54 protein-coding genes (2 of these 54 cut by a window edge) are annotated in these 56067 nt (G+C 65.8%); 35 read left to right on the top strand and 19 right to left on the bottom strand.

The genetic code is table 11. The features are described from left to right. From J2S97_RS07270 to J2S97_RS07220, 11 genes are all read left to right on the top strand, one after another. Window positions 1-1292 carry the 3' portion of a dipeptide/oligopeptide/nickel ABC transporter permease/ATP-binding protein gene (locus J2S97_RS07270; RefSeq protein WP_307047989.1) on the top strand. Its footprint begins 574 nt before the window's first position, so 1292 of the gene's 1866 nt are visible here — the last part of the coding sequence; its start codon lies beyond the left edge, outside the window; it ends in the stop codon at window positions 1290-1292. Beyond that, entirely contained in the window at window positions 1289-2164 is an 876-nt protein-coding gene (locus J2S97_RS07265; protein WP_307047987.1) for an ATP-binding cassette domain-containing protein, read from the top strand. The genes J2S97_RS07270 and J2S97_RS07265 overlap by 4 nt, the downstream gene beginning before the upstream one ends. A 48-nt stretch (window positions 2165-2212) precedes the next feature. Continuing rightward, complete coding sequence (locus tag J2S97_RS07260; protein WP_307047985.1) at window positions 2213-3073, top strand: sugar phosphate isomerase/epimerase family protein; 861 nt, start codon at window positions 2213-2215, stop codon at window positions 3071-3073. A 41-nt stretch (window positions 3074-3114) separates the two neighbouring features. Next, the gene (locus tag J2S97_RS07255; protein ID WP_307047984.1) at window positions 3115-4281 is read left to right on the top strand and encodes a Gfo/Idh/MocA family protein; all 1167 of its coding nucleotides are present in this window, start codon (window positions 3115-3117) and stop codon (window positions 4279-4281) included. Window positions 4282-4480: 199 nt separating this feature from the next. Beyond that, complete coding sequence (locus tag J2S97_RS07250; protein WP_307047982.1) at window positions 4481-5542, top strand: LacI family DNA-binding transcriptional regulator; 1062 nt, start codon at window positions 4481-4483, stop codon at window positions 5540-5542. An 82-nt stretch (window positions 5543-5624) separates the two neighbouring features. Further along, entirely contained in the window at window positions 5625-7031 is a 1407-nt protein-coding gene (uxaC, locus tag J2S97_RS07245) for a glucuronate isomerase (RefSeq protein ID WP_307047980.1), read from the top strand. Beyond that, window positions 7028-8461, top strand: coding sequence for a mannitol dehydrogenase family protein (locus J2S97_RS07240; protein WP_307047978.1), 1434 nt, complete (start codon window positions 7028-7030; stop codon window positions 8459-8461). The genes uxaC and J2S97_RS07240 overlap by 4 nt, the downstream gene beginning before the upstream one ends. 258 nt (window positions 8462-8719) lie before the next feature. Further along, entirely contained in the window at window positions 8720-10204 is a 1485-nt protein-coding gene (gene uidB, locus J2S97_RS07235; RefSeq protein ID WP_307047976.1) for a glucuronide transporter, read from the top strand. Window positions 10205-10239: 35 nt separating this feature from the next. Further along, the gene (gene manD, locus J2S97_RS07230; protein WP_307047974.1) at window positions 10240-11469 is read left to right on the top strand and encodes a D-mannonate dehydratase ManD; all 1230 of its coding nucleotides are present in this window, start codon (window positions 10240-10242) and stop codon (window positions 11467-11469) included. Between the two features lie 13 nt (window positions 11470-11482). Then, window positions 11483-13783 (top strand): gluconokinase, GntK/IdnK-type, encoded by a 2301-nt coding sequence (locus J2S97_RS07225; protein ID WP_307047972.1) that lies wholly within the window; start codon window positions 11483-11485, stop codon window positions 13781-13783. Between the two features lie 101 nt (window positions 13784-13884). Continuing rightward, complete coding sequence (locus J2S97_RS07220; RefSeq protein WP_307047970.1) at window positions 13885-15132, top strand: FAD-dependent oxidoreductase; 1248 nt, start codon at window positions 13885-13887, stop codon at window positions 15130-15132. Here the strand turns inward: J2S97_RS07220 and J2S97_RS07215 are convergent. Both J2S97_RS07215 and J2S97_RS07210 read right to left on the bottom strand, forming a co-directional pair. Further along, window positions 15111-15353 carry an acyl carrier protein gene (locus J2S97_RS07215; RefSeq protein ID WP_307047968.1) on the bottom strand — a complete coding sequence of 81 codons (243 nt, stop codon included), beginning with the start codon at window positions 15351-15353 and terminating at the stop codon, window positions 15111-15113. The genes J2S97_RS07220 and J2S97_RS07215 overlap by 22 nt on opposite strands. Next, the gene (locus J2S97_RS07210; protein WP_307047966.1) at window positions 15350-16306 is read right to left on the bottom strand and encodes a dihydrolipoamide acetyltransferase family protein; all 957 of its coding nucleotides are present in this window, start codon (window positions 16304-16306) and stop codon (window positions 15350-15352) included. Before J2S97_RS07210 ends, J2S97_RS07215 begins: the two co-directional genes overlap by 4 nt. A 181-nt stretch (window positions 16307-16487) precedes the next feature. On the opposite strand from J2S97_RS07210, the gene pyrE reads away from it, so the two are divergent. Beyond that, window positions 16488-17060: an orotate phosphoribosyltransferase gene (pyrE, locus tag J2S97_RS07205; protein WP_307047964.1), complete on the top strand. Its 573-nt coding sequence runs from the start codon at window positions 16488-16490 to the stop codon at window positions 17058-17060. Between the two features lie 19 nt (window positions 17061-17079). On the opposite strand, the gene J2S97_RS07200 is transcribed toward pyrE, so the two are convergent. Further along, window positions 17080-18366, bottom strand: coding sequence for a serine hydrolase domain-containing protein (locus tag J2S97_RS07200; RefSeq protein ID WP_307047962.1), 1287 nt, complete (start codon window positions 18364-18366; stop codon window positions 17080-17082). A gap of 221 nt (window positions 18367-18587) precedes the next feature. On the opposite strand from J2S97_RS07200, the gene J2S97_RS07195 reads away from it, so the two are divergent. The 3 genes from J2S97_RS07195 (at window position 18588) to J2S97_RS07185 (ending at window position 21209) form a co-directional block, all read left to right on the top strand. Further along, complete coding sequence (locus tag J2S97_RS07195; protein ID WP_307047960.1) at window positions 18588-19370, top strand: GAF and ANTAR domain-containing protein; 783 nt, start codon at window positions 18588-18590, stop codon at window positions 19368-19370. A 153-nt stretch (window positions 19371-19523) separates the two neighbouring features. After that, entirely contained in the window at window positions 19524-20117 is a 594-nt protein-coding gene (locus tag J2S97_RS07190) for a hypothetical protein (RefSeq protein ID WP_307047958.1), read from the top strand. A gap of 51 nt (window positions 20118-20168) precedes the next feature. After that, window positions 20169-21209 carry a thioesterase domain-containing protein gene (locus tag J2S97_RS07185; protein ID WP_307047956.1) on the top strand — a complete coding sequence of 347 codons (1041 nt, stop codon included), beginning with the start codon at window positions 20169-20171 and terminating at the stop codon, window positions 21207-21209. Between the two features lie 9 nt (window positions 21210-21218). Here J2S97_RS07185 and J2S97_RS07180 read toward each other — a convergent pair whose 3' ends face one another. Next, a complete protein-coding gene (locus tag J2S97_RS07180) occupies window positions 21219-22049 on the bottom strand; it encodes an HAD-IIA family hydrolase (protein WP_307047954.1) in 831 nt (276 codons plus the stop codon). A gap of 279 nt (window positions 22050-22328) precedes the next feature. On the opposite strand from J2S97_RS07180, the gene J2S97_RS07175 reads away from it, so the two are divergent. The 4 genes from J2S97_RS07175 to J2S97_RS07160 all read left to right on the top strand — a co-directional run bounded on the left by J2S97_RS07175 (window position 22329) and on the right by J2S97_RS07160 (window position 25707). Further along, the gene (locus J2S97_RS07175; protein ID WP_307047951.1) at window positions 22329-23276 is read left to right on the top strand and encodes a hypothetical protein; all 948 of its coding nucleotides are present in this window, start codon (window positions 22329-22331) and stop codon (window positions 23274-23276) included. A 120-nt stretch (window positions 23277-23396) separates the two neighbouring features. Continuing rightward, the gene (locus J2S97_RS07170; RefSeq protein WP_373460513.1) at window positions 23397-24071 is read left to right on the top strand and encodes a TrmH family RNA methyltransferase; all 675 of its coding nucleotides are present in this window, start codon (window positions 23397-23399) and stop codon (window positions 24069-24071) included. A gap of 192 nt (window positions 24072-24263) precedes the next feature. After that, window positions 24264-25283 (top strand): class II fructose-bisphosphate aldolase, encoded by a 1020-nt coding sequence (gene fbaA, locus J2S97_RS07165; RefSeq protein WP_104174107.1) that lies wholly within the window; start codon window positions 24264-24266, stop codon window positions 25281-25283. A 1-nt stretch (window position 25284) separates the two neighbouring features. Next, on the top strand, window positions 25285-25707 hold the full coding sequence (locus tag J2S97_RS07160; RefSeq protein WP_307047949.1) for a DUF3151 domain-containing protein: 423 nt from the start codon (window positions 25285-25287) through the stop codon (window positions 25705-25707). A 68-nt stretch (window positions 25708-25775) separates the two neighbouring features. Here J2S97_RS07160 and J2S97_RS07155 read toward each other — a convergent pair whose 3' ends face one another. Together J2S97_RS07155 and J2S97_RS07150 are read right to left on the bottom strand one after the other, a co-directional pair. Continuing rightward, on the bottom strand, window positions 25776-26408 hold the full coding sequence (locus J2S97_RS07155) for a uracil-DNA glycosylase (RefSeq protein ID WP_214954639.1): 633 nt from the start codon (window positions 26406-26408) through the stop codon (window positions 25776-25778). Between the two features lie 217 nt (window positions 26409-26625). After that, window positions 26626-28080: a purine-cytosine permease family protein gene (locus tag J2S97_RS07150; RefSeq protein WP_307047947.1), complete on the bottom strand. Its 1455-nt coding sequence runs from the start codon at window positions 28078-28080 to the stop codon at window positions 26626-26628. 316 nt (window positions 28081-28396) lie between these two features. Between J2S97_RS07150 and J2S97_RS07145 the strand changes: the two genes are divergently transcribed. Then, entirely contained in the window at window positions 28397-29686 is a 1290-nt protein-coding gene (locus tag J2S97_RS07145; protein ID WP_307047945.1) for an adenylosuccinate synthase, read from the top strand. A gap of 69 nt (window positions 29687-29755) precedes the next feature. Here J2S97_RS07145 and J2S97_RS07140 read toward each other — a convergent pair whose 3' ends face one another. Next, window positions 29756-29941, bottom strand: a complete 186-nt coding sequence (locus J2S97_RS07140) for a hypothetical protein (protein WP_307047943.1) — start codon at window positions 29939-29941, stop codon at window positions 29756-29758. A gap of 199 nt (window positions 29942-30140) precedes the next feature. On the opposite strand from J2S97_RS07140, the gene J2S97_RS07135 reads away from it, so the two are divergent. The 4 genes from J2S97_RS07135 (at window position 30141) to J2S97_RS07120 (ending at window position 33541) form a co-directional block, all read left to right on the top strand. Beyond that, window positions 30141-30683, top strand: coding sequence for an Hpt domain-containing protein (locus J2S97_RS07135; RefSeq protein WP_307047941.1), 543 nt, complete (start codon window positions 30141-30143; stop codon window positions 30681-30683). Between the two features lie 65 nt (window positions 30684-30748). Then, entirely contained in the window at window positions 30749-31732 is a 984-nt protein-coding gene (locus tag J2S97_RS07130) for a phosphotransferase family protein (RefSeq protein ID WP_307047939.1), read from the top strand. Window positions 31733-32096: 364 nt separating this feature from the next. After that, the gene (locus J2S97_RS07125) at window positions 32097-32651 is read left to right on the top strand and encodes an RNA polymerase sigma factor (protein ID WP_307047937.1); all 555 of its coding nucleotides are present in this window, start codon (window positions 32097-32099) and stop codon (window positions 32649-32651) included. Beyond that, window positions 32648-33541 carry a hypothetical protein gene (locus J2S97_RS07120; RefSeq protein ID WP_307047935.1) on the top strand — a complete coding sequence of 298 codons (894 nt, stop codon included), beginning with the start codon at window positions 32648-32650 and terminating at the stop codon, window positions 33539-33541. The genes J2S97_RS07125 and J2S97_RS07120 overlap by 4 nt, the downstream gene beginning before the upstream one ends. Before the next feature lie 89 nt (window positions 33542-33630). On the opposite strand, the gene J2S97_RS07115 is transcribed toward J2S97_RS07120, so the two are convergent. Genes J2S97_RS07115 through acs form a run of 4 tightly spaced genes read right to left on the bottom strand, consistent with a single transcriptional unit; the run spans window position 33631 to window position 38771 of the window. Beyond that, window positions 33631-34125: a CoA-binding protein gene (locus J2S97_RS07115; protein ID WP_307047933.1), complete on the bottom strand. Its 495-nt coding sequence runs from the start codon at window positions 34123-34125 to the stop codon at window positions 33631-33633. After that, on the bottom strand, window positions 34122-35480 hold the full coding sequence (locus tag J2S97_RS07110) for an O-acetylhomoserine aminocarboxypropyltransferase/cysteine synthase family protein (protein WP_307047931.1): 1359 nt from the start codon (window positions 35478-35480) through the stop codon (window positions 34122-34124). The genes J2S97_RS07115 and J2S97_RS07110 overlap by 4 nt, the downstream gene beginning before the upstream one ends. Next, window positions 35480-36688: a dimethylsulfone monooxygenase SfnG gene (gene sfnG, locus J2S97_RS07105; protein WP_307047929.1), complete on the bottom strand. Its 1209-nt coding sequence runs from the start codon at window positions 36686-36688 to the stop codon at window positions 35480-35482. The genes J2S97_RS07110 and sfnG overlap by 1 nt, the downstream gene beginning before the upstream one ends. Before the next feature lie 10 nt (window positions 36689-36698). Continuing rightward, on the bottom strand, window positions 36699-38771 hold the full coding sequence (acs, locus tag J2S97_RS07100; protein WP_373460529.1) for an acetate--CoA ligase: 2073 nt from the start codon (window positions 38769-38771) through the stop codon (window positions 36699-36701). Between the two features lie 459 nt (window positions 38772-39230). On the opposite strand from acs, the gene J2S97_RS07095 reads away from it, so the two are divergent. The 6 genes from J2S97_RS07095 (at window position 39231) to J2S97_RS07070 (ending at window position 42027) form a co-directional block, all read left to right on the top strand. Next, window positions 39231-39656 (top strand): CoA-binding protein, encoded by a 426-nt coding sequence (locus J2S97_RS07095; RefSeq protein ID WP_307047926.1) that lies wholly within the window; start codon window positions 39231-39233, stop codon window positions 39654-39656. 104 nt (window positions 39657-39760) lie between these two features. Next, window positions 39761-40171 carry an MmcQ/YjbR family DNA-binding protein gene (locus J2S97_RS07090; protein ID WP_307047924.1) on the top strand — a complete coding sequence of 137 codons (411 nt, stop codon included), beginning with the start codon at window positions 39761-39763 and terminating at the stop codon, window positions 40169-40171. Then, a complete protein-coding gene (locus J2S97_RS07085) occupies window positions 40168-40725 on the top strand; it encodes a DUF1990 family protein (RefSeq protein WP_307047922.1) in 558 nt (185 codons plus the stop codon). Before J2S97_RS07090 ends, J2S97_RS07085 begins: the two co-directional genes overlap by 4 nt. 14 nt (window positions 40726-40739) lie before the next feature. Next, window positions 40740-41390 (top strand): hypothetical protein, encoded by a 651-nt coding sequence (locus tag J2S97_RS07080; protein ID WP_307047920.1) that lies wholly within the window; start codon window positions 40740-40742, stop codon window positions 41388-41390. Between the two features lie 4 nt (window positions 41391-41394). After that, window positions 41395-41712: a putative quinol monooxygenase gene (locus J2S97_RS07075; RefSeq protein WP_307047918.1), complete on the top strand. Its 318-nt coding sequence runs from the start codon at window positions 41395-41397 to the stop codon at window positions 41710-41712. 21 nt (window positions 41713-41733) lie between these two features. Further along, window positions 41734-42027, top strand: coding sequence for a DUF503 domain-containing protein (locus J2S97_RS07070; protein ID WP_307047915.1), 294 nt, complete (start codon window positions 41734-41736; stop codon window positions 42025-42027). A 77-nt stretch (window positions 42028-42104) separates the two neighbouring features. Here J2S97_RS07070 and purL read toward each other — a convergent pair whose 3' ends face one another. The 3 genes from purL to purS are packed head-to-tail and all read right to left on the bottom strand — an operon-like array spanning window position 42105 to window position 45446. Further along, window positions 42105-44423 carry a phosphoribosylformylglycinamidine synthase subunit PurL gene (gene purL, locus J2S97_RS07065; protein ID WP_307047913.1) on the bottom strand — a complete coding sequence of 773 codons (2319 nt, stop codon included), beginning with the start codon at window positions 44421-44423 and terminating at the stop codon, window positions 42105-42107. Beyond that, window positions 44420-45193, bottom strand: a complete 774-nt coding sequence (purQ, locus tag J2S97_RS07060) for a phosphoribosylformylglycinamidine synthase subunit PurQ (RefSeq protein ID WP_307047911.1) — start codon at window positions 45191-45193, stop codon at window positions 44420-44422. Before purQ ends, purL begins: the two co-directional genes overlap by 4 nt. Before the next feature lies 1 nt (window position 45194). Continuing rightward, window positions 45195-45446, bottom strand: coding sequence for a phosphoribosylformylglycinamidine synthase subunit PurS (gene purS, locus J2S97_RS07055; protein ID WP_056631212.1), 252 nt, complete (start codon window positions 45444-45446; stop codon window positions 45195-45197). A 264-nt stretch (window positions 45447-45710) separates the two neighbouring features. Between purS and J2S97_RS07050 the strand changes: the two genes are divergently transcribed. Together J2S97_RS07050 and J2S97_RS07045 are read left to right on the top strand one after the other, a co-directional pair. Beyond that, window positions 45711-45896, top strand: a complete 186-nt coding sequence (locus J2S97_RS07050; protein WP_307047908.1) for a hypothetical protein — start codon at window positions 45711-45713, stop codon at window positions 45894-45896. A gap of 311 nt (window positions 45897-46207) precedes the next feature. Then, entirely contained in the window at window positions 46208-49366 is a 3159-nt protein-coding gene (locus J2S97_RS07045) for a S8 family serine peptidase (RefSeq protein ID WP_307047906.1), read from the top strand. Window positions 49367-49501: 135 nt separating this feature from the next. Here J2S97_RS07045 and J2S97_RS07040 read toward each other — a convergent pair whose 3' ends face one another. Genes J2S97_RS07040 through J2S97_RS07030 form a run of 3 tightly spaced genes read right to left on the bottom strand, consistent with a single transcriptional unit; the run spans window position 49502 to window position 51376 of the window. Next, window positions 49502-49873, bottom strand: coding sequence for a serine protease inhibitor (locus tag J2S97_RS07040; RefSeq protein ID WP_307047905.1), 372 nt, complete (start codon window positions 49871-49873; stop codon window positions 49502-49504). Beyond that, window positions 49873-50814: a 3-methyladenine DNA glycosylase gene (locus J2S97_RS07035; protein ID WP_307047903.1), complete on the bottom strand. Its 942-nt coding sequence runs from the start codon at window positions 50812-50814 to the stop codon at window positions 49873-49875. Before J2S97_RS07035 ends, J2S97_RS07040 begins: the two co-directional genes overlap by 1 nt. Before the next feature lie 4 nt (window positions 50815-50818). Further along, window positions 50819-51376, bottom strand: coding sequence for an SSI family serine proteinase inhibitor (locus tag J2S97_RS07030; protein WP_307047901.1), 558 nt, complete (start codon window positions 51374-51376; stop codon window positions 50819-50821). Window positions 51377-51688: 312 nt separating this feature from the next. On the opposite strand from J2S97_RS07030, the gene J2S97_RS07025 reads away from it, so the two are divergent. Continuing rightward, the gene (locus J2S97_RS07025; protein ID WP_307047899.1) at window positions 51689-54757 is read left to right on the top strand and encodes a S8 family serine peptidase; all 3069 of its coding nucleotides are present in this window, start codon (window positions 51689-51691) and stop codon (window positions 54755-54757) included. A gap of 78 nt (window positions 54758-54835) precedes the next feature. Here the strand turns inward: J2S97_RS07025 and J2S97_RS07020 are convergent, their stop codons facing one another. Then, entirely contained in the window at window positions 54836-55309 is a 474-nt protein-coding gene (locus J2S97_RS07020) for a MarR family winged helix-turn-helix transcriptional regulator (RefSeq protein WP_307047897.1), read from the bottom strand. A 79-nt stretch (window positions 55310-55388) separates the two neighbouring features. Between J2S97_RS07020 and J2S97_RS07015 the strand changes: the two genes are divergently transcribed. Continuing rightward, window positions 55389-55616 carry a hypothetical protein gene (locus tag J2S97_RS07015; RefSeq protein WP_307047895.1) on the top strand — a complete coding sequence of 76 codons (228 nt, stop codon included), beginning with the start codon at window positions 55389-55391 and terminating at the stop codon, window positions 55614-55616. A gap of 145 nt (window positions 55617-55761) precedes the next feature. Next, a complete protein-coding gene (locus J2S97_RS07010; protein ID WP_307048563.1) occupies window positions 55762-55944 on the top strand; it encodes a hypothetical protein in 183 nt (60 codons plus the stop codon). Between the two features lie 87 nt (window positions 55945-56031). On the opposite strand, the gene J2S97_RS07005 is transcribed toward J2S97_RS07010, so the two are convergent. After that, window positions 56032-56067, bottom strand: partial view of an aspartate kinase gene (locus tag J2S97_RS07005; RefSeq protein ID WP_307047894.1) — the end only. Its footprint extends 1323 nt past the window's final position; the window shows 36 of its 1359 coding nt (coding positions 1324-1359); its start codon lies off the right edge, out of view — the gene reads right to left on this strand; the stop codon is at window positions 56032-56034.

Below are 56067 nucleotides of genomic sequence, written 5' to 3'. Positions count from 1 at the left end.
AGCTCTACGTCGATGCAGCACGGGTGTCCGGGCTTTCGGACTGGAGCATCATCGCCCGCCACATCTTCTCCGTGGTCCGCGCCCCCATCATCATCCAGACCGCAGCCATTGCCGGCGTGGCCATCGCCATCCAGTCCGGACTCGAGTTCCTGGGCCTCGGCGACCCCACCAAGGCAACCTGGGGCGTGATGCTCTCCGAAGGCTTCAAGAACGTCTACCTGACCCCCGTGCTGCTCCTCTGGCCCGCCCTCGCCATGGCGCTCACTATCGGCGGCCTCGTGCTGCTCGGCAACGCCATCCGCGACGCGTTGGAAGACGGCGAAAAGATCAAGCACCGCAAAAAAAGGGGCACGACTTCGGCCATGGGAGCGGGCCCGACGGCGGCACCTGCCACGGCGCGCCCGTCGCGTAAGTCTGTGGCCGCCGTCGATGCCGGAACCGAGCACCACCTCGTAAAGGTGACCAATCTCGGCGTCGGCTACCCGCAGGCCGACGGCTCCATCAAGAAGGTGGTGGACGATGTGTCCTTCCATGTGGACCGGGGCGAAATCCTGGGCATCGTGGGTGAATCCGGCTCGGGAAAGTCCCAGACGGCGTTCTCCATCCTGGGCCTCCTGCCGGACAATGCCCGCATTGTGGGCGGCGCCATCCAGTTCGACGGCAACTACACCGTTGCCCCGGGCGACGAACGCGTCAACCAGGCGCGGCTGTCCAAGCTGCGGGGCAAGCGCATCTCCTACATTCCGCAGGAGCCCATGAGCAACCTGGACCCCGCCTTCACCATCGGCTACCAGCTGGTCACGCCCATGGTGCGGGTCCTGGGGATCTCCAAGGAGGAGGCCCGCAGGCGGGCCCTGAAGCTGCTGACCGACGTCGGGATCGCCAGCCCGGAACGGACGTTCAGCGCGTACCCGCACGAAGTCTCCGGGGGCATGGCCCAGCGTGTGCTGATCGCCGGTGCCATCAGCTGTGAACCGGACCTGGTGATCGCCGATGAGCCCACCACCGCGTTGGACGTCACGGTGCAGGCCGACGTGCTGGACCTCCTGCGCGAGCTCCAGCAGCGCCTCAACATCGGCATCATCCTGGTCACGCACAATTTCGGTGTGGTGGCGGACCTCTGCGACCGCGTGGCTGTAATGCAGAACGGTCGGCTCGTGGAGGAAGGATCCGTCCGCGACATCCTCCGGAACCCGAAAGAGCGGTACACCCGGACTCTCCTGGCATCGATGCTCGAAGGCAAAACCCCCATGTCCATGCTTGTATCCAGCCAGAAGGAGCCGGTCGCATGAGCACCACGGAAAGAGCGCCGCTTCTGACAGTGAACAACCTGGTTGTCGAATACCCGAGCAAGAAGTTCCGGGCAAAGCCGTTCAGGGCCCTGACGGACATCAACATCTCCATCGGCCAGGGCGAAACCCTTGGCTTGGTCGGGGAGTCCGGTTCCGGCAAGACCACCCTGGGCCGTGCGGTCCTGGGCCTGGCCCCGGTCACGGGCGGCAAAATCACTTTCGAAGGCAAGGACATCAGCCACGCCACCCGCAAGCAACGGCGAACCCTGAGCCGGGACCTCCAGGTGGTTTTCCAGGATCCGTACACTTCGCTCAACCCCGCCCTGGAGATCGGTGACATCCTCGCCGAGCCGCTCGGCGTGCAGGGCATGGAGCAGAATGCCGCCAAGAAGCGCGTCAAGGAACTCCTGGACCAGGTGGGCCTGCCCGCGGATGCCATCCACCGCCTGCCGCGCGAGTTCAGCGGCGGCCAGCGCCAGCGCGTGGCCATCGCCCGGGCCCTGGCCCTCTCGCCCAAGCTGATCGTCTGCGACGAGCCCGTCAGTGCACTGGACCTGTCCACCCAGGCCCGGGTGCTTGACCTGTTCCTGCAGATCCAGCGCGATACAGGGGTTTCCTACCTGTTCGTTTCCCACGATCTCGATGTGGTCCGCCACATCAGTCACCGCGTGGCGGTCATGTACCACGGCGAAATCGTCGAACAGGGACCAGCCGAGATCGTTACCCGCGACCCCGAGCACCCTTACACGCAGCGCCTCCTGCTGGCGTCCCCAGTACCCGATCCGGACCGGCAGGAACAGCGCCGGGCGGATCGTCACCGACTGCTGGAAAGCCAGCGGCACCAGATTGAACAGGCCGGCGCCCTCGCCTAGCGGCGGACGCCGGATTTAACACACCAGGTACAACAACGGAGGAATAACGTGGCCAAAATAGGCGTGCAGGCGATGATGTTGAAGGACAGCTTCGCGGAGATCGGGCCGTTCGAAACGCTCCGCAAGGTCAGCGCGATCGGTTACAACGCCGTCGAAATCTCGCAGATCCCGATGACACCGGAAAATGTGGCCGAGCTGGACCGCTCCCGGAGTGAACTGGGCATGGACATCGCGGCGTTGTCCGTCGCGATGGAGACCCCCAAGGGCCGTCCCGGCGATTCGCTCCAGGACGATTTCGACAAGATCGTGGACGACGCGAAGCGCCTCGACTCCAGGCTTCTTCGGATCGGCATGCTGCCGTTTCCGGCGATGCGGTCCCTCGGTGCAGTCATTGACTTCGCCAAGCAGGCCAACGAATACGCCGAACGCCTGCAGGAACAGGGGCTCGGCCTGTACTACCACAACCACCACATCGAGTTCGCGAAGTTCGACGGCAAATACATGCTGGACATCATCGCCGAGAACTCCCCGGCCATGGGCATGGAAATCGACGTGCACTGGGTCCAGCGCGGCGGCCTCGACCCGGTCCGGACCCTGCAGAAGTACGCCGGCCGGACGGCCATGGTGCACTTGAAGGACTACCGGATCGGCCAGTTGCCGGAATCAGCGTTCGGACTGCTCGATTCGGGGGACATCATGGGATTCATGAGCGAGTTCAAGAACGTCGTCCAGTTCGCCGAAGTGGGCGAAGGAAACCTCGACTTCCCCTCGATCATCGACGCCTCGCAGGCCGCCGGAGCCCAGTACATGCTGGTTGAGCAGGACGAGCTCTACGGCCGCACCGTGTGGGAAGCCCTGCAGACCTCCCACGACAACCTCGTGGCCATGGGCCACGCCGACCTCTTCTAAGACTTCCCAGACTCAGCACCAAAGAATACGGAGATTCAACAATGAGCAAGAAAGTACGCCTCGGCATCATCGGCCTGGGCCAGCAGGGCGGCGCCTACGCCAGGTTCATCACGGACGGCATGGTACCCAATATGGAGATCGGTGCCATCTGCGACACCGACCCCGCGAAGAAGGACGTTGCCTCGGCCACATACCCTGATGCGCCCTTCTACGACGACTACATCGCCATGCTGGAAAGCGGCGACGTGGACGCCGTCGTGACCTGCGTTCCGCACTTCCTGCACCCCGAAATGGGCATCGAGACGCTCAAGCGCAACATCCACGCGCTGGTGGAGAAGCCGGCCGGCGTCTACACCAAGCAGGTCAAGGAGCTCAACGAGTTTGCCGCAAGCAAGCCCGATCTGTCCTTCGCGATCATGTTCAACCAGCGCAACAACCCGCTGTACCGGAAGCTCAAGGAGATCGTCGAGAACGGCGAGATCGGCAGCATCCGCCGCACCAACTGGATCATCACCAACTGGTGGCGGCCGCAGGGCTACTACAACTCCAGCGAATGGCGCGCCACGTGGGGCGGCGAAGGCGGCGGCGTCCTGGTCAACCAGGCACCGCACCAGCTGGACCTGTGGCAGTGGATCTGTGGAGTGCCGAAGTCCGTCTATTCGAAGGTTGCGTACGGCTTCCGCCGCGACATCGCCGTCGAGGACGAAGTAACTGCAGTGGTGGACTACGGCAACGGCGCCACCGGCGTTTTCGTCACTGCCACCCACGACCTTGTGGGGACCGATCGCTTCGAGATCCTGGGCGACCAGGGCAAGATCGTCGTCGAAAACTCCAAGACTGCCACCGTCACGCGCCTGGTCAAGCCCGAGCGTGAACTCAGCGACGCCATGGATATGGACGATGTCCGCAAGCTCTTTATGGGCGAGCTGAATCCGGAACAGTACTATTCCACCGAGGTTATCGAGTTCGAATCCGTCTGGGGCGGCCAGCATGCCGGCGTCCTGGAGAACTTCGCGGCCAACATCCTGGACGGCACCCCGCTGCTGGCCCCGGGATCGGACGGAATCAACGGCGTCCGCCTGGCCAACGCTATCCACCTCTCCAGCTGGACCGGCACGGAGGTGGGCCTGGACTTCGACGAGGACGAGTTCCTCGCCGAGCTGAACAAGCGCATCGCGGACGAAGGCAAGTTCCCCGAGCGCTCCTAGCCCACCCGCGGGAAGCCTAGCCCACCCCGGGAAGCCCAGCCCACCCCGGGAAGCCCAGCCCGCCAACCGGACCCGCAACCATCACTCCGGCAACCGCTGGCCAAGTAAAGCCCAACTAGGTCGCAGTTAATGTCGTTATGGGCGCCCATAACGACATTAACTGCGACCTAGTTGGGTTGTTTCCTCGTAGGATGGGGCGGTGACTGAACCCAAGATGCCGGAAGTTGCCGCAACACGTGTGCCGGCCAAAAAGCACGCCCGGGACGGCAAGCCCAACGCCACCATCTACGACATTGCCAAGGTTGCCGGCGTCAATCCGTCCACGGTTTCCCGTGCGCTCAGCAAGCCGGGCCGGGTCAGCGCCAAGACGCAGAAACTCATCGAGGATGCCGCCGCCGAACTGAACTACCAGGTCAATCCGTTCGCCCGGGCGCTCCCCACCGGCCGCACCAACACCTTCGGGCTGATCGTCGCGGACATCACCAACCCCACATTCTTCGACATCATCCGCGGAGCGGAAACCACCGCCACGCTGCGGGACTACACCCTGGTGCTGGCCGAGTCCGCCGAGTCCGCCGTCACCGAACTGACCGCCGCCCGCCGGATGATGGCCACCGTGGACGGCCTCATCCTTGCCAGCCCGCGCATGGACGACGACGACATCCGCACGCTCGCCCGCGACAAGCCCGTGGTGGTCATCAACCGCGAGGTCGACGGCGTGCCGTGCGTGGTTCCCGACGTGAACAAGGGCATCAGCGAGGCGGTCCGCAGCCTGGCCGCCAACGGGCACCAGAAGGTTGCCTTTGTTGCCGGGCCGCCGCAGTCCTGGATGTCCGCGCGCCGCTGGGAAGGCGTGCAGGCGGCCTGCGAGTGGTCCCGGCTCGAGGCCGTGCGGCTGGAGTCCACCAAACCCACGGTCGACGGCGGCAGGCAGGTGGCGCGCGACGTCCGGGCCAGCGGCGCCACGGCGGTGCTGACCTATAACGACCTCCTGGCCATCGGCCTCATGCAGGAACTCCAGGCAGCGGGCATGGTGGTCCCGGACCACATCAGCATCGTGGGCTTCGACGACATCTTCGGGGCGGATTTCACCACACCGCCGCTCACCACCGTGCGTTCCCCGCTGGGGGAGTGCGGCGCGGGCGCTGCCACACTGCTGCTTGATCTCCTGCACGGCACGGGCGAGCCTGCCGCGACGCTCCGGGTCGAAACGGAGCTGGTGCTGCGCGGCTCGAGCGGACGGCTCCTGCCCGCGGGCTAGGTAACGGATGCTGTCCGCAACCCGGATGGCAATTTATGGCAACCGGTTGACAAAAGCCTGCGACAGGCCCGACTATTGAGCTATGTCACAGTCGATTGCAGCCAACCCAGACCGGCTCCTGCCCGCGGATCCCGGAACGCGCAGCATTGCGCGCGACCTCCTGCAGCGCGTCCAGGACCTGCCCATCCTTTCCCCGCACGGGCACGTTGACGCCGCAGTCATCGAGCACAACACCCCCTTCCCGGACCCGGCAGCGCTGCTGGTCAGCCCGGACCACTACGTCACCCGGCTGATCCACGCCAGCGGCGTCCCGCTGGACCGGCTGCGCGGCTCGAATGACTCGGAACCGGACTCCCGCACCGTCTGGCGCGAGTTCTGCCGGGCCTGGCCGCTGTTCGAGGGCACCGCCTCCGGCTACTGGCTCCGCACGCAGTTCGACAGCGTCTTCGGCCTTCAGCAGGAGATCAGCGCCGAAACCGCCGATGCCAGCTACGACGCCATCTCTGCCAAGCTGCTGGAGCCGGGTTTCCGGCCCCGCCAGCTCTTCAAGGACTTCAACATCGAGGTGCTGGCCACCACGGACGATCCCCTGGACAGCCTCGCCAGCCACAAGGCGATCGCCGAGGACCCCACGTTCCACGGACGCGTCCTTCCCACCTTCCGCCCGGACGCCTACCTGAACATCGCACACCCCACCTGGTCCGCGAACGTCGACCGGCTCATCGCGGCAGCGGGCGACGGCGCCACCGGCTATGCCGGCTACATCACCGCGCTGGAGAACCGGCGTCGTTATTTCGTGGAACACGGCGCTGTTTCGGCCGACCACGGCGTCCGCACTCCCGCCACGCTGAAGCTCGACGCCGGCGATGCGGCGAAGCTGTTCGACCGCGCCCGCTCGGGCCAGGCCACGCCGCAGGACCGCGAAGACTTCGAAGCCCACATGATGTACCAGATGGCGCGGATGTCCGTGGAGGACGGCCTGGTCATGACCATCCACCCGGGGTCGTACCGCAACCACCACGAACCCACCTTCAACACCTACGGCGCCGACACCGGCCACGACATCCCGTTCGCCGTCAACTACACCGAGGCGATCCGCCCGCTGCTGCAGGACTTCGGCACCGCCAAGGACTTCCACCTGGTGCTCTTCACCCTGGACGAGACGGTGTTCTCCCGCGAACTCGCGCCGCTGGCCGGCTTCTACCCGTCCGTCTACCTCGGCGCCCCGTGGTGGTTCCTGGACGCACCGGACGCCATGCTGCGCTTCCGTTCGGCAGTCACCGAGACGGCCGGCTTCTCCCGCTCGTCGGGCTTCATCGACGACACCCGCGCCTTCTGCTCCATCCCGGCCCGCCACGATGCGTCCCGCCGGATCGAGGCCTCCTTCCTGGCGAGGCTCGTAGCGGAGCACCGCGTCGGCGAGGACCGCGCCCATGAACTGATCGTCGACCTCGTCGACGGCTCACCCCGAAGGGTGTTCAAGCTATGAGCATCGAACTGCAGCCTGAGGCGCAATCCGCCGTCGACCTTCCCCCACTCAACCGCCGCCTGCGCCCGTCCGCCAAGGCGCCGGTGCGGGTCGTCCACCTGGGGCTCGGCGCCTTCCACCGCTCGCACCAGGCCTGGTTTACCCACCAGGCATCCGACGCCGCGGACTGGGGCATCGCCGCCTTCACCGGCCGCCGCCCCGACGCCGCTCTGGCCCTCGCTGAACAGGACGGGCTCTTCACCGTCGTGGAGCGCGCCGACGGCGGAGACTCCTTCACCGTGGTCAACAGCATCGTGGAGGCCGTGGACGGCGCCGACGTGCAGCGGCTGGCCGAACTGGTTGCCGCTCCCGCCACTGCCGTCGTCACCCTGACCATCACCGAGGCGGCCTACCGGCTCGGCGCCGACGGGCACCTCGACCGGACGGCGTCCGACGTCGTTGCCGACCTTGCGCTGCTGGCATCCGGTAGCGGAAACCCGACGACGCCGCTGGGCCGGCTTGTGCTGGCCCTCGCCGCCCGCAGGGCTGCCGGCGCGGGACCGCTCGCCGTCGTCTGCTGTGACAACCTCTCCAACAACGGCACCGTGGCGCACAACGCCGTGGTGGGCATGGCGGGAGCATGGGACGCCGGCCTGGCCGGGTGGATCGACGCCAACATCAGCTTCGTCAGCACCTCGGTGGACCGCATCACTCCGAGAACAACGGATTCGGACATTGCCGCCGTCCAGGCCGCGTGCGGCTACCGCGATAATTCACCCGTGGTGGCCGAGCCCTTCTCCAACTGGGTGCTCAGTGGGGACTTCCCTACCGGGCGGCCGCGCTGGGAAGACGCCGGTGCCGTGTTCGTGGCAGACATCGAGCCGTATGAGAACCGCAAGCTGTGGCTGCTGAACGGCGCGCACTCGCTGCTGGCCTACGCCGGCCAGCTCCGCGGCCACACAACCGTGGCCGACGCTTTGGCGGACCCGCTGTGCCTGCAGGCCATCAAAAAATTCTGGGACGAAGCGGAAGCGAACTTGTCCGGGCCGGACGGAAATGCTGCGGACCTGCAGATACCTGCCTACCGCGCTGCCCTCCTGGCACGCTTCAGCAACGCCCGCATTGCCCACCACCTCGCGCAGATCGCGATGGACGGCAGCACCAAGCTGCGGATGCGTGCCGTTCCGGTGGTGCAGGCGGAGCGTGCCGCCGGAAGGTCCGGCGCGGCCGCCGCGCTCATGATTGCCGCCTGGATGGACTACAGCGCTGCAGCCGCCTCGTTCCAGGATCCTTTGGCTGGCAAGGTGGCCGCAGCCAACCGGCTCAGCGGCGCGGAGCGGGTCCGGGCCCTGCTGGGCCTGGTGGATCCGGCGCTGGCCGGGGACGCCGCCGTCGTCGAGCTGATTGAAGACCTGTGCGGAACGTTCGGCGAGCTGGCTGTCTCCCCGTAACGTCCTCCGTGCATGCACTGCTGCCCGGCCCCCGTGATCCGGGTGCCGGGCAGCTGTGTTTTGATGAACTTTCAAGGAAATAATGGCAACCGCTTGCCAAATGATTGCCAAGTGATTAGGATTACAACAAGAGCCAAACCGGCATCCCGGGAATCGCACCCGCCGGAGGCCACAGACTTCCACAGCATCACCACCCCAAGCATTTTCAAATTTTTTCGCCGGCTCCTCGGGGGCGGCACCGGGTAAAGGAGCCCAATCATGAAAAAGCTGAGCAAGCTAAGCATCGTCGGCTACGGCGCCGGAGATGCAGCCAACAACCTCGCCTTCACCACCGCCACCATGTTCCTGCTCGTGTACTACACGGACGTTGCCGGAATCTCGGCCGCCGCGGCAGGCACCCTGCTGCTCGTCGTCAGGATCTTTGACGCCTTCGCCGATGTTTTTGCCGGCCGCATGGTGGACCGCACCTTCAGCAAGCGCTTCGGGAAGTTCCGTCCCTTCATCATGTTCGGTTCCATCCCGCTGCTGCTCCTGAGCGTTGCAACCTTCTCCGTCCCGCAGCTGGGCGAGTCGGGAACCCTGCTCTACGCCTACGTTACGTACGCGGCACTTGGACTGGCCTACAGCCTGGTCAACATCCCCTACGGCTCGCTCGCCGGCGCCATGACCCAGGAACCGGGGGAGCGCGCCAAGCTGGGATCGGCCCGCATGGTGGGCGGCCTGCTGGTGGGTTCGGCCCTCGGCATCTTCGTGGCACCGCTCATCAAGCCCGGCGCTGACCTGCAGGGCACCTTCACCACCATCACGCTGGTGTTCGTGGCCATCGGCGCCGCCCTCTACTTCTTCACGGTCCTGACCGCCAAGGAGCGCGTCCACCGCGCCGTCCCGAACGTCTCGGTCAAGCAGAGCATGGAAACCCTGAAAGGCAACAAGCCGCTCCTGATGCTCTGCATCAGCTCCTTCTTCTTCCTCTCCGGCTACCTGGCGCTGACGTCGGTGCAGCTGTACTACCTGCGCGACGTCCTGGGACGCCTTGACCTGTACCCGGTGCTCTCCATCATCCAGCTGGTTTTCACGTTCGTGCTGGCCGCGTTCATGCCCAGGCTGGTCCGGGCCATCGGCAAGAAGCGCGTCTACATCTACTCGTCGCTGCTCACTGTCATCGGTGGCGCCATCATCTTCCTCACCCCTGCCAGCCAGGTCTGGATCGGCTTCTCCGGCCTCGTGATCAGCCTCGTGGGCGTCCTTGCCGTCAACATCGTGGTGTGGGCACTGGAAGCAGACACCGTGGAATACGGCGAATGGAGGACCGGCGTCCGCACCGAAGGCATCACCTACGCACTGTTCTCCTTCACCCGAAAGACCGGCCAGGCCGTGGGCGGAGCGCTTGCCGCCTATGCCCTGGCGCTGGGCGGCTACAAATCCGGAGCCGTGCAGACGGCTGACGCCGTGTTCGGAATCCAGCTCGCCGCCGGCGCCATCCCGGCCGTGCTGACCATCCTGGCCGTCCTGGTCATGTCCAAGTACAAGCTGACGGACGCCATGCACGCCGAGATCCTGGCGGAGATCCGGGCCCGCCGCGTGGACGGAGAAAAGACGCAAGACGGTGCCTCCGGAAGTGACCCGTCCGGCGCTTCCCCGTCCGGCGCCGACCCGTTGGCTGCCGACCCGTCGGCCGCCAAACCGTCCGGCGCCGCCGAGGCTACACCGGCCGCCAAGCCGCTCGCTGCCACCTCCAACTAAGTTCCCCGACCCAGCCCCGCTCGAAAGGAATAGCTGTGAAAATCATTGCCGCGGAAGTCTTCGTGACCAGCCCGTCCCGTAACTTCGTGACCCTCCGGATCACCACGGAGGATGGCGTGACCGGCATCGGTGACGCCACCCTGAACGGCCGCGAGCTTGCCGTGGCCGCGTACCTCAAGGAACACGTCGCGCAGCTGCTGATCGGCAAGGACCCGCACCGGATCGAGGACACCTGGCAGTTCCTGTACCGCAGCTCCTACTGGCGCCGCGGGCCGGTGACCATGGCAGCTATCGCCGCGGTGGACATGGCGCTCTGGGACATCAAGGGCAAGATGGCCGGCATGCCGGTCTACCAGCTTCTGGGCGGGGCATCCCGGAACGGGCTGCGCGCCTACGGCCATGCCTCCGGCGCGGACATCCCGTCCCTGTTCGATTCGGTCCGCGAGCACCTGGAACTCGGCTACAAGTCGGTCCGGATCCAGACCGCCGTTCCGGGCATCAAGGCCGTGTACGGGGTTGCCGCCCAGGCCCAGGCCTCGGGCGAGCGCTACGACTACGAGCCCGCCGGCCGCGGCGCGTTCCCGGTGGAGGAGGACTGGGACACCCGGGCGTACCTGCGCCACCTTCCGTCCGTGTTCGAAGCCGTCCGGAACGAATTCGGCCCCGAGCTGCCGCTGCTGCACGACGGCCACCACCGCATGACGCCCATCCAGGCTGCCAAGCTCGGCAAGGCACTCGAGCCCTATGACCTGTTCTGGCTGGAGGACTGCACCCCGGCCGAAAACCAGGAGGCACTGCGCCTGGTCCGCCAGCACACCACCACCCCGCTGGCCATCGGTGAAATCTTCAACACCGTGTACGACTACCAGACCATCATCAAGGAACAGTTGATCGACTACGTCCGGGCCGCCTCCACGCACTTCGGCGGCATCTCGCCGCTGAAGAAGGTCATGGACTTCGCCGCGCAGTACCAGATCAAGTCCGGCTTCCACGGCCCCACCGACATCTCCCCGGTGGGCTTCGCCGCCCAGCTGCACGTGGGCCTGGCCATCCACAACTACGGCATCCAGGAATACATGCAGCACTCGGACGCCACCAACACGGTGTTCGAGCAGTCCATGACGTTCGTGGACGGCTACCTGCACCCGGGCGACAAGCCCGGCATCGGCGTCGAATTCAACGAAGAGGCCGCGGCCACGTACCCGTACCAGCAGGCCTACCTGCCCTACAACCGCCTGGTGGACGGCACCGTTCATGACTGGTGATAAGGAACCCCTGATGAGCACCAAGCACCGCATCGTCGTGATGGGCGTCTCCGGCTGCGGCAAGACCACCATCGGCGACCTTGTGGCCCGCGAACTGGGCGTACCGTTCCTCGACGGGGATTCCCTCCACCCTGTGGAGAACGTCGCCAAAATGGCGGCCGGAACGCCCCTGACAGACGAGGACCGCTGGCCCTGGCTGGCCACGGTGGGAAGGGAACTCGCGGAGGCCGGTAACGGCGGCCTGGTGCTGGCCTGCTCGGCGCTCAAGCGCAGCTACCGGGACGCCATCCGGGAACAGGCGCCGGACACGGTGTTCCTCCACCTGCACGGCAGCAAAGAGGTGCTGAGGGCACGGACTGAAGGGCGTTCCGGCCACTTCATGCCGCCTGCCCTCCTCGATTCACAGCTCGCAACCCTGGAGCCGCTCGACGCTGACGAAGCCGGAATCGTGGTGGACATCGCCGCCCCGGTGAACCAGGTGGTGACAGAGGCGCTCGCCGGTATTGCCGGCGTCGGCGGTTCCACGGCTTCGGCAGGCAACCGCACCGGTGCCCCGGGCACCCAACCGCGCCAGTTCGACGTCGACCTCCAAGCCGCGCCGTTCAACCTCGACGACGAAGCCGTTGCGTGGGTGGAATCCACAGTCGCCGGCATGAGCCTCGAGGAAAAAATAGGGCAGCTGTTCATCAACCACAACAACGACTACTCCCCGGAGTACCTCGACGGCGTCCTGGACACCTACCACGTGGGCGGCATGCGCTACCGGCCGGGTCCCTCCGCTGCCGTGCAGGAACACATCCGCTACGCACAGTCCAAGACCCGCATCCCGCTGCTGGTGGCCTCCAACCCGGAAATGGGGGGAGCCGGAAGCTGCGACGACGGAACATTCGTGTCGACGCACCTGCAGGCCGGCTCGCACCCGGATAAGGCCATTGCCCGTCAGATGGGGCAGGTGGCGGGGGTGGAAACCGCGGCGCTGGGCTGCAACTGGGCGTTCGCGCCGATCGTGGACATCCACTACAACTGGCGGAACACCGTCATTTCCACCCGGGCCTTCGGCAACACGCCGGAGATCGTGGTGGAACGCGCCAAGGAGTACTTCGACGGCATCAGCGAGTCACCCACCGTCTGCGCCATGAAGCACTTCCCCGGCGACGGCATGGACGAACGCGACCAGCACGTGGTCACCTCCTACAACACCCTCGGCTACGAGGAGTGGAACCGGACCTACGGGCACGTGTACCGCGAGATGATCGGGCACGGCGTGCAGTCCATCATGATCGGGCACATCGGGGCACCGGAGCTGACGCGGCATTTCCGCCCGGGCACGGCGGACAAGGACATCCTGCCCGCCACACTGTCCCCGGAACTGCTGCAGGACCTGCTCCGCGGCGAGCTGGGCTTCAACGGGCTGATCCTCACGGATGCCTCGCAGATGATTGGCCTGACCCAGGCCATGAAACGCAAGGACCTGGTGCCGGCCACCATCGCCGCCGGCTGCGACATGTTCCTGTTCTTCCGCAACCCGGCCGAGGACTTCGGGTACATGATGGACGGCTACAAATCCGGCGTCATCACCGAACAGCGCCTGCACGACGCGCTGCGCCGGATCCTGGCCCTCAAGGCAAGCCTCGGCCTGCACCTTAAGCCGGCCGCGGAGCTGGTCCCGCCGGTTGAAGCTCTGGCGAAGATCGGCAGCGAGGCCCACCGGGCCATCGCGGCCGAGATTGCGGACAAGACGGTCACCCTGATCAAGGACACGGCCAGCAACCTGCCCATCACGCCGGAGACGCACAAACGGATCCGCCTGTACGGCATCTCCGGCGGCTCGGACTTCACCCGTGCTGACCCGCTCGCCTACCTGGACACCGTCAAAACCGAACTGGAAAAAGCCGGCTTCGAGGTGTACCTGTTCAAGACGGCGGACCAGCGGGAGGCGGCGGGGGAGACCGGCGTGAATTTCATGTCGATCATCTCCGAGGAAGCCACCGGCGACTACGCGGACAAGTACGACGCCGCCTTTGTGTTCGCCAATGTCAAGGGCTTCGCCCAGGAGGCTGCCATCCGGATCAAGTGGTCCACCCCGATGGCCGCGGAGATCCCGTGGTACGTCACCGAGGTCCCCACCGTGTTCGTTTCGCTCAATCAGCCCAACCACCTGATTGACGTGCCGATGGTGAAGACCGCCATCAACGCCCACGCCGGAACGCCCGAGGCCATTCGGGCAACCATCGAAAAGATCATGGGCAAGTCGGAATTCCAGGGAACGTTCAACGACAACGTCTTCTGCGATTCCTTCGACACCCGGCTCTGACCGGGCAACAGCGCGAACGGACACTTGCGGCCCTGCAATCCGGGGCTTAAGTGTCCGTTCGCGCTCTGTGCTCCCGCATGCCCGGGGCGTAGCGTTGGTGCATGGAGCGAACGGGGTGCGTTGTAGTGGGCGGGGGACCGGCGGGCATGATGCTGGGGCTGCTCCTGGCACGGGCCGGTGTGGAGGTCACCGTCCTCGAAAAGCATGGCGACTTCCTGCGGGACTTCCGCGGCGACACCGTGCATGCATCCACCATCAGGCTGATTGACGAGCTGGGACTGGGGGACGCATTCAGGAAACTTCCGCAGAGCAGGTTGAACGCCGCCGCCATCCCGCTCCCGGGCGGCCGGATGCTGACGCTCGGCGATTTTGCCTCCTTGAAGCCCCCGTACAACTACATCGCCATGATGCCCCAGTGGGATTTCCTGAACTTCCTGGCCGGCGAAGCAGCGCGTGAGCCCACCTTCACCCTCCTGATGGAGCATGAAGCCAGATCGCTAATGTCCGACGGCGGTCGCGTCACCGGCGTCCGCTACCGGACGCGCCAGGGTTCCGAAGGCGCGCTCCTGGCGGACCTCGTGGTGGCCACGGACGGACGCTACTCCGTGCTGCGCCGGGCAGCCGGATTGCAGCCGAAGGAATTCCCCGTTCCGTTCGACACCTGGTGGTTCAAGCTCCCGCGCCATGCCTCGGAGAAGGGCGCGGTGGCAGGCATCGTTCCGGCCTTCAAGGACCGCGAAGCCATGATCGCGCTGTTCCGTGATGACTATTACCAGATGGGCTACCTGGGTCCCAAAGGCACAGATTCGAGGATCAGGAGCGAGGGCGTCGAGCGGTTCCGTCAGCGGGTGGCGGCACTCCGTCCCGACCTGGCGGACCGGGTGGACTCGATCCGTTCGCTCGATGACCTTCACATGCTTGACGTGCGGCTGGACCGGTTGCGGCGCTGGTATGTGGATGGCTTGCTGTGCATCGGCGACGCCGCGCATGCGATGTCCCCGGCGGGCGGCGTAGGTATCAACCTGGCCATCCAGGACGCGGTGGCTGCGGCGGCCCGGCTCGCGCCGGCCCTCCTTCGGGGGCAAGTGACAGTGCAGCACCTCGCTGCGGTGCAACGGCGACGGCGGATGCCCACCTTCGTGGTCCAGACTGTCCAGCGCATCATGCACCGGGCAGTGTTCGTTCCATTGTTCGCCGGACGGAGGTCCGGGGTTCCTTCCGTGGTGTTGTTCATGGCCAGGCACTTTCCGGCGGTCACGAGGCTCATGCCGCGCCTTATTGCCTTCGGGCCCCGGCCGGAGCACGCGCCGGGCTTCGCCCGCCGCGGTCAGCCGCGGGAGGTCAGGTAGTCGATCAGGCTCTTCACCGTGGCCACAGCGGTGTAGTCGCGCTCGGGAATATCGACGCCGGTGGACTCGTCGATGGCCTCCAGGAGCCGCAGGAAATCCAGCGAGTCGAGTTCGAGGTCCTGCTGCAGCCGGGACTCTTCATCGAGGCCGTCGAGATCCACGTCCGGGGCAACCTGGCCGATGGCCGTATGTACAGCCAGCCGGGCGTCCTGCTCGTTCATAGCTCCTCCGGTTTCTGCAGCAGTTCGCCGATGCGCCCCAGGAACCGGCCGCCCCGGAGACCGTCGCTGACACGGTGGTCGGCGGACAGCGTGGCCGCGACGGCAGGCCGCACACCCAGCAGGCCGTCGTGCGCCCAGGGCTGCTCCATCATTCGGCCCAGGCCCACCATGGCCACTTGCGGCGGGTAGATCACGCCGAATACGGATTCCACGCCGAGGTCCCCGAGATTCATGACGGTGATGGTCGGATCGGCCATTTCGGTGCGCTGCAGGCGACCTGCCCGCGCCCGGCTGACCAGATCCCGCAGCCTTTGCATCAGGACGTCCAGGGCCAGGGTGTCGGCGTCGTGGATGGCAGGGGCAACCTGGCCGCCGTGCCGCAGGGCCACGGCAACGCCGAGGTGCACGGAGCTGCTCGGCCGGAACATCCCGTCGGTGAAGAAGCCGTTGACTTCGGGAACCTCGCGGGCTGCCAGCGCGGTTGCCTTCAGCAGCAGGGCCGAGGGGACTAGCCGCGAAGCCACGGGCCGCTGCCGGTTGACCAGCTGCATCCACTCCAAGGCGGCACGCAGGTCCAGGGTGGTGCTGAGGTAATAGTGCGGAATGGCCTTCTTGGAGCGGGACATCAGCGACCCCGTCGCCCGCCGGAGGCTTGACGCCCGGTCCTGCGTCTCGGACGGCGGAACGGACACTGATTCAGGCTGAACCGCTTCTTCTTCGGCTTCCGTGATCCGGACCATGGGGGCGCCAACCGGTACCGTCGTCCCGATATCCACCAGCAGTTCGGTTACCTCGCCCTCCTGCTGGGTTTCCACATCCAGGGTGGTCATGTCGGTTTCGACCACTGCCACCGAATCTCCCGGGCTCACGTGGTCGCCAGGCTCAATGAGCCACTCCACAAGCTTGCCGTGCTCCAGATCCGCGCCTAGGGAAGGCAGCTTAAATTCACCCATATGCCGCTGCTGGGGGCCGGGCCGGGAGGCCTCGGCCATCAATGGAAAATGCGGGCCAGCTGGTGAGCGGTGCGGTTCCGGCCGTCATGACTCCATCCGACTCCTCCCCGGGGAAGCTGCATAGAGTAGAAAGTCCCTTGGCCGCGCCGTCACAAATCACGGACCCACTAAACTGGACCCCATGACTGCCCCGCTTGATGCCACTGCCGCCCGTGCCCGCCTGCTTGAACTCATCAAGGAACTCGCCGTGGTCCGCGGCAAGGTGATCCTGTCCAGCGGAGCCGAGGCCGATTACTACATCGATCTCCGCCGCATCACCCTGCACCACGAAGCATCCAAGCTGGTAGGCCAGGTCATGCTCTCGCTGATTGACGACGCCGGGATCGACTTTGAGTGCGCCGGCGGACTTACCATGGGCGCCGACCCGGTGGGCACCGCAGTGATGCATGCCGCCGTGGACGCCGGCCGCAACGTCGATGCCTTCGTCGTCCGGAAGGCGCAGAAGTCCTACGGCATGGGCCGCCAGGTGGAAGGGCCGTCGGTGGAGGGCCGCAAGGTCCTGGTGCTCGAGGACACGTCCACCACGGGAGGTTCCGCGCTGACCGCCGTCGAAGGTGTCCGCAACGCCGGCGGCAACGTAGTCGCCGTCGCCGTCATCGTGGACCGCGACACCGGGGCCAAGGAAAAGATCGAAGCCGAGACCGGTGTTCCGTACCTGTTCGCGTTCGGCAAGGATGAACTCGGCCTGAGCTAGGGGATTCCGGTTCGGACCTTCAAGTCCCCTGCCCGAACCAGACATCTCCACCCAGGCGACAGCTGCCGTTGAGGGCGTCTTCCGCGACCTGGGTCATCCCGGCAAGGGCAGCGTTCGCGCCTCGCGCGGTTGTGTCCTGGGGGAACGGCAGCGGCGGGTATGCCACTGCCAAGGCAAGCCGCCGGCTCCCGTCGGCACTGGCCATGGCGACGGTACCGTATCCCGGGACATCGCCGACATAGCCGTAGTAGAAGCCGTTCGTGCACCTGTCGTTCCACTGAAACAGGCCGAGCCCGTATTCGGCGTGGACGGGTCCCTGCATTTCCGCCACGCGGTCCCGCCGCACCAGCCGGCCGTCCAACAGGGCGTCGAAGAACGTGTTCAGGTCCGCCACCGTCGACACGAGGCCGGTGGCGGCGGAGCCATTGTGCAGGGCGGCATGGGTGGTGTCCACGTGCTCACCATCGATGAGCGTGTAGCCGTGCACCATGCCGTCGGGTCCCGGCCCATCGGCCGTCAGCCGGGTGCCGCCGAGGCCCAAGGGCCGCCAGACGTCGGCCCACAGGACGTCAGCGAGCGGCCGTCCCCGGAGGCGTTCGACGATCAGGCCGAGGGCGATGTAGTTGGAGTTCGAGTAGCTGAAGGTTTGGGCGCGGCGCCGCTCCCAGGGGAGGGTTGCGGCCAACGCGAGCTTATCTTCAGGGCTCAGCCGGGTGGCGAGCGCCTGCCGCGGAGGAACGGAACCCAGCAGGGCGGCGTAGTAGTCGGGCATGCCGGAGGTGTGGCCGAGGAGCCGCCGCACGGTGTAGGGCTCGGGTTGGTGCAGCAGGCTTTGGAGCTCCGGCACGTACGTGCTGGCCGGTTCGTCAAGGGAAAGCCTGCCTTCCTCCGCAAGTTTCAGGACAGAAACGGCCACCAGCGGCTGCGTGATGTCGCCGACGTGGACGGGGTCGGTGGCCCTTGCAGGTTCCCCGGCGGCGTTCCGGACACCCGCGGCATGAGTCCAGACCTCCGCGCCGACGCGCAGTTCGAGGAGGACCGCGGGGGCGCCGGCGTCGATCAGCCTTTGGCTGTACTGCTCAAGGTGGGCCTTCAGCTCGCGCGTGGGTATCGCCGGCCGCTTGATCGGAGACGGGAGCCCCTGCGTCGGGGGTTTCGACGGCGGGGGTGCCGTCGTCGGAAATGTCGGCTCCGAGGGGACAGGCTCCGGATCGAAAGTGCATCCGCCGAGCACCATGCCGGATGCAACGGCGACGGCCAATGCGGCGCCACGGAACGACGATCCGCCAACGCGAGCCGCATCCATCAGGCAACCTTCCATCTGCCGGTTCCCAGCACGCCTGGAAGCGGAGCTGTCCCGACACTTTTATGCTTCCATGCGCCCTGCCGGAGTCAATACATGCCCCAAATCTGCGTTGGCGCCGTCGAAGACGGGCTTCCCGGAGCTGACCCTGCGTGGACGGGCCTCCGCCGGTGGCTTACCATTTGCCTTACGACCCCGGAACCTTTCCCTGGAGAAAACGCGCCATGCTCCCGTCCAACCCAAGCCCCACCACCGTCGACCAGATCCAGAACCTCATCCTGGAGAGTGCGGATTTCGAGGACTTCCTCAACGAGCTGGCGCGCTTTTCCGCGCACCAGATGGCGGGCGATGGCGACGACGCGCTGTGCGGCATTACGCTACTCCGGGACCGCAAGGCGGCCACCATCGGCTGGAGCAGTGATTCCGCGCGCGAGGTGGACGAGATCCAGTATTCGCTGTCCCAGGGGCCGTGCCTGACGGCTGCTGAGGAGGAACGGGAAGTCCACGTTCCGGACCTCTTCGACGAGGACCGCTGGGGACCCGATTACGCCGATGCCGTTGCCTCGCACGGGCTCCGGTCGGTGCTGTCACTCCCGTTCCACCTTCAGGGCGACGCGAAGGCCGCGCTGAACCTCTATTCGGACGTGCCGCACAAGTTCGACGAGAAGGCAGCGGCCCGCGCCAGGGGCTACACGCGCGAAATTTCGCAGGCGCTGCGGTTGGCCGTCAGGTTTTCGCTGCACACGGACAGCGCCACCAACCTCCGGGCCACGCTGGAGTCCCGGACCACGATCGATATCGCCGTGGGCATCGTCATGGCGCAGAACCGCTGCAGTCAGGAGGCGGCGGTCCAGATCCTGACGGAAGCATCCAGCAACAGCAACGTCAAGCTCCGGGACATCGCCAAGTCATTGGTGGGTTCGGTGGGAGGCACGGAAACGCGCACCCACTTCGAGGAGCCTGGGCAGGGCCAGAACCGTGGACAGGGCCGAACCCAGGCAAGTTAGCCCGGTGCTGCACACGGCATCGAATCCGGCCCTGGTCCGCATCAGTCCCGCGCCAGTCCTGAGCCCGGCCTGCAAGCTTGTGCTGGCGGCGCGCGGAGGATACGCTGGCCAAGGTTGAGCCGTCGGCCATAGACACCCTTTTTTGGAGTACCTATGGACCGCAAACTTCACGCCCTCGTTAAGCTCGACGTCACCTCCGATGTTGTCCGGATTGACGTCCGGGGGAGCCTCAACAACGACTCCCGCCCCGCCCTTGTGATGGTTATTCGCCGCATCCGCCGGATGGGCATCACCGCCCACATCCGCGTGGACTTCTCCCACGCTGCTTTCGTCGAATCAGCCGCCCTCGTCGGGCTCCGCAACGACCTCAACGCGATCGACGGCGGCGCCAGCGAAGGCGGCGTGTCCACCGGATCCGGGGTTTCGCTGGATTTCATTCCACAGCGGGACGACCTTGCTTCAGATTCCGGCGCCGGTCCCAGGACCCTTGAAATCACCGGTGAGTTCGCGGCGTCCATTGACCCCTCGGGCTGCGGTCCGCTAGCCCTGTACTCGGACGACGAACTCCTTGCGGCCAGCGACTCCGTGTTCGGAATGCTGGACGATCCCGCCGCCATCGCCGGGACCGAACTGCTGGCGCGCTACGATGCGATCGGCCGGGAAATTTCCCGGCGGGAGAGCTCCAGCGCCGGCCGGAAGGGCGCCGCGGGCGCCGTTCCTGCCCGTCCGTCCGGGAATGCGAACTAGTACCATTCATCGCGTTTTATATCCGGCTTCCCCTGTGGCTACGGTAGAGGTGTGCCATGTGCCCAGGAGCCACACCCCGAGGGCGGCCCCGGATCAGCCGAGGGCCGCCTCCTCAGGCATGCCGCCGAACTCAAGAGATTTTCCCGCCGGAATTTCCTGGTCGGCGCGGGTGCGGCATCCCTGCTGGCCGCCGACATGTTCTTCACACGGCACGTCCAGGCCGAGCGGCGGACCAACAGGATCCTGACGGTGGGCGACGACTTTGCGGAGAGCTACTACCCGCACTCCAGCTGGATCCTGTTCCCCGGCTACAAGACGAGCTGGGAGGAGGCCCAGTGGATCCTCAACTCCCTGCGCGGCACGCTGCGCCAGCGCGGCCAGCTTGCCGCCGTCGGGTATTCCAACGAGGGGCTGGACATTGACCAGATCGTGATTGAGGTGATCGAGCACGTTCGGGCAAAGCAGCTGACCAGCCTGTACTTCTACGGCCACAGCTTCGGGGGGATGGTGGCAACCCAGGTCGCTGCCCGCCTGCTCGAGCTGCACGGCGTGGAAGTGGAGTTCATCCTGCTTGACTCCAGCCCCTACAGCAAGTTCGACGTGCTGGACCAGAGCTGGTTCGAAGGTGTGGTTGTCCTCTACGAAGGCGGGTTCCGCGTCCCCACCGTTTTGCGCGGCGGATATGAGCTCGGCGAACGCATCGCGCACAAGGACGAACGGACCTGGCGCCAGGTGGTGGACCAGAGCCTGGAGCAGCTGTCGCCGATCGCTCCGTCCAGCGTGCTGATCCAGTCCGAATCGGCCTACATCTACCATTTCGACGCCACCCGGTTCGCCGGCAAGCTCGGTGCGACCCGGATGGCCTTCATCGGAAACCCTCGCGACGGCACGGTGAACTACCAGACGGCCCGCGAATCGTGGGCGCAGACGTTTGCCGCGAACATGGTGTCCAACGACCGGCGCACCGACGACGCACTGCCGGCGCATGCCAGCCCGCAGTGGAATCCGTTCGTCTACCGGCCCATCGTGGAAGAGTTGCAGGATGAAATCTTCCCGTTGCCTTCGGGCGGCGGCAAGCTGACCGCGTTCTGAGCCGTGAGGCTAGATCTGGTTCTTGAGGTCAGCCACCGAGTTCAGGATCTGGTTGGGCCGGAAGGGGTAGGCGGCAATGTCGTCCTTGTGGGTGATTCCGCTGAGGACCAGCACAGTGTGCAGCCCCGCCTCCATGCCCGCGATGATGTCCGTGTCCATCCGGTCGCCGATCATTGCCGTGGTCTCGGAATGGGCGTCGATTTGGTTCATGGCCGAACGGAACATCATGGGGTTCGGCTTGCCCACAATGTAGGGCTCGCGGCCGGTGGCTTTGGTGATCAGGGCCGCGATGGCTCCGGTGGCGGGCATCGGGCCGTCCTTGGACGGGCCGGTGGCATCCGGGTTGGTCGCGATGAAGCGGGCCCCAGCCAGGATCAGCCGGATGGCCATGGTGATTGCCTCGAAAGAGTAAGTGCGCGTTTCGCCGAGCACCACGAAGTCCGGGTTCTGGTCGGTGAGGATGAAGCCGGCCTCGTGCAGCGCCGTCGTGAGTCCTGCTTCGCCGATGGTGTAGGCACGGTTGCCGGAATCCGAACCGCGCACCTGGTCCTTCAGGAACTGTGCCGTGGCCAGGGCCGAGGTCCAGATGTTCTCCTCCGGGATTTCCAGCCCGGAGGACCGCAGGCGGGCAGCCAGGTCGCGCGGGGTGAAGATGGAGTTGTTCGTGAGCACCAGGAAGCGCTTGGAGGTGTCCACCCAGCGCTGGATCAGTTCCGCTGCGCCGGGGATGGGCTGGTTTTCGTGGACCAGAACGCCGTCCATGTCCGTCAGCCAGCACTCGATTTCCTGGCCGCTTCGGTAAACCGCTGCCGATGAACGTACTTCGTCTGACTTTGCCATGCTGATCCTCCAACGCTGATGGGCCGGTTGCGGATCCCAGTCTGTCATTTTTCGGGCACCGGAACATCCGGTGCCCGAAGAATGACGGACCGCCCCTCGCGCGCCGCGAAGCCGTTATTTCCACTAGGCTCATAGCTGGCACCAGTGCCAGCGGCCGCGGATCGGGGGATGTCTGCGGTGGCTTGTTGTGCCGGCCCGTGCCGGCAGGTCCCCGCCGCCGGACATCACCAGGCATCCCGGGAACCGCAGGATGCCAGCAAGCACCTGAAAGGGCCCGCAATGAGCAACAACTACGGCGCACCGCCGCCGCCCCACCCGCAGCAGCCCCACCCCATACAGAACTTCCCGGGGCAGTCCGCTCAGGAGCCGCGCAACAACAAGAACCTGATCATTGTGCTGGGCGCCGTCGCCGCCGCCGTGATCATTGCGCTGGTCGCCGTGTTCGTTTGGGTCATCCCGGCATTCAGCGAACCGCAAGCGGATCCTGTCCCCGCGGCAACGTCCTCTGACGCCGCGTCATCGGAGGCGGCGGAGGAGAGCGCTTCCCCCGAGGCATCCGCCGCACCGTCGGAGGAGCAAGGCTCGGACGACATGCCGGCAGGGGCGTTCCCGCTTCCCCAGGGATGGGACGAACTGCAGGGACCGGCCAACGTTCCGGCAGCCGACGACCCGCTCTTCAAGCGCTTTGTCACCGGGGAATCCTCCTTCACCTACCTGGCGTCGTGGAGCAGCGACGAGACCTTCGGGATCACCACGGACCCGGCCACCGGCGCCCCCATGCAGCAAGTCGCCAGGGGTACCGATGACCGCGACGGTGACGGCATCTCCACGGCCTTCGCCTTCTTCGCCGAAGCCGAGGAAGGCAAATACGGCAAGGAGCCTGCAAAGGTCCAGGCAGCCATCAAGGACATTGAGGCAAAGCTCAAGGCCATCCCCGCCGCTGAACTCCCGCAGCACCTCGTGGGCCACAAATGCGTCAGCAATTTTGCGGCGACGGCACCGGAAATCCGGGAGTTCCGCCGCGCAGCGGCCGTCGTCGTCGGGTTCACCTGCACCAACGCCGGGGGTGACGCCATCCGGGCGGTCAACCTCTTCACGGTGACTCCGTGGGGCACGCCGCAGATGATGGGCGTCAGCGGCCACGAGAGCTACTGGAGCGCCAACCCCGAGTTGCTGGAGAAGATCGGCAACTCGTACCGCGCCAACCGCTGGAAGCTGGACGGCTAAATCCGTCCGGCATCCGTCCCGGCCGGGGCGCCGCCGGGTGGCCGGGGCGCCGCCGGGTGGGCGGGGCGCCGCCGGGTGGGCGGGACGAGTGGGCGGGACGGGCGCGGCTAGAGTTGAGGGGTGACTGACCACCCCCAGACCCCAGCCCTGCCCGTTCCTCCGTCCGAGGAGGAACCGGAACCCAAGGCGGAGGTCGGCGTCGGGCCCTGGGAGGGTGAACTTCCCGAAGGCGAGCACTGGGATCCTGACCTCCTGGCCGACGGGGACCGCCGCAACGTAGTGGACAAGTACCGCTACTGGAAGCACGAAGCCATCGTGGCGGACCTGGATTCGAAGCGCCACGACTTCCACATAGCGATTGAAAACTGGCAGCACGACCTCAACATCGGCACCGTGGTGCGCACCGCCAACGCCTTCCTGGCAAAGGAAGTGCACATCATCGGGCGACGCCGGTGGAATCGCCGCGGCGCCATGGTCACCGACCGCTACCAGCACGTCCGCCACCACCCCACCGTGGAGGATTTCGTGGCGTGGGCGCAGGGGGAGGGGTTGGCGATCATCGGCATCGACATCTTCCCCGATTCCGTGCCGCTGGAAACCTACGACCTGCCGAAGAACTGTGTCCTGGTGTTCGGCCAGGAGGGTCCGGGGCTAACCCCCGAAGTCCATGAGGCGGCCCTGGACACTCTCTCGATCGAACAGTTCGGCTCCACCCGCTCCATCAACGCGGCGTCCGCGGCGGCCATCGCCATGCACGCCTGGATCCGCCGGCACGTCTTCACCCAGCACGTCTAGCACGGGGCCGTCGCCTCTGGTACGGCACCGTCGCCGCGACCTGCCACCCGGGCGGGCGCAGCGCAAAGTATTACCCGGCCCAGTGACCCGAAACACGGCCCCCGCACAGAATTGGCTAGGATGGGGGCTAGCCGACGAGGTTCACTCCAGGGTCAGCACAACCCGTAGACGAAATTCACTTTAGGAGTCAGCATGCCCATTGCAACCCCAGAGATCTACTCCGAGATGATCGACCGCGCAAAAGCGGGCGGCTTCGCTTTTCCGGCCGTCAACGTCACGTCCTCGCAGACGCTGAACGCGGCCCTGCGCGGGTTTGCAGACGCAGAGTCCGACGGCATCATCCAGGTTTCCACCGGCGGTGCGGCCTACTGGTCCGGCGCCTCCACCAAGGACATGGTTGCCGGTTCGCTGGGCTTCGCTGCCTTCGCCCGCGAAGTGGCCAAGAACTATGGCGTCAACATCGCCCTCCACACCGACCACTGCCCCAAGGACAAGCTGGACGGCTTTGTCCTGCCGCTGCTGGCAGCTTCCGAGGCTGAGGTCAAGGCCGGACGCAACCCGCTGTTCAACTCGCACATGTGGGACGGCTCCGCCGAGACCCTGCAGGAAAACCTGCGCATCGCCCGCGAACTCCTGGAGCGCACCGCTGCTGCGAAGATGATCCTTGAGGTCGAGATCGGCACCGTTGGCGGCGAGGAGGACGGCGTCGAAAACGAGATCAACGAGAAGCTCTACACCACGGTGGAAGACGCCCTGGCAACCATCGAAGCCCTGGGTGCCGGCGAGAACGGCCGCTACATCACCGCCCTGACCTTCGGCAACGTGCACGGCGTGTACAAGCCGGGTGGCGTGAAGCTGCGCCCGGAGATCCTGAAGGACATCCAGGCCCAGGTCGGCGCCAAGATCGGCAAGGAAAACCCGTTCGACCTCGTATTCCACGGCGGTTCCGGCTCCTCCGACCAGGAAATCGCCGACGCCGTTTCCTACGGCACCATCAAGATGAACATCGACACGGACACCCAGTACGCCTACACGCGTCCCGTGGCCGACCACATGTTCAAGAACTACGACGGCGTGCTGAAGGTTGACGGCGAGGTCGGCAACAAGAAGACTTACGATCCCCGCGTCTGGGGCGCCTCAGCCGAAGCCGGCCTGGCAGCCCGCGTTGTTGAAGCCACGAAGCAGCTCGGCTCGGCCGGGAAGACCTTCTAGTATGTCCGACGAGTTCCGCAGGAACCTGATGGGTCCCGAGCCCACGCTCCTGCCTGCCGAGACCGAGGTCTACGAGCAGCTGGATGCGGGCCAGGAAGCCCTGGACCTGGTGGAGAAGCACCCCACCTCGTCACTGCTGTGGGCTGTGCTCGCCGAGGAAGCCTGGGCTGAGGGCCGGACCATCGAGTCCTATGCCTATGCCCGTGTGGGCTACCACCGCGGCCTGGATTCACTGCGGCGCAACGGCTGGCGCGGGGTGGGACCCATCCCGTGGGAACACGAACCCAACCGCGGCTTCCTGCGTGCCCTGTACTCCCTGGGCCGCGCCTCATCGGCGATCGGCGAGGCAGAGGAACCGGAACGCATCGAGAAGTTCCTCAATGACTCCGATCCCTCCGCCAAAGCGGCCATCGAAGGCAAGTAACTGAACGTACGACGGCGGCCCCTCACCTTCGCAGGTGAGGGGCCGCCGTCGTACGTGGTTCAGGCTATTTAGTTCGCCTTGGTGAGGCCGGTGCGGGCCATGGCGTCCAGGTAAGCAACGTGCATCTCGTCGAGGTACTGCTGCTGGCGGGCCTCGGTTCCGGCGAAGGCGCGGCCGCTGAGCGAGCGGACCTTGTAGGTCTTCAGGCCGCGGCGCCACAGCAGCGGCACTTCGGTCTTCAGGAGCAGCTGGGCCAGGCGGTTGGCCTCGGTGCCGTGGGCCACGATCACGGACGCGCGGGGAACCAGCGCGAGGAACTTCAGCAGCGGCTTAAGGCCGGCGGAAATCTGGTCCGGGGTGAACTTGCCGTTCGGCTCGCCGGGAGTGTGCCACGGGTGGACGTTCCACGGCATGACGAATTCGGGGCGGAGGCCCAGCTTCCACTGCACGCCGAGCATGCGGGTGGCGGCTTCGTTGTCGCCGGCGGTGATGAAGCCCGATTCATCGGCGGTGCCGATGTTGGAGTACAGGCTGATGATGCGGCACTCGTCGACGTCGTGCATCGGGTCCACATAGGGGACCACGGTGTCCGGCTTGACGCCCTGGAGGGTGTCGCACAGCTCGTTGACAGCTGCGACGTTGGGTTCGTAACGGCGGCTCAGAAGCTGCTCGCGGAATGATTCAGTAGCCAAGGCTGTCATGTATTGCTGTGTCTCCTGCGGGATCGGTGACGCTGCCACACCAGCCGCGGGCATGCCAAATACCGGGCACGCCTAGGTACGGTGTGGTTGAAAATGTGGTGAGTGGACCGACTCCTGATCGATCCTTATCAGTCTATCAAGCCCGGCGAAATGCCGGGCCGGGATCCCGCGGATCGGGTCCAGGGGGCTCCCGCAGCCCCCTGGACCCTGCAGTCGGTTAGCCGGCCTTTGCCGCAGTGGTGGCTTTCTCCCCGCTGCCGGATGTTGCTGCGGGGTAGATCGTCTCGGACGGCGCGCGGTTGGTGGCTTTGGCCCAGGGGTAGTAGACAGCCATCGTGACGAGGATGCCCTCGATCCAGGAAATGTCCGCTCCTCCCAGCCACTTGGTAACCGGCCCGGTGTAGAGCGCCTGGGCGAGGAACGGCACCTGGACCAGGACACCAATCCCGTAGGAGGCCAGGGCCGGGACATTCCAGCGGCCGTAGCGGCCGTCCGGGTTATACAGGGCCGGGATGTCCAGCCGGTCGCGGGAGATCTTGTAGTAGTCCACGAGGTTGATCACGGACCATGGCGTAAACACCATCAGCAGCAGCAGGACGAAGTTCTTGAAGACGTTCAGGAAGTCCTTGCTGGCGAAGAGGGCTATCAGCACGCTGGCCGTGATGACGGCGATGATGAAGACGATCCGGGCTGCCCGTGAGACCGAGTCCCGCCGGTTGATGGCCGTGCTGATGGTCACCGAGCACATGAAGGCACCGTAGGCGTTGAGGCAGTTGACGGTGAGCTTGCCCGTGACGATCACGAGGTAGATGAAGATCGCGATCAGCCCTCCACCGGCCAGGTCTCCCATGTAGCCCACCTGGTTCTTGAGGAAATCGCCGCCCAGGCCGGCGGCGGAGAGCCCGCCGGCGATGGCGCCCAGGGTCATCGCCCATTGGGCGCCGCCCACCGAGCCGGCGAACGTGTACCAGAAGGTTTTGCGCTCCGAGGTGGCCTGGGGCAGGTAACGCGAATAATCGGCGACGTAGGGGCCAAAGGTGAGCTGCCATCCCGCGCCCAAGGCTATTGCCGTGAGGAAAGTGGGCCACTCGAAGCCTTTCAGGAACATGATCTGGCCGACGTCGAACCTGGTGAACACGGCAACCGTCAGGTACAGGAAACCGGCCAGGCCCACCACGGTGGCGATGCGGCCCAGGGCATGGATGTACTTGTAGCCAAGGATTGCCAGGAACGCAGTGGCGGCGCCAAAGGTCAGGATGCCCACTGCCGGGGCCTCCACGCCAAGCATGAGGTTGATCGCCTGCCCGGACAGCACCGTGCCGGTAGACGCGAAGCCGATATACATCAGGATCACCAGGACCAGCGGAATGACGGCGCCGTAAACACCGAACTGGGCCCGGCTGGAGATCATCTGGGGAAGCCCCAGCTTTGGTCCCTGGGCGGAGTGCAGTGCCATGACTGCCCCGCCGACGACGTTGCCCAGCAGGAGGCCGATGATGGCCCAGAACGCGTCCGCCCCGAACACAACGGCGAGGGCGCCGTCAACGATTGCGGTGATCTGCGCGTTCGCACCGAACCAGAGGGTGAACTGCCCCCGGGGGTGGCCGTGCCGCTCGAGGGGCGGGATCATCTCGATTGACCGGGCCTCAACGGTAGTGCTTCCTGCTGCCATGGTTACTCCTCGTGCTGGCTGTTATGTTCCATGTCATAGGGTTGCGGGCCGGAGAACGACGGCGATACGCCGGCCTATGTCGCAAATACCAGACAGCCCGGCGTGTCGTCCGGAATATGCCGACGCCGTGGTCCGGTCCCATATCGGCTAAACTTGGGTGGTAAGAGCCCCGGAACTCTTGCGCTGTGACTGTCGGCCTACCGGCCCAATGGTCGCAGCAGTGGAATTCGGGGCATTCTCATGAACGGCGCTGTCCCTCGGCGGTCACCTTGGTGAACCGGCTGCGGTCCGGCCCGAACGAATGGGGGAGGATCCCATGCCAGCAATCGTGATCGTCGGAGCCCAATGGGGCGACGAAGGCAAAGGTAAAGCCACTGACCTGCTTGGTGGCCGCGTTGACTACGTGGTGAAGCCGAACGGCGGCAACAACGCCGGGCACACCGTCGTCGTAGGCGGTGAGAAGTATGAGCTCAAGCTCCTTCCTGCCGGCATCCTGAGCCCGAACGCGGTTCCGATTATCGGCAACGGCTGTGTGGTGAACCTCGAAGCCCTGTTCCAGGAGATCGACGGCCTGGAAGCCCGTGGGGCGGACACCTCCAAGCTCCGCGTCTCAGCCAACGCCCACCTCGTCGCGCCATATCACCAGGTGCTGGACAAGGTCACCGAACGGTTCCTGGGCAGCCGCGCCATCGGCACCACCGGCCGCGGCATCGGCCCGGCGTACATGGACAAAGTGGCCCGTCTGGGCATCCGCGTCCAGGACGTGTTTGACGCCTCCATCCTCCGCCAGAAGGTTGAAGGTTCGCTGCGCCAGAAGAACGAGCTCCTCGTCAAGGTGTACAACCGCCGCGACATCGAGGTGAACGAGATCGTGGAGTACTTCCTCTCCTTCGCGGACCGCCTGCGCCCGCTGGTCATTGACAGCACATTTGTCCTGAACAAGGCGCTGGACGAGGGCAAGGTGGTGCTCATGGAGGGCGGCCAGGCCACATTCCTGGACGTGGACCACGGGACATACCCGTTCGTCACGTCCTCCAACCCGACGGCCGGCGGCGCTTCGGTGGGCTCAGGCATCGGCCCCACCCGGATCTCGCGCTCCATCGGCATCATCAAGGCGTACACCACCCGCGTCGGCGCCGGCCCGTTCCCCACGGAACTGTTCGACGAGATGGGCATGTACCTGCAGAAGACCGGCGGCGAATTCGGTGTCAACACGGGCCGTCCGCGCCGCTGCGGCTGGTATGACGCCGTCCTGGCCCGCCACGCCTCCCGCGTCAACGGCTTCACGGACTACTTCGTCACCAAGCTTGACGTGCTCACCGGCATCGAGCAGATCCCGGTCTGCGTGGCTTACGACGTCGACGGCGTCCGGCACGACGAAATGCCGATGACGCAGACCGAGTTCCACCACGCCAAGCCGATCTTCGAGTACTTCGAGGGCTGGACCGAGGACATCACCGCGGCGCGCACCCTGGAGGATCTCCCGGAGAACGCCCGCAATTACGTGCTGGCACTCGAGAAGCTGTCCGGCACGCGCTTCTCAGCCATCGGAGTCGGCCCGGACCGCGACCAGACCATCGTGGTCAACGACCTGATTCTGGACTAACGCCAACTGACGCCCGACGGCGGCGGGTCACCTGGAAAGGTGGCCCGCCGCCGTCGTTGTGCATGCCGGCTATTCGGCCTGTTTGTCGCGCAATTGGAGCAGGTGCTGCTGCAGTTTCGCTTCGGCGTCGCGGCGTCGGCGGGCCTGCTCGTGCATGGCGCGGGTCGCTGCGGAACCGGTATTGATCAGTCGGGTCTCGTGTTTTGGGGCCACTGCTGAACTGGCGGCAGGTACGGCCATCACTTCCTCGCTCATGCCCGTATCCTGACACCCAATGCCCGGCCCACGTAACCCCTTGCGGCGGAGCGTTACAGGATCGGAACTTCCCCAAGGTGCCCGGCTCGGGCGGTCAGCCCAAGGCGGGGCCGGCGATGCGTAGCGGGCATGCGATGCGGGTGGCCGCAGCTGCGATTACGGGTACCGGTTACTCGTGACCTGCCCGTCCGCTCTTCCTATGTTGGACTCACCGGCGCTTCGCGGGGAACGGGAACCCTCGAAGGTTGCTCTCCGGACCGCCAAGGAAGAGGTGGACATCATGGGTCTCAGCTTGAAGTCAGACAAAGCGATAACCGGGTCAGCGCCGGAAGCGCCGGACCGGTATGCGAGCCCGGGACAGGGCCCGCGCCGTTACCGTGCCCGCATCAACCGGGAGCCGGTTCTTGACCGCACACGGGTGCAGGAGCTCGCCGGGGGAGTCCATTCCCAGAGCCGGCTCCTTGAATTCCTGAACCTGTTCCTGGTCTTGCTCCCGTCCAGGGTCAACAACGTCATCAGCGCCTTGGACAGCGGGGACCACGAGGCGGCCAGTGCCGCGGCCCAAAGCCTTGCGTCGTCCGCGGCGATGGCGGGGGCCGCCCGGCTCGAACTGGTTGCCTGGCTCGTGGATGCCGATCTGCGCGTCGGACGGATGGACCGGGCACGTGAGACGGGCCGGCGCCTCGGCCCGGACGCTTCGGAGTTGGCATCGGCGCTGTCCCGTTTACTGACGGGCTCCTGACTCAGTCGCCAACTTCCGCCCGCTCACCCGGCAACAACGCGGGGCCTCGCCGAAGGTGGGCACCGGTGCGGATCGCCACCTTTGCCAGGGCGATAATGGGTTTTATGCAGTCGGAGTGGAGTCCCCGCATCAGCTGGGCGGATTTGCCGGGCCACGTGCAGACAGGAATAGAACAGATCCTGGGTTCCCCTGTTGCCCACGCGACGGGTCAGCAGGGCGGATTTTCTCCGGGCACGGCCGACAGGGTCCTTACTGTTGCGGGCGGAAGGGCCTTCATTAAGGCGGTGAGTCCCCGGCTGAACGAGTACTCGCCAGCCATCCACCGCAAAGAAGCGGCCGTAACTGCGGCACTGCCCGAGGGCGTCCCGGCGCCGTCGCTGATTGGCACCTTCGACGACGGAGAATGGGTAGCCCTCATCCTTAGCGATGTGGAGGGCCGCCATCCGCGCCTGCCCTGGCGTTCAGCGGAGCTGAGGTGTGTGTTGGACGCATTGTTCGAACTTTCACGGATGCCGGTCCCTCCTGCCCTGGCCCACCTACCGGCACTGGAGCACGAACTTGCCGACGCTTTCGAAGGGTGGCAGCGGATCGGCACGGACCCGCCCGAAGAGTGCGATCCCTGGATCCTGAAGAACCTCGACGCTTTGGGACAACTCGCCGAAAACGGGCTCCAGGACCTCGCCGGACCCTCGCTCGTGCACACAGACGTACGGTCCGACAATATCCTGATGACGGCCCACAACCGGGCCGTGCTGGTGGACTGGCCGTGGGCGTGCATCGGCTCGCCTTGGGTCGACGGCCTCACAGTCCTGATAAACGTGCGGGTCTACGATCCAAGGTTCGATGTGGAGTCCGTGCTGGGGTCCCACCAGCTATTTGCCGCGGCCACTGCGGACGGCATTAATCGGGTGTTGTCGGGCCTGGGGGCGTACTTTACCGACGCTGGGAGGCAGCCGCCCCCACCGGGGCTCCCCACTCTCCGGGCCTTTCAGCGAAGGCAGGGCGAAGCCGTTATCCGCTGGCTCCGGCAACGGTTATCCCCCCTCTGACCTTGTACGGGGACGGCGGCTGAAACTCTTGTGAAGTTTTTTCGGCTTTCGCGTAACCCTGGGCGCTGCCGTGACGATTACCACTATGAAAGCGCCGGGTTCGAAGTTGTCCCCCATCAGGTTCGAACCCGGCGCTTGACTGCAAAAAGAGTGCCGGGCTGGAACTGTCCCCCATCAGGTTTCCGGCCCGGCCCTTTTTTGTCCGAAGCCGGTTCAGCAGGAAGCCGGCCCAGGAGTGCGCGGTATCTGCCGGCCTTTCACCTCGGTTACCCGGGGTAAAGTTGTTGGGCGGGATACAACCCCGCCGCCACTTGATGGCCATACAATGATGTAGCCATCTCCCTTGAACGAAAGCCACACGTCCGTGACAGACGCACTGACCGACGATTCATTGCATGCCCTCAAGGGACGCGATGGCGAGTTGTTCAGTCTGGTCTATCGGAGCTATGCGTCGCAGGTACTCGGGTATCTGACCGCCCGTGGTGTCGAGGACCCGGAGGCCACCATGCAGGATGTCTTCCTTGCGGTTCTGCCCCGGATCGATACCATTAGCGGCGGTGCCAGCGGACTTCGCACGTTCCTGTTCTCGGTAGCGCATGCACGGATGGTTGACGACCACCGAAGGCAAAGCCGAACCCCAGCGAAGCAACCGTTCGAACCGGAGCTGGACCGGCGGGAATCCAGATCGGCGGAAGCAGCGGCCATGCAGCTGGTGGCACCGGGGGAAGTGCTGGCGCTGCTGGAAGCGCTGGGAGAGGACCAGAAGGAAGTCCTGACACTGCGGATCATTGCAGATCTCACGGTGGATCAAGTTGCCGAAATTATGGGGAAAAGCGCCGGAGCCGTAAAACAGCTTCAGCGACGTGCTTTGGACAGACTCCGTGAACATTCGGCCGTAAAGGACTACGTGGCGCCATGACAACCAGGGATGAATTTTCCGGGGGGACCGTTGACCGGCTTCTGCTGGACGCAGGCCACGCAGAGGTGCCCGAACTCAAAGCCGCCCTCTTGTCCATTGCCTCACTCGCTCAGATGCCGGCACCCGCCCCCGGGCCCGAACTAGCCCTTATGCTGGACGGTCCGCGGGATGAGCTGACCCGGCAGCGCTGGCTGCGCAAGCACCGTCCCACGGTGGTGGGGCTCGCGGTCCTGGCAGGCATGGGCCTCGGAGTCAGCGGTGTTGCTGCCACCAGCCAAGGGTCCGGAGACGGCTCCGGGCCGTGGTCCGTCCAACAGCTGACCACCGACTGGGCGCCCGGCTGGACCCTTCCCCTGGCGCCGGAAGCCGCGGACCACAGGGGGCGGATCACCTGGGTCTCACCGCTCTTCCTGCAGCTTGACCGGGCCCACCCTGCGGCCGCACACGGACCCGCTGAGCCTGCCGCGCAAACCGCCGATGCAGAGGCGGCGGCTGTCGAGCCCGCGGCGCCAATCACGACCGGGCGGGATAAGGGCCGGTCACCGATCGGCGAAGGCTGGGCTCACGGCGCCGCCTCGAACGGAAATACCGGGCGGGCCAACCACGGTAGGGCTAATCCGGGCAACGCCGGGGCCGGGCAGGGCATGACCGGACGGGCATCGGATCAGGCCGATGGGCAGGACGCCGAAATTACGCCTGGTGCGGCCGAATCCGATGCAGCGGAAACCGGCGACGGAGCGGAACTCAGCGACGGAGCACCGGAATACGAGGGGATGGACCCGGCGAAATCGGGTGTGAAGCTGGGTTCGACCGTGGAAACCGCGATCGACTCCACAGTGGAGTCCGCCCTTGATTCCGTCAGCAGTTGGCTGGGAAAGTTCCGGCGGTAACCCCACCCAACTGACTGGCAGTTAACGCTCCCAAAAGCGATCTTCGCGACGTTAACTGCGAGTCAGTTGGGCCGCGCCAAGGGGCGGGGTCAGGCCAGGACCTGTCGCTTCGAGGAAATGACGCCGGTGTCGAATCCGGCAAGGTGGAGTCCGCCGTGGAACCTGGCGTGCTCGATCTTCACGCACCGGTCCATCACCACATTGAGCCCGGCCGTTTCAGCATCCGCGCCCACTTCCTCGTGCCAGGAACCCAGCTGCAGCCAAAGGGTCTTGGCACCGGCTGCGATGGCCTCGTCCAGGACGCCCGGGAGATCGTCGTGCTTCCTGAACACATCCACGATGTCCGGGCTTTCGGGAAGTTCGGCCAATGAGGCGTAGGTCGGCTGGCCAAGGATCTCCTTCACAACGGGGTTCACGAAGTACACCTTGTACCGCGTGGAGGACTGCAGGTAGGTGGCTACAAAATAGCTGGCCCGCGAAGGCTTGTCGGAGGCACCCACAATCGCAATGGACGTCGCCTGCCGGAGCAGGTTCAGGCGGTCTGGCGCCGAGGGGCCCTGCCAGGTGCGGTCTTCAGTGCTCATGAAAGTGCTCCGATCGTGCAGGCGTCGGCCGGTTCGTCGAGGTCATCGTTGGCCAAGTTGTCCGTCGCAGCCTTTTGCGCTTCAGTTAGGGCCTGGTCGAGGTCCCAGAGGATGTCCTCGATGTCCTCAAGCCCGATCGAAATCCTGACCAGGTCTTCCGGGACACCGGCGGATTCCAGCTGGGCCGGGCTCAGCTGCTGGTGCGTGGTGGAGCCGGGGTGGATGACCAGGGTGCGTGAGTCGCCAACGTTGGCCAGGTGGGAGGCCAGCTGGAGCGACTCGATGAACTTCTGCCCGGCCGTGCGGCCGCCCTTCACGCCGAAGGAGAACACCGATCCGGGACCCAGGGGCAGGTACTTCTTCGCCCGCTCAAAATGCGGGTGGGACGGCAGGCCGGAGAAGTTCACGTACGCCACGCGGGGATCGGCTTCGAGCCATTCCGCCACGGCCTGTGCGTTCTTCAGGTGTTCGTCGAGGCGCTGCGGAAGCGTCTCCACGCCCTGCAGCAGCTGGAATGCGGACTGGGGTGAGAGCGCGGGACCGATGTCGCGCAGCTGCTCGCAGCGCAGCTTGGTCAGGAACCCGTATTCGCCGAAGTTGCCCCACCAGGAGACGTTGCCGTAGGAGGCCACGGGCTCGGTCATGGTGGGGAACTTGCCGTTGCCCCAGTTGAACCGGCCGCTCTCCACGATCACGCCGCCCAGCGTGGTGCCGTGGCCGCCGAGGAACTTGGTGGCGGAGTGGATCACGATGTCTGCACCGTGCTCAATCGGCCGCACGAGGTACGGCGTGCTCAAGGTGGCGTCGACGACGAGGGGGATGCCAGCGTCGTTCGCTACCTTCGCAAGCCCCTCAAGGTCCTGGACCTCCGACGACGGGTTGGCCACCACCTCGACGAAAATGGCCTTGGTGTTCTCCCGGACGGCAGCCGCGTAGTCCGCGGGGTCGGTGCCGGGAACGAATGTGGTGTCCACGCCGAAACGGCGCAGGGTGACATCCAGCTGGGTGACCGTTCCGCCGTACAGCTGGGAGGCTGCCACGATGTGGTCGCCGGCCTGGGTGAGTGCGGCAAAGGTGATGAACTCCGCGGCCATGCCCGACGACGTCGCGACCGCGCCGATGCCGCCCTCGAGGGACGCAATGCGCTCCTCAAACGCCGCCACGGTCGGGTTGCCGATGCGCGAGTAGATGTTGCCGTACTTCTGCAGCGCGAAGAGGTTGGCAGCGTCCTGGGTGTCCTTGAAAACGAAGGACGTGGTCTGGTAGATCGGCACGGCACGGGCGCCGTGCTCGGCGTCGGGGGTGCCGCCGGCGTGCAGGGCGCGGGTGCGGAAACCGAACTTGCGGTCAGCCATTACGCGTTCACCAGCCCTGCGGTTGAGCCTGCCGAAGCCACCGGCGTCCGGGACAGGTCCAGCTCCGTGCCGTTCCTGCGGGCAAGATCCGCCTCGAGTTCGCGGACGATCGGCAGGATGTCCTGGCCGAAGGCCGCCACTTCCTCCTGGAAGTGAAGGTAGCCGGTGAGGAACAGGTTCACGCCGATCTTCTTGTACTCCACGATCCGTTCAGCGATCTGTTCGGGAGTGCCGATCAGCTGGGTCTTGAACCCGTCGTTGTACTGCACCAGGTCCTCGAAGGTGGAGTCGGCCCACATGCCCTTGCCGTCCTTGGTGGACGCTCCGGCCTCCTGGACGGCGTCGCGGAACCCCTGGACTGCGGGCTTGTGCGCCTTCTCCACGATTTCGCGGAGGGTGTCGCGGGCTTCCTTTTCGGAGTCGCGGGCGATGACGAAGCCGTTGAGGCCAAACTTCGGGGCAGGGAGGGCGCCTTCAGTGCCGCGCCCGGCGGCACCCGACCCGGCGACCACGCCTGCGATGTTCTCCTTGAAGCCCTCCAGGTCCTTGCCGTTGGAGAAGTACCAGTCGGCCACGCGGCCGGCGGTGGCCTGGGCCGCGGTGGAGTTGCCGCCGAAGAAGATCTCCGGGTGCGCCCGGCCGGGAACGTCCACCGGGGCCGGGTTCAGGGTGAAGTCGGTGATGTTGTAGTACTTGCCGGACTGGCTGTATTCCTGCTCGGTCCAGAGGCCACGCAGGACCTTGATGAATTCCTCGGTGCGGACGTAGCGCTCGTCATGCTCCAGCCACTCGAGGCCGAAGTTGGTGAACTCGTTCTTGAGCCAGCCGGAGACGATGTTCACGGCGGCGCGGCCGTTGGAGATGTGGTCCGCTGTGATGATGAACTTGGCCAGCACGCCGGGGTGCCACATGCCGGGGTGGACGGCCGAGATGACCTTGAGCCGCTCCGTGGCGGCCAGCAACGCGAGGCTGAAGGACGTGGCCTCGTGCTGCTTGTCCGCACCGTAGGAGGCGGTGTAGCGGGTCTGCGTCAGGGCGTATTCGAATCCGGAGTTTTCCGCGATCCGGGCCAGCTTCTTGTTGTAGTCGAAGTCCCAGCCGGTGCGCTGTTCGATGGTGGAGACCACCAGGCCGCCGGAAACGTTCGGCACCCAGTAGGCGAACTTGAGCGGCTCGGAAAGACGGGCAACGTTGCTGATGTCGTTCATGATTGTTCCTTTACTTCTGTCCGTTGAGGGGAGAAGCCGGGACGGCGGCGGCATAGCCGTCCAAGGCTTCCTGGATTCCGGCGATCGCCGGTTCGTTCTGGAGCGATGTTGTGTCGCCGAGGGCGGTTCTCTCGAAAAGCTGGGTGAGCAGCCTGCGCATGATCTTGCCGCTGCGTGTCTTGGGCACGTCAGGAACCACGACGACGTCGCGCGGCTTGGCGATCGGTCCGATCTCCTTCGCGACGTGGTTGCGGAGCTCGGCGGCCACTTCCGCGGAAACCCCGCCCTTCAGCACCACGAAGGCGACGACGGCATGGCCGGTCTTGGCGTCCGCCACCGGACAGACGCCGGCCTCAACAACGCTCGGGTGGGAGACGAGGGCCGATTCGATTTCGATCGTGGACAGCAGGTGGCCGGACACATTGAGGGTGTCGTCCACCCGCCCCAGGATCCAGATGTCGCCGTCGGCGTCGTATTTGGCGCCGTCCCCCGCCAGGAACCAGCCCTGGGCGGCGTACTTGCGCCAGTACGAATCGAAGTAGCGCTGCGGGTTGCCCCAGACAGTGCGGGCAATCGCCGGACCCGGGGTGTCCACCACAATGAATCCCTGCACGCCCGGCGGGACGGTATTGCCGGCGTCGTCCACGATCCGGGTGCTGACGCCCGGCAGCGGACGGGCCGCGCAGCCCGGCTTGAACTCGATGTCGGTCGGCGCGGGGGAGAGGATGGTGGCGCCGGTCTCGGACTGCCACCACGTGTCCACCACGGGGGCGGTGCCGGCGCCGACGTTCTGCCGCAGCCAGCGCCAGGCCTCCGGGTTGACTGCTTCGCCGACCGTGCCGAGCATGCGGATGGAGGAGAGGTCGTAGGTGTCAGGGATGCCGTCCGGAAACCAGCCCATGAGCGAGCGGACCAGCGTGGGCGCCGTGTAGTACTGGGTGACGCCGTAGCGCTCGATGATCTCGAAGTGCCGGCCCGGGTGCGGGGTGTTGGGCGTGCCTTCGAAGATCACCTGCGTAACGCCGTTGGACAGCGGGCCGTAGATCTCATAGGTGTGGGCGGTGACCCACGCCAGGTCCGCGGTGCACCAGTGCACGTCCTGGTCCCGGAGCGCCGGGTCCGGGTTGCTGAAGAGGTGCTCGAAGCTCCAGGACGCCTGTGTGAGGTAGCCGCCGGAGGTGTGGACCAGGCCCTTGGGCTTACCCGTGGTGCCGGAGGTGTACATGATGAACAGGGGAGTCTCAGCGTCGAACACTTCCGGCTCGTGCACGTCGGAGGCCCGCCCGACGGCGTCGTGCCACCACACGTCGCGGCCCTCGGTCATCGGGACGCCGGCCAGCCGGTCCGCCGGGGTGGTGCGGTTGACCACCAAAACGTGCTCGATGGCGTTGTCGCCGGCAACCGCGGCATCGGCGTTGTCCTTGACCTGCACGGCCTCGCCGCGGCGGAACTGGCCGTCCGTGGTGACCAGGAGCTTGGCCCGGGTGTCCTCCACCCGGAACTTCAGCGCCTCGGCGGAGAAGCCGCCGAAGACCAGGGAATGGACGGCGCCGATCCGAGCCACGGCCAGGGTGATGATGACGGTTTCGGGGATGACCGGGAGGTAGATGACCACCCGGTCGCCCTTGGTGATGCCCAGGTCCAGGAGGGCATTCGCCGCCTTGGAAACTTCCCGCTGCAGTTCGGCGTACGTGACGGCACGGCGGTCGCCGGGTTCGCCCTCGAAGTGCAGCGCTACTTTATCGCCGCGCCCGGCCGCAACATGGCGGTCCACGCAGTTGTAGGCGACGTTGAGCCTGCCGCCCTCGAACCAGGTGATGTCGGGGCCGGTGCCGGCTTCCAAGTCTGCCGGGACGCGCCGGTGGGCGGTGTGCCAGGGCTTTCGGCTGCTGTTTCCACTGAGGGCTCCGCCGTCGGGTGCCGCCCAGTCCAAACGCAGGGCCTGTTCCTCCCAGAACGCGACCGTGTCGGCCACATGCAGAGTGTCGGCAGCGGCCGGCTTAGCTGCAGTGGCGGGCTGGGGGGTGGTGCCGCGGTGACGCGCCGGTCCGTCAGTGGGGACGCCGTGCACTGCGCCGTCCATGGGCTCGGTCAGGGACCATCCCGAAGAGCCGCGAGAGGAGCCGGGCGCGTCACGCAGCCCTGCTTCGTCCGCCGTCGCGTCCGAAGTGGTTTGTGGGGTTGCCTCGGACGGAATCCGGGCAAAGGTGGGCAGGGCAGAACTATTCTCTGGGGTCATTACAGCACTCCATCGGTCCTGGCAGTAGCACCCGCGGTTCCCCTGGTTCCATCGAATTTCGTCGACAGAGAGTGGAACAGTTACGTGGGAATGGTCGTCTCACGTCACTGGGGTTGCTGCGGCTTCATCGATCCAGGTCTCTTGGCCGCTCGGGATGGTCACTACCTACTAGAACTGAGATGCACGATTTCCCAAAATCCCGCCAGGCTGCGCTGTAATATTCGTTCATCGCCCATGACGTCCAAGCTATTCATTCATTTATTCGAAGATCCGGCTCAAAGGCCGCAGGAGTAAGGTTGATGTATGGCCCACGTTAACGATCCGGCAGTCATAGACCGTCTCATGCGAACCAAAGGCACCTGGGCGATCGTCGGCCTCACCACCAACGAATGGCGCTCGGCCTACGATGTCTCCCTGTACGTGCGTGACCGGATGGGCATGGAAATCATCCCGGTCAACCTCCCGGGTGACGACGTGCACGGGGAGAAGGGGTACCACTCCCTGGCTGACATCCCCGCCGAAAAGCACCCGATCGACGTCGTGGACTGCTTTGTGAACTCCCACAAGGTGGGGGCTGTCATCGACCAGGCCATCGCTGTGGGCGCCAAGGCCGTGTGGCTGCAGCTCGGTGTCTTCGACGACGCCGCCGTGGAGCGTGCCAAGGCGGCCGGACTGGACGTGGTGGTCAACTCGTGCCCCGCCCGCGAAGGGTGGCGGGTGGGCATCTAAAGGCCCAAGGATCGGCACTACCCCGGACGGACTGCGGCACCGGCGATGCCCGCGGTTAGTGTGCCAGCCTGCGGTTGGCCCCTGCCGCCGGATAGGCTCGTGCTATGGACGTTGCCACCCTCCGCGGGATCTGCCTGAGCTTCCCCGGCGCTTTTGAAGACTTTCCGTTCGGCCCCGAGACGTCCGTCTTCAAAGTGCGGGCCGCCGTGGCCGGCGGGGCGCGTCAGGAGGCCAAGATGTTCGCGCTGTCCGCCATGGACCCGGCGGACTGGTCCGTGAGCCTTAAATGCGAACCGGCCCTGGCGGAACAGCTGCGGGCAGTCCATCCCGAAATCACGGGCGCCTGGCATATGAACAAGACTCACTGGAACGGCGTCAGGCTGGACGGAGCGTTGCCGGACGATATGATCCGGGACATGGTGGAGGACTCCTATGACCTGGTGGTGGCCTCGCTCAGCCGAAAACAGCGGGATCAGCTGGGCTGGGCAGGCCTTGCCCGGGGCGACGGCGCATGAGCAATCCCGGCCGCGGACGCATCGCCCGCGGCGGACTGAACTATCCGGGCATTGGCTCCACTGAGCACGGGCAGCCCCCGCAAGGCTTCCCTTGCGGGGTGACCCAGGCCTACCTCGGCGACGGACTGGCCCTGTACCGGAGGGTGGCCCAGGGAATCCTGACCTGGCAGCTGCAGAAGAGGTCCGGGCTGCGCGTCCGCACCGAGTCCGACGTCGTGGTGCCCGGCGCCCGGGTGGTGAGCGGATTCGGATTCGGGCCCTTCCGGATCAATGCCCCCTGCGAGGTTGTGTGGGTGCACCGGCCGGTGCCCGGCGACGGTCCGCAAAGCGCCGGTTTCGGATACGGAAGCCTGCCGGGGCATCCGGTGCGCGGCGAGGAGTCCTTCGAGGTGGAAGTGGACGGGCAGGGGCGGGTGTTCCTGAGAATCACTGCTTTCAGCAGGCCGTCCAACTGGTTCTACGCTGCCGGCAGCGCCGTCGCCGGACGCGCACAAAGGCATGTCACTTCCCGATACATTGGGAGTGCACACGAACTGGCCGCAGGTGAAAGCTGATCAGGAGCAGGTGGATGCTGGAACAGAAAACCCTTGACCAACTGTGGAACTTCGACGATCCTGCAGGATCGGAAGCCCGTTTCCGGGCTGCTGCTGAAGACGGAAAATACGACGCCGACGAACAGGCCGAGCTCGCCACCCAGCTGGGGCGGGCCATCGGACTGCAGGGCCGCTACGAAGAAGCCGACGCCCTGCTGGATTCGATCGATGCCGACGAGCCCACGGTGGGTGTCAGGGTGCTGATGGAACGCGGCCGTATCCTGAACTCCAGCGGCCATGCGGCGATGGCCGTGCCGCTCTTTGAACAGGCGGCCGAACTCGCGGACCACCTCAGCGAGGAATTCCTTGCGGTTGACGCGCTGCACATGCTGGCGATCGCCGACTCTGCGCACGCCGAATCCTGGACCCGCAGCGCCCTCGAGTACGCCTCCACGGTGCACGATCCGCGGACCCGGCGCTGGATGGTCTCCCTGCACAACAACCTCGGCTGGACGCTGCACGAGGCCGGGCGGTTCACCGAGGCCCTGGTCGAGTTCCAGCTGGCCGAGCAGTGGGCCGAACGCGTCGGCACACCCCAGCAGCAGGAGTGGGCCCGGGAGGCAATCGACGAGTGCGAGCATTCCCTCGCCGCCGGGCTCACCGGACAAACTCAACGAAAGGCATAGCCCCGTGATCTTCATTGTCGTCAAATTCAAGGTCAAGCCGGACTGGTCCGAAAAGTGGCTGGGCCTCGTGGATGACTTCACCCAGGCCACCCGCCAGGAACCCGGCAACCTGTGGTTCGACTGGTCCCGCAGCGTCGAAGACCCCGACGAGTTCGTGCTCGTTGAGGCTTTCAAGGACGATGCTGCCGGTGACCATGTCAGCAGCGCGCACTTCCAAAAGGCCATGGCGGACATGCCGCAGGCCCTGGCCGAGACGCCGCAGATCATCAGCCGCCAGTTCGACGGCGACGGCTGGGACCGGATGGGCGAACTGACCATCTGACTCCATCGATAGGCTTATGGCATGTGGATCGGATGGATTGAGTTCGACATTCTCCTGGGCGATGTTCACAGCCTCAAGGAGAAGCGCTCCGTCGTGCGGCCCTTGCTGGCCGAACTGAAGCGCCGCTTTGAGGTGTCCGTGGCCGAGGTGGGTGACCACGAGCAATACCGGCGCACGCAGCTGGGCGCGGGCCTGGTGGCAGCCGACCGGGCGCACGTCGTGGAGGTGCTCACCGCCGTCGAACGCTTTGTGGCCTACCGTCCCGAACTCGAGCTCCTCAGTGCACGCCAACGCGAGCTCCGCAGCGACGACTGATCGATCCTTAAGCGCGAACGGACACTTGAGGCCCTCGTGGAAGGGGGACTCAAGTGTCCGTTCGCGCTGGGTGGGGGTTAGCCGAAGTACTTCGGCAAGGTGGCCTCGTGGGCTTCGCGCAGCGAATCCAGCGACAGGGCGTCCACGCCGTTGATCTCCAGCTTGCCGCTGGCTGCGTCCACCACGCCGATGCGTGTGTGGGCGAAGCCGCGGGCGGTGCACATGTCGGTGAACCGGACCTCTTCGGAGCGGGGCACGCCAACCACGGCGCGGCCCTGGGTCTCGGAGAACAGCGCCGTGAACAGGTCCACGCCGTCGCGGTCCATGACGTCCTGCAGGGCGATCCGGGCGCCCACGCCGTAGCGCAGGGAAGACTCAACGAGTGCTGCCGCGAGGCCGCCTTCGGAGAGGTCGTGCGCCGAATCCACCATGCCGTCGCGGGACGCGTTGATCAGGATTTCACCCAGCGCGCGCTCGGCGGCGAGGTCAACCTTGGGCGGCAAACCGCCGAGGTGTCCGCGCATGTTGGACCATTCCGAGCCGTCCAGTTCCGCTGCGGTGGTGCCCAGCAGGTAGATGGCCTGGCCGTCTTCGCGCCAGCCCGACGGCGTGCGGCGGGCGACGTCGTCCAGCTTGCCCAGCACAGCCACCACGGGGGAGGGGTGGATGGGGGTGGTGCCGGTCTGGTTGTACAGCGAGACGTTGCCGCCGGTGACCGGGATGCCCAGTTCCATGCAGGCGTCCGACAGGCCGCGGATGGCCTCGGCGAGCTGCCACATGACATCCGGGTCCTCGGGGGAACCGAAGTTCAGGCAGTCGCTGACGGCCATCGGAACGGCGCCGGAGGTGGCGACGTTGCGGTACGCCTCGGCCAGTGCCAGCTGTGCGCCGTGGTACGGATCGAGGTAGGTGTAGCGGCCGTTGGCGTCGGTGGCCAGGGCCACGCCCAGTCCGGTTTCCTCGTCTACGCGGACCACGCCGGCATCGTCCGGGAACGCCAGTGCGGTGTTGCCGCCGACGTAACGGTCGTACTGGTTGGTGATCCAGTCCTTGCTGCACATGTTCGGCGAGGCGATGAGCTCGGCGACGGCGGCTGCCAGCTCCGCGGGGGCGGAGGGACGGCCGGCGTCCTGGACTGATCCGCTGAAGGAATCGGCCTGGACGGCGTCCTGCCACTCGGGGCGGGCGTACGGGCGGTCGTAGACCGGACCGTCGTGGGCAACGGTGCGCGGGTCGACGTCGACGATGACTTCGCCTTCCCACGTGATGATCAGGCGGCCGGTGTCGGTCACCTCGCCCAGCCAGGAGTATTCCACAGCCCACTTGTCCATGACCGCTTCAAACGCGGCGATGTTCTCGGGGGTGACCACGGCCATCATGCGTTCCTGCGACTCGGACATCAGGATTTCGCCCGGGGTCAGGGTGGGATCGCGCAGCAGGACGGAGGTCAGTTCAACCTCCATGCCGCCGTCGCCGTTGGAGGCAAGCTCCGACGTGGCGCAGGAAATGCCGGCGGCGCCGAGGTCCTGGATGCCCTCAACGAGGGAACCCTTGAACAGCTCCAGGCAGCATTCGATCAGGACCTTCTCGGCGAAGGGGTCACCCACCTGGACGGCGGGGCGCTTGGACGGCTTGGTGTCGTCGAAGGACTCGGAGGCCAGCACGGACGCGCCGCCGATGCCGTCGCCGCCGGTGCGTGCACCGAACAGGACAACCTTGTTGCCCTTGCCGGAGGCGTTGGCGAGGCGGATATCCTCGTGGCGCATCACGCCGACTGCCAGCGCGTTGACGAGCGGGTTGCCCTGGTACACGGAGTCGAACACCATTTCGCCGCCGATGTTCGGCAGGCCCAGCGAGTTGCCGTAGCCGCCAATGCCGGCAACCGCACCGTGCATAACGCGGGCGGTGTCGGGGTGGTCGATGGCGCCGAAGCGCAGCGGATCCATCACGGCAACGGGGCGGGCGCCCATGGAGATGATGTCGCGGACGATGCCGCCGATTCCGGTGGCGGCGCCCTGGTAGGGCTCCACGAACGACGGCGAGTTGTGGGACTCGATCTTGAACGTCACGGCCCAGCCGTCGCCCAGGTTGGTGACACCGGCGTTTTCGCCGATGCCCACCAGCATGTCCTTCTTCATCTCGTCGGTCACCTTCTCGCCGAACTGGCGCAGGTGGTTCTTCGAGGACTTGTAGGAGCAGTGCTCGCTCCACATCACGGAGTACATGGCGAGCTCGGCGCCGGTCGGGCGGCGGCCCAGGACCTTGACGACCTCGTCGAACTCGTTCTGCTTCAGGCCAAGCTCGGCCCAGGGGAGTTCGGTGTCCGGGGTCTTGGCGGCGTTCTCGACCGTGTCGATGTTGAACTTCCGGCTGACGGTTTCAGCTGAGGTACTCACTTTGCGCCTCCCACAATCTTGTTCAGGACGGAGGTAAAGAAACCGAGGCCATCGGTGTCCGAGCCGCCGACGCCGTCGAGGGACGCCGGGCCGAATCCGGGTTCCACGGCGTGCTCGGGGTGCGGCATGAGGCCGACGACGTTGCCGGCAGCGTTGGAGATGCCGGCGATGTCGCGGCGGGAGCCGTTCGGGTTGAAGCCGACGTAGCGGAACACCACGCGGCCTTCCGCCTCGAGGGCGTCCAGGGTCTTCTCGTCGGCGATGTACTGGCCGTCCTGGTTCTTCAGCGGCACGGTGATTTCCTGGCCGGCAGCGTAGTCGCCGGTCCAGGCCGTGCTGTTGTTCTCCACGCGCAGGACCTGGTCGCGGCACATGAACTTCAGATGGTCGTTCTTGATCATCGAGCCGGGCAGCAGGTGCGACTCGGTGAGGATCTGGAAGCCGTTGCAGATGCCCAGGACCGGCAGCTTGGCGTCCGAGTTGGCTGCCTTGATGATCTCGGACATCAGCGGAGCGAAGCGGGCAATGGCGCCGGCGCGGAGGTAGTCGCCGTAGGAGAAACCGCCCGGAATCACGACGGCGTCGACGTCGCTGAGGGTGGTGTCCGCGTGCCAGAGTGCCACGGGCGTGGCACCGGCGAGGCTTACGGCGCGGGCGGCGTCGCGGTCATCGAGGGTTCCGGGGAAGGTGACGACGCCGATCTTGGCGCCGGCGAGGCGCGGGTTGGCCGCGACAGCGACCGCCTCGCCAATCAAGGGAAGTTCAGTCATCTCAGGCCTCGACGACCTCGACGTTGACGACGTCTTCGATCACGGGGTTGGACAGCAGGGTTTCGGCTGCTTCGCGGGCCTGGGCCAGGATCGCATCGGTCACCTCGCCGTCAACGGTCAGTTCAAATCGCTTGCCCTGGCGGACAGAGCTGAAGCTGGTGAAGCCCAGGCGGGGAAGTGCACCCACGATGGCCTTCCCCTGCGGGTCCAGAATCTCGGGCTTGGGCATGACGTCGACAACGATCCGGGGCATCCGGTAACTCCTGTGCGTGAGCGTTGGGTAAGGGCGCAGCGGAGTGGTGCCGTCTCACGCTGGTCTGCTGCTGCATTTACAGCCCTGCGGACTCCAAACATAAGACAGCGGAAAGAGCGCTCCGCGAGCTTGCATGCCCATTCTACCGGCCGCAGTGCGTCAAGCCGCATTCGCCGGTTGACTGTGAATTGGGGCACTCACCGCGGAGGTTGGAGCACGACGCCGGCTCTGGTGGCGCGCGGGTCCGCTGAGTAGGATTGCGGCATGGCTCAGAAACCGAAGTCCGTGCTTCTACCGGTAATGGCAGCCGCAGTTTTTGCGGGCCTGGGCCGAATGGTGATTCAGAAGATCAAGGCCGATCGGGCGGCCAGGGCAACCAATGTGGCCGGTCCCATTGATGCGAAGACCCGCGCCTGGATCAGCGAGGTTGTCCGAACTCCGCGCCAGTAGCCGGCGCCGGGCCGCCGTCGGCCCCGCCACGAAAACCCCAGGGTTCCCGAAGCCGTCCGGCTTCCCGAAAATGTCTTGGACTGAGGGCGGTTTCCATTGGGAAACCGCCCTCAGTCATGTCCGGCGACGCCTCGAAATGACAAAAACAAAACGATGTTTGTGTCCTATGTCATATTCGCCTATCACTCTGTACTGTATGACTCGGCTGGTCTCGCCGGATGACAGGATCTGTTATTCCGGCTGCCATTTCCCAGCTGACCGAGACCGGCCACACCGCCGGCCCCGTACCTCATGAAAGGTTTCAGTCACTCGTGAAATCAAAAGGAATAAGCCTTGTCCGGGGCGGGGGACTCCGGAAGGCTGCGGCGCTGGCTGTAGGCCTCCCGCTGCTTCTCTCCTCCGTCGCAGCAGGACCCGCTACCGCGGCGCCGGCTGGACCCACCACCGCAGTACAGGCCGGGAACGTCAATCCGTCGGACTACAAGGACGGCCGCTACATAGTGGTCCTGGCCGAGGAAGCCGCCGCCGCATATGAGGGCGGAACGGGGGGACTCGCCGCCACCAAACCGCAGCATGGTCGAAAGCTTGACGCCAAGAGCCCGGAATTCAAGGCCTACGACGCCCACCTCCGCCAGTCGCAACGCGACGTCGCGGCCAAGCATTCCGCGAAGCCGGCTAAGCAGTACACAGCGGCGCTCAACGGATTCGTAGCCCATCTGACCGCACGCCAGGCCGCCGAACTGGCCAAGGACAGTAAAGTCCTCCTGGTCGCACCCGACGTGGAAAACGCTCCGGACTACACCACCACCGACTTTCTGAACCTCACGGGCCAGGACGGCGCCTGGGCGAAGCAGTTCGGCGGCGAAGCCAATGCGGGCAAGGGTGCGGTGGTCGGGGTGATCGACTCGGGCTACGCCCCGGACAACCCCTTCCTCCAAGGCGAGGCAGTGGAGCCGCTCAGCGCCAGCGGCAAGGGCGGCGGCAAGGGCAAGGCGGAAATGGGCGTCCCGTACCGGACCAAGGACGGCACCATCGCCATGCTCAAATCCGACGGCACAACCTTCGAAGGTGAGTGCCAGAAGGGCATCGAATCCGGTGCGGCCTTTGACGGGAGCGACTGCAACTCGAAGGTGATCAGCGCGCGGTACTTCGCCGATTCGTTCCTCCAGTACGTGGCGCCGGAGAACCGCGCCCCGGAGGAACTGATCTCGCCGGTGGATGTCGGAAGCCACGGGACCCACACCGCCACAACCGCCGCCGGCAACGCCAACGTGGAGCAGGCCATCGACGGCGCCAGCTTCGGCACGAGCTCCGGCGTCGCACCGGCCGCCAAAGTCGCGGTGTACAAAGTGTGCTGGGAGGACAACGATCCCAATACCGGCGGGTGCTACTCCTCGGCTTCAGTGGAAGCCATCGACGCCGCCATCAAAGACGGTGTGGACGTCCTGAACTACTCGATCTCCGGCAACACCAACAGCACCACGGACCCTGTGGCGCTGGCGTTCCTGAACGCAGCGGCGGTCGGCGTGTTCGTCTCGGCCTCGGCCGGCAACTCCGGGCCCGCGGTCTCCACGGTAAACCACGCGTCGCCGTGGCTGACCACAGTGGCAGCCTCCACGTTCCCGAGCGATCTGCTCGGCACGGTGAAGGTTTCCGACGGCACCATGTTCCGCGGCGCCTCCATCATGAAGACCGAGGTCAAGGATGCTCCCGTCGTGGTCGCAGCGGACGCTGCGGCGGCGGGTGCTCCCACGCCCGCTAACCTCTGCGGCCCGGGAACCCTGGACTCCGCCAAGGTCAGCGGCAAGGTCGTAGTCTGCGACCGTGGCGTTGTGGACCGCACGGCGAAGAGCCTTGAAGTCCAGTCGAAGGGCGGTCTGGGCATGATCCTGGTCAACCTCTCGTCCAGCTCCGAAGACGCCGACAACCACGTGGTGCCCACTGTCCACGTCAACGCCCCCAAGAGCCTGGAGCTGAAGGCCAGGCTTGCCGCCGACCCCACCCTCACGGTCAGCCTCGTCAAGGGCGACCTCACCGGTGAACCCCTCCCACCGGCACCCCAGGTGGCCGGCTTCTCCTCCCGTGGTCCGAGCCTCGCCTCGGGAGGCGACCTCCTGAAGCCGGACATCTCAGCACCCGGCGTCAACGTCCTTGCGGGCGTTTCCACCATTGGGAACAACGGTGCGCAGTTTGGCTTTATGTCAGGCACGTCCATGGCCGCACCGCACATCGCAGGATTTGGGGCACTGGTGTTCAGCAAGCAGCCCAAGTGGTCACCTGCCATGGTCAAGTCCGCCATGATGACCACCGCCTACCCGCTGGTCAACGCCGACGGAACGCCCAACCTGAACCCGTTCGAAGGCGGCGCCGGCCACATTGACTCCGCCCGCGTGCTGGATCCGGGGCTGGTGTACAACTCGGACATCAAGCAGTGGAATGCCTTCCTCAACGGGCAAGGCGTCGACACCGGTGCACGCAAGGCAGGTACCTTGGCCGCGCGCGACCTCAATGTCCCCTCCATTGCGCTCGGCAGCCTCGTTGGCGAGATCAAGGTCAAGCGGACGCTCACTGCCCTGGTCCCCGGAACGTACAGGGCCGAGGTCAACCTTCCGGGCTTCGATGTTCGCGTTGAACCGGCCGTCCTGGACTTCAAGAAGGCAGGTAAGAGCCTCGACGTCACCATCACGGTGAAGAGCGTCGGAGCCCCGACAGGCAAGTTCACCACCGGCACCCTGACGTGGAAGGGCCCGCGTACGGTCAGTTCGCCGATGGCTGTCCGTCCGGTGGATGCCCAGATTGCGCCGTCGTTCTCGTTCAGCTCCGCCACCGGAACGGGCAGCGGGACCATGGACCTGGTGTCTGGTTCGGATTCGCCCATTGCCGTAGGCATTGAGGGGCTCGCACCCCTGTCCGAGACAGCGATCACCAAGACTCCCGGCGCTTTTGCGGCCAAGAATGACGAACACAACGCCGTCGTCCAGGTGACTGTTCCGGCCGGTGCCACGTTTGCCCGGCTCGGTATCCAGGCGGAGACAGAGGACGTCGACTGGGACATGGTGGTCTACGCGCCGGACGGCAGCGGGAAGCTCGTGGCCACGCAGGTGGCGACGTCGTCGGCCAGCGAGTTCCTGGACCTGGAATCACCGAGGGCCGGTACGTACTACATCGTGGCCAATCTCTACTCCACCCCGGATAACGGAGCCGCCTCTGCCCGGATCCAGGCTGTCTCGTTCAGCGGGGACGCAGGGAACCTGACGGTCAACCCGAATCCCATCGTTGCTCCGAACGGCACGGCCGCCACGGCAACAGCCAACTGGTCCGGCCTTGCCGAGGGCTCCTACCTTGGCCGGCTGAGCCTGGGCGGCAACGGCATCAAGACCTGGGTCAACGTCAAGGTGGGCACGGATGCGGCCCCGGCCCCGTCCGGCGCTCCGGCGGTCGCTCCGGTCGACACGGTTCCGGGAAACTAGCCGGAACAGCGTCCGGCCGGAAACGCGCCAAATGTCCAACTGAATAAGGAATGCGTTTGACAGGAACGTCCCGGCGGCCGAACGGCTCCCGGGACGTTCCTGTTGAAGGGCAGGGTGCGTTGGGGCCCGCGCTGCTTAGGTCTGACCGGTGGATCCCGGCGTGCCGCCGAAGAGCGGGGCCATGGAACGCCACCGGGCAATCTCACAGCCGTCGGTCAGGCTGAAGCGGCTGTGCACGGGACGGCCGTGGAATGTCCCGGTCACTACTGCCACCTGGGGGCCGCCATATTGCTGGGTGCACATCATGTCAGCACGCCGCGGCACAAAGAAGACTTCCTCGCCGAAGCGTTCGACGGCGGCCAGGGCCGCGTCGGGGTCCGGCAGCGTTGACCCCTCAAGGGCGGTATCCCGCGCCGTTGTTCCGCTGCGGAAAACCAGTCGGAACACGTACTCGGGTGCGCCAGGTGACTCCGTCAGCCGGACGGTCAGATCCACTTCTCCGGCCATCAGTCCTCCCGGACCGCGTCGAGCAGCGGTGCCAGGGCATCGAGTAGCCGCATCCGAAGCTCCTGCGCCTCGGCGGAGAAGGCGCGCTGATGTTCGACGTACTCCGCCTTGCCGGCAGCTGTTTCGATCGGGATGGGCGGGTAGCCCCACTCCTCAAGGTCGTACGGGGATGCCTGCATGTCCATGGCGCGGACCCGCCATGACAATTCGAAGCAATCCATGACCAGCTCACTGGGCAGGGCGGGCGACAGCTTGTAGGCCCACTTGTAGAGATCCATGTTGGCGTGCAGGCAGCCCGGCTGTTCCATGGACCGCTGGTTGTCCCGGCTGGGAGTGAGTTCGTTAAGGGGTGTGGCGTCCGGAGTGTAGAAGCGGAAAGCGTCAAAGTGCGAGCACCGGATCCTGTTGTCCTCCACAACGCGGTCCGTGCCCGCTGCCCCGAGGCGCAGTTGCAGGTATTCGTGGCGCAGCTCAAATTTGTCCTGGCGGTACACCATCGCCCACTCGTGCAGCCCGAAGCAGCCGAACTGGGCGGGGCGCAACGCAGTGCCCCGCAGGATTATCCCGGCAAACTGCAGTGCCTCCCGGCGCTCGGCCAGGAAGGATGCGCGGTCAAAGGTTGCGGCAGCGGTGCCGGCCGGCAGCCCTGCGGCGGCGAGGTCGCCGTCGTCGAGCACCCGGTAGTACTTCCACGCGGAGCGGGCCGCGGCGTCCGGCCCGGTGAGGACGGCGCCGGCGCCGGGGTGCCAGCGCAGGAGCTGGCCCGGTTTCTGGGTGTAGTACGTGAAGAGGAAGTCCTCAACGGGGTGCTTTTTGCCGGCAGAGCGGCGGGCAAGGTAAGGGTCGGCGTAGCGCCTGACCCGGGCCTGGTGGGCTGCTTCGCGGTGTTGCCAGGCATCCGCTGGCAGCACGTGGTGCCGGCCGGGGTTCACAGTATGCATTCGGCTAGGACGCTCCGCCTGCGGATCCCAAAATGTCCTTAGCTGCATTCCAGAGGCCGATTTCGCAGCCGTCCCTGCGGGCGAAGGAAGTATCCACCGGCGAATCGTCGACGACACCGGTGACCGTTGCCTCCTGCGGGCCGCCGTACTGCTGCGTGCAGGCCTGATCCGTCTGGCGCGGTGCCGGGCTCAGCACGGCCGGGTTGTCCTTAAGCGCCTTGCAGGCGGCTGCGGCTGACGGATGGCTGCTTTCAGCGGTCGGGGTGCCGTCCTTGCAGACCAGCGTGTAGTTCTGGGCGGGTTCCGATTCCGCACGCTTGACCATGATGGCGAGTTCGGCATTCCCCTTGCCCGGGCCGGCCGTGGGGGGCGCGGAGGACGGGGGAGGAGACGGAGCAGGCACAGTGGTTTCGGTGTCCGGCGACGGCGTCGCCGTGGACGGGCTGGTGGCCGTAGTCGTGGCCGTGGGTGAAGGGCCTGGAGTGCCGCCGCCGCCGGGCGAGCAGGCGGAGAGACCGACAACGGATACCAGAACGAGTGCGTGAATCCATGCCTTACGCATTACCGGTCCTCCTCATTTGGTCCATTCTATCGCCGGAGTCCAGCGATGGACCCTGCCGTTCGGCCTGGTCGAGGCGGGGGAGCCGGGCCGGTTCAGGCTGGGCAGGGGCGGGGTGCGGCGGCGACCTCCGGGAGCCAGCGGTCCGGCGATTAAATCATTCCGGAACATCTCGATTCCGCGGCCGCACTCCGGTATGTTTCTCACATCACTGGATGTATGGCCTCACGCCCACGTTTCGCCGACGTGGACGGATACTTCCAGTCCGTGGGACCGGTCACGCCAACGGTCCGACAACCTAGGAGGCAGTACGTCATGACTTACCCGCATGTGGGCCCCCGCACTCAAAGCAGAAATCCGGCCACACGCCTCGCCGCCACCGTTGCTTTGGGAGTTTCACTGTTGATCGGCCAGGGGCTGGCGGCCCCGGCCTGGGCAGCCGCCGACCCCGCAGACCCCGCGTCCCAGGCGGATCCGCCTGGGCTTGAAGGCGGTGCATCGGGTGAGGCGGAAGCGTCCCTGGACGGCGGCCGCTACATTGTGATGCTGAAGGACAAGCCGCTCGCTGCCTACACTGGCGGAGTCGAGGGAATCCCGGGGACTGCGGTGTCCAACGGCAGGAAGCTCGACGCCTCCAGCGCTGAGTCCCAGCGCTACTCCGCACACCTGGAGTCACAGCAGAACAGAGTGGCCGCGGAAGAAGGGGTGGCCATAGACGACAGCTACACCCTGGCGGTGAACGGCTTCAGTGCGGAGCTATCCGCGGAACAGGCGAATGCGTTGGCCAAGGACGGTAACGTCCTTGGTGTCTTTAAGGACAAGCTCTACAAAATCGACTACTCCAGCACCGAATTCCTGGGCCTGCCAGGTCCCACGGGAGTCTGGGCCGAACAGTTCGGTGGCGAAGCCAACGCCGGCAAGGGAACCGTGGTGGGTGTGCTGGATACGGGCTACACCCCTGGCAATCCCTTCTTTGCCGGCGACCAGGTGGCGCCCCTGTCCGGAGGTCCCCAGGTGGGTGAACCGTACCTGTCGCCCGGAAACCAGATCACCATGCTTAAAGCGGACGGGAGCACGTTCGCGGGCGTCTGCGAAGCGGGTGACCAATTCGCCGGAACTGAGTGCAACAGCAAAGTCATCGGCGCCCGGTACTACGACGAGGGCTTCAAAGCAGTAGTTCCTCCCGGCCTGCGCTCGCCGAAGGAATCGTTCTCGCCGCTCGACGTCAACAACCATGGCTCGCACACTGCCAGTACCGCGGCCGGAAATTACGATGTCAGCCAGGCTGTTGGCGGCCGGGACTTCGGCAAGGGCTCGGGGGTGGCCCCCGCTGCAAAGCTCGCCATCTACAAAGTCTGCTGGGAGGGCGTCAGCCCGGCGACCACCGGCTGCTTCGCTTCCAGCAGCGTTGAGGCCATCGAGGACGCCATCAGGGACGGCGTCGACGTCCTGAGCTATTCCATCTCCGGGACCAACAACTCCGCCGCCGATCCGGTATCAATCGCCTTCCTGAACGCCGCGGCCGCCGGGGTATTCGTGGCCGCCTCGGCCGGAAACTCGGGACCGGCTGTCAGCACCGTGAACCATGCCGCACCGTGGATGACCAGTGTGGCTGCATCGACCCACAGCAGCAGCCTCCGCGGCACCGTGGAGTTGTCCAGCGGCGAGAAGTTCGCGGGTGCCAGCATCATGGCGACTGAAGTTGCGGACGCGCCCATTGCCCTGGCCGTCAGTGTGAAGATGGCCGATGCCCTCGACGCCAATGCGGCCTTGTGCGCTCCGGGCACTTTGGACCCGGCCAAGGCCGCCGGCAAGATCGTGGTCTGCGACCGCGGGGTGGTGGACCGGACGGCCAAGAGCGGAACCGTGGCGCAGGCAGGCGGCGTCGGAATGGTCCTGGTCAACCTGACACCCAACTCGCTGGACGTGGATCTGCATAGTGTCCCGACGGTCCACCTCGAGGACCCCGCCATAAAAGAGGTGCTGGCAGCTGACGCTGCATTGACGGCGAGCCTGGTGTCCACTGACACAACGGGCTTGGACCCGCCACCGGTCCCGCAGATTGCAGGCTTCTCATCACGCGGGCCCACGCTGGCGGCCAATGGCGACCTCCTGAAACCGGACATTGCGGCTCCGGGCGTCGGTGTGCTGGCAGCTGTCTCGCCCATCGGCTCCAACGGCCAGAACTTCGGCTTCCTGTCCGGAACATCCATGGCAGCCCCGCAGATTGCAGGGCTGGGAGCGTTGCTGCTGGGCAAGAACCCGTTGTGGTCCCCGGCCACGGTGAAGTCGGCGATGATGACCACGGCATACGACCTGGTGGACGCTGAAGGATCGCCGGTGCAGGACGTCTTTGCCGAAGGTGCCGGACAGGTAGATCCTGCCCGGATGGCAGCACCCGGGCTGGTCTACGACGCCGGGCCCAGCGACTGGCTCGGCTTCCTGCAGGGGCTGGGCTACCAGTTGGGTGTTGCCCCGGTGGCCGCCATGGACGTCAACCTCCCGTCCATCGCTATCGGCGGGCTTACAGGCACCCAGACCGTGACGCGGACGGTAACTGCGTTGACGGCGGGAACCTACAGTGCCGACATCGACGTTCCCGGAATCACCGCCGAAGTGACGCCGGACGTGGTGACACTCGAAGAAGGCGGGAAGGCCACCTTCACGGTGCAGTTCACCAACTCCGGCGCCGCCTTGGACGCATTCGTGGGCGGATCACTCACCTGGACTTCGGATGAGGCGACGGTCCGCTCGCCGGTGGCCATCCGGTCGGTCACGGCCGTTGCGCCGGCTGTCGTCAATGCCGCCTCCGCCGGCGGAAACGGCAGTGTCGTGATACCGGTGACGTCCGGCAGTCCCGAGCCGATCGAGGTGGCGGTGAGGGGGCTCGCCAAGGGAAACTCGACGGCGATCAGCCTGGTTCCGGGTCCGTACACCGGGGTCAAGGACGCCGCCAATGACGTTCAGATCGTCAACGTCCCGGCAGGTTCTTCCCTCGCCCGGTTCGAGGTCATCTCGGCCAACCCCGCAGCGGACTTCGACCTCTACGTGGTCTCGCCGGTGGGTTTGCTTTATCCGGGTGCCACACCTTCGGCCAATGAGGCGGTCTCCGTCGTGGACCCGGTGGCAGGCGACTGGAAGGTGACCGCCAACCTGTTCGCCAGCCCCGGCAACGCGGCAACGGCTGCTTCGGTCGAAGTGATGGTCCTTGCCGGTGACGCCGGAAACATGGCCGTCAGCCCCAACCCGCTCACTATCGAAAACGGCACCACGGGCGAGCTCACAGCCAGCTGGACCGGGCTTGAGGTCGGCAAGTGGGTGGGCCTGATCCGCTTCGGCACCGGACCGTCAACCCAGCTGAACGTCACCGTGACGGCGCCGTGACCGGTGCATACGCGTGCCCCGGCGGCTGACGGGAGCCCGGGCTAGGTGCCCGCAGGGTCCCGTCGGCCGGCGCCGGCATCACGTTCGGCTGCGGGCTTTGGTGGCGGCAATCAGCTCCATCATCGCCTGGTGGAGTTGGCCTACCTGGTCCCGGGTCAGGCCCAGCCGCTCCATCATGGTTCCGGGGACCGCCGTCGCCTGTTGCCGGAGGGCCGCGCCGCTCGGGGTGAGCCCGACGGCCAGTGCGCGCTCGTTGCCGGCGGCCCGGCCGCGGGTGATGTAGCCGGCCGTTTCAAGGCGGCGCAGCAGCGGTGAGATGGTGGCCGGCTCCTGGGCCAGGGCGTCGCTGATGTCGCGGACCGAGCGCGGGCTGGACTCCCACAGGCAGAGCATCACGAGGTACTGCGGGTGGGTCAGCCCCAGCCGGTCCAGAACCGGCTTGTAGGCGCCCACGACGCTCCGGGACGCGACCGTCAGGGCAAAGCAGAGCTGATGCTCCAGCAGGAGGTCTTCGTCAGACGCTTCGATGGCCGCGGCCGAGCGCTGATTCATCGGGCTCTCCTCAATCGTTAGTGGGCTAATGATTAGCGTACACTGGATTGGACTCGTCCGTTCTGAAAGGGAATCCGCAATGGCCAACAAGGAAAACGCTGCCCAAAGGTTCATGCGCGCCACAGGCAGGCTCCGGGCCATCTTCGGTCCCGCAAACCGCAGCTCGCTGGGACATGAGATGACCGACGAGAACAAAGCCCTCCTGGCCCGCCGCGAAGCCGAGACGCAGCAGTGGGAAACGGTACGCAGGCCGGACGGCAGCACGTACGTGGTGCCACGGAATCCGGACGACCAGTCCCTTCGCTAAGCCGTTTCAGGGGCCCACAGCCCGGGGCCTTTTTGCGTCCCCGGGCGTAAAATATGGGCACATGAACCAAACGGCCAATGCATCACTGCCTGGCCCGACCAAGGGAAAGGGGGTGGGAATCGTGGCAAAGGCGATACAGCGCTTCATGAGCAAGACCGACAAACTGCGGTTCTTCTTCGGGCCGGCCACGCGGGGTGATCCTGCGGCACCTATTGTTCACAAACACGACGATTATGAGACGGCTTCCGAGCAGGATCTGTCCCACTTCGAAGTAGAGACAGACTCCGAAGGCCACCACTACGCGGTGCGCAAGGAAGACATCACGTAGCCCGGCACACAAAAGAACGGCGCAGCGGTCCTGCCGCTGCGCCGTTCTTTGTGCCCTGAGCTAATTATCCCGAGTCAGGAAGCCTTTTTAGCGGCCGGTGCCGCCGTAGACCGTTGCTTCGTC

Origin of the sequence: Arthrobacter oryzae (assembly GCF_030812315.1) — a bacterium.
Lineage (GTDB): Bacteria > Actinomycetota > Actinomycetes > Actinomycetales > Micrococcaceae > Arthrobacter > Arthrobacter oryzae_B.
Note: the sequence above shows the minus strand (reverse complement) of the source record. Positions and strands in the feature narration are given on the sequence as shown.

What these genes read in the sequence shown, in the direction of transcription:
- J2S97_RS07265 (WP_307047987.1), top strand. Translation starts at nt 1,289, where the DNA reads ATGAGCACCACGGAAAGAGCGCCGCTTCTGACAGTGAACAACCTGGTT.
- J2S97_RS07255 (WP_307047984.1), top strand. Translation starts at nt 3,115, where the DNA reads ATGAGCAAGAAAGTACGCCTCGGCATCATCGGCCTGGGCCAGCAGGGC.
- uxaC (WP_307047980.1), top strand. Translation starts at nt 5,625, where the DNA reads ATGTCACAGTCGATTGCAGCCAACCCAGACCGGCTCCTGCCCGCGGAT.
- J2S97_RS07240 (WP_307047978.1), top strand. Translation starts at nt 7,028, where the DNA reads ATGAGCATCGAACTGCAGCCTGAGGCGCAATCCGCCGTCGACCTTCCC.
- uidB (WP_307047976.1), top strand. Translation starts at nt 8,720, where the DNA reads ATGAAAAAGCTGAGCAAGCTAAGCATCGTCGGCTACGGCGCCGGAGAT.
- J2S97_RS07225 (WP_307047972.1), top strand. Translation starts at nt 11,483, where the DNA reads ATGAGCACCAAGCACCGCATCGTCGTGATGGGCGTCTCCGGCTGCGGC.
- J2S97_RS07220 (WP_307047970.1), top strand. Translation starts at nt 13,885, where the DNA reads ATGGAGCGAACGGGGTGCGTTGTAGTGGGCGGGGGACCGGCGGGCATG.
- J2S97_RS07215 (WP_307047968.1), bottom strand. Translation starts at nt 15,353, where the DNA reads ATGAACGAGCAGGACGCCCGGCTGGCTGTACATACGGCCATCGGCCAG.
- J2S97_RS07210 (WP_307047966.1), bottom strand. Translation starts at nt 16,306, where the DNA reads ATGGGTGAATTTAAGCTGCCTTCCCTAGGCGCGGATCTGGAGCACGGC.
- pyrE (WP_307047964.1), top strand. Translation starts at nt 16,488, where the DNA reads ATGACTGCCCCGCTTGATGCCACTGCCGCCCGTGCCCGCCTGCTTGAA.
- J2S97_RS07200 (WP_307047962.1), bottom strand. Translation starts at nt 18,366, where the DNA reads ATGGATGCGGCTCGCGTTGGCGGATCGTCGTTCCGTGGCGCCGCATTG.
- J2S97_RS07195 (WP_307047960.1), top strand. Translation starts at nt 18,588, where the DNA reads ATGCTCCCGTCCAACCCAAGCCCCACCACCGTCGACCAGATCCAGAAC.
- J2S97_RS07190 (WP_307047958.1), top strand. Translation starts at nt 19,524, where the DNA reads ATGGACCGCAAACTTCACGCCCTCGTTAAGCTCGACGTCACCTCCGAT.
- J2S97_RS07180 (WP_307047954.1), bottom strand. Translation starts at nt 22,049, where the DNA reads ATGGCAAAGTCAGACGAAGTACGTTCATCGGCAGCGGTTTACCGAAGC.
- J2S97_RS07175 (WP_307047951.1), top strand. Translation starts at nt 22,329, where the DNA reads ATGAGCAACAACTACGGCGCACCGCCGCCGCCCCACCCGCAGCAGCCC.
- fbaA (WP_104174107.1), top strand. Translation starts at nt 24,264, where the DNA reads ATGCCCATTGCAACCCCAGAGATCTACTCCGAGATGATCGACCGCGCA.
- J2S97_RS07160 (WP_307047949.1), top strand. Translation starts at nt 25,285, where the DNA reads ATGTCCGACGAGTTCCGCAGGAACCTGATGGGTCCCGAGCCCACGCTC.
- J2S97_RS07155 (WP_214954639.1), bottom strand. Translation starts at nt 26,408, where the DNA reads ATGACAGCCTTGGCTACTGAATCATTCCGCGAGCAGCTTCTGAGCCGC.
- J2S97_RS07150 (WP_307047947.1), bottom strand. Translation starts at nt 28,080, where the DNA reads ATGGCAGCAGGAAGCACTACCGTTGAGGCCCGGTCAATCGAGATGATC.
- J2S97_RS07145 (WP_307047945.1), top strand. Translation starts at nt 28,397, where the DNA reads ATGCCAGCAATCGTGATCGTCGGAGCCCAATGGGGCGACGAAGGCAAA.
- J2S97_RS07140 (WP_307047943.1), bottom strand. Translation starts at nt 29,941, where the DNA reads ATGAGCGAGGAAGTGATGGCCGTACCTGCCGCCAGTTCAGCAGTGGCC.
- J2S97_RS07135 (WP_307047941.1), top strand. Translation starts at nt 30,141, where the DNA reads ATGTTGGACTCACCGGCGCTTCGCGGGGAACGGGAACCCTCGAAGGTT.
- J2S97_RS07120 (WP_307047935.1), top strand. Translation starts at nt 32,648, where the DNA reads ATGACAACCAGGGATGAATTTTCCGGGGGGACCGTTGACCGGCTTCTG.
- J2S97_RS07115 (WP_307047933.1), bottom strand. Translation starts at nt 34,125, where the DNA reads ATGAGCACTGAAGACCGCACCTGGCAGGGCCCCTCGGCGCCAGACCGC.
- J2S97_RS07110 (WP_307047931.1), bottom strand. Translation starts at nt 35,480, where the DNA reads ATGGCTGACCGCAAGTTCGGTTTCCGCACCCGCGCCCTGCACGCCGGC.
- sfnG (WP_307047929.1), bottom strand. Translation starts at nt 36,688, where the DNA reads ATGAACGACATCAGCAACGTTGCCCGTCTTTCCGAGCCGCTCAAGTTC.
- acs (WP_373460529.1), bottom strand. Translation starts at nt 38,771, where the DNA reads ATGGACGGCGCAGTGCACGGCGTCCCCACTGACGGACCGGCGCGTCAC.
- J2S97_RS07095 (WP_307047926.1), top strand. Translation starts at nt 39,231, where the DNA reads ATGGCCCACGTTAACGATCCGGCAGTCATAGACCGTCTCATGCGAACC.
- J2S97_RS07090 (WP_307047924.1), top strand. Translation starts at nt 39,761, where the DNA reads ATGGACGTTGCCACCCTCCGCGGGATCTGCCTGAGCTTCCCCGGCGCT.
- J2S97_RS07085 (WP_307047922.1), top strand. Translation starts at nt 40,168, where the DNA reads ATGAGCAATCCCGGCCGCGGACGCATCGCCCGCGGCGGACTGAACTAT.
- J2S97_RS07080 (WP_307047920.1), top strand. Translation starts at nt 40,740, where the DNA reads ATGCTGGAACAGAAAACCCTTGACCAACTGTGGAACTTCGACGATCCT.
- J2S97_RS07070 (WP_307047915.1), top strand. Translation starts at nt 41,734, where the DNA reads ATGTGGATCGGATGGATTGAGTTCGACATTCTCCTGGGCGATGTTCAC.
- purQ (WP_307047911.1), bottom strand. Translation starts at nt 45,193, where the DNA reads ATGACTGAACTTCCCTTGATTGGCGAGGCGGTCGCTGTCGCGGCCAAC.
- purS (WP_056631212.1), bottom strand. Translation starts at nt 45,446, where the DNA reads ATGCCCCGGATCGTTGTCGACGTCATGCCCAAGCCCGAGATTCTGGAC.
- J2S97_RS07050 (WP_307047908.1), top strand. Translation starts at nt 45,711, where the DNA reads ATGGCTCAGAAACCGAAGTCCGTGCTTCTACCGGTAATGGCAGCCGCA.
- J2S97_RS07040 (WP_307047905.1), bottom strand. Translation starts at nt 49,873, where the DNA reads ATGGCCGGAGAAGTGGATCTGACCGTCCGGCTGACGGAGTCACCTGGC.
- J2S97_RS07035 (WP_307047903.1), bottom strand. Translation starts at nt 50,814, where the DNA reads ATGCATACTGTGAACCCCGGCCGGCACCACGTGCTGCCAGCGGATGCC.
- J2S97_RS07030 (WP_307047901.1), bottom strand. Translation starts at nt 51,376, where the DNA reads ATGCGTAAGGCATGGATTCACGCACTCGTTCTGGTATCCGTTGTCGGT.
- J2S97_RS07025 (WP_307047899.1), top strand. Translation starts at nt 51,689, where the DNA reads ATGACTTACCCGCATGTGGGCCCCCGCACTCAAAGCAGAAATCCGGCC.
- J2S97_RS07020 (WP_307047897.1), bottom strand. Translation starts at nt 55,309, where the DNA reads ATGAATCAGCGCTCGGCCGCGGCCATCGAAGCGTCTGACGAAGACCTC.
- J2S97_RS07015 (WP_307047895.1), top strand. Translation starts at nt 55,389, where the DNA reads ATGGCCAACAAGGAAAACGCTGCCCAAAGGTTCATGCGCGCCACAGGC.
- J2S97_RS07010 (WP_307048563.1), top strand. Translation starts at nt 55,762, where the DNA reads ATGAGCAAGACCGACAAACTGCGGTTCTTCTTCGGGCCGGCCACGCGG.